The sequence below is a fragment of the Pelosinus propionicus DSM 13327 genome (assembly GCF_900114615.1).
GTDB lineage: Bacteria > Bacillota > Negativicutes > DSM-13327 > DSM-13327 > Pelosinus > Pelosinus propionicus.
Genome location: NZ_FOTS01000011.1, coordinates 57672 through 115342, shown reverse-complemented (window position 1 = coordinate 115342; position 57671 = coordinate 57672). Strand labels below are relative to the sequence as shown.

The 57671-nt window shown below is 41.0% G+C and carries 60 protein-coding genes (2 of these 60 cut by a window edge); 51 read left to right on the top strand and 9 right to left on the bottom strand.

Features of this window, described 5'->3' with window-relative positions; translation table 11 throughout:
- Positions 1-256, bottom strand: partial view of a L,D-transpeptidase family protein gene (locus BMZ99_RS07830; protein ID WP_090934944.1) — the 5' portion only. It extends 380 nt beyond the left edge of the window; the window shows 256 of its 636 coding nt (coding positions 1-256); it begins with the start codon at positions 254-256; its stop codon lies off the left edge, out of view.
- A 274-nt stretch (positions 257-530) separates the two neighbouring features.
- On the opposite strand from BMZ99_RS07830, the gene BMZ99_RS07825 reads away from it, so the two are divergent.
- The 11 genes from BMZ99_RS07825 to pth all read left to right on the top strand — a co-directional run bounded on the left by BMZ99_RS07825 (position 531) and on the right by pth (position 10768).
- Positions 531-1001, top strand: a complete 471-nt coding sequence (locus tag BMZ99_RS07825; RefSeq protein ID WP_090934941.1) for a chemotaxis protein CheW — start codon at positions 531-533, stop codon at positions 999-1001.
- A 6-nt stretch (positions 1002-1007) separates the two neighbouring features.
- Positions 1008-1877, top strand: coding sequence for a 4-(cytidine 5'-diphospho)-2-C-methyl-D-erythritol kinase (gene ispE / locus BMZ99_RS07820; RefSeq protein WP_090934938.1), 870 nt, complete (start codon positions 1008-1010; stop codon positions 1875-1877).
- Entirely contained in the window at positions 1877-2572 is a 696-nt protein-coding gene (locus BMZ99_RS07815) for a GntR family transcriptional regulator (RefSeq protein WP_090934935.1), read from the top strand. Before ispE ends, BMZ99_RS07815 begins: the two co-directional genes overlap by 1 nt.
- Before the next feature lie 95 nt (positions 2573-2667).
- Positions 2668-3426, top strand: a complete 759-nt coding sequence (locus tag BMZ99_RS07810) for a nucleotidyltransferase family protein (RefSeq protein WP_090934932.1) — start codon at positions 2668-2670, stop codon at positions 3424-3426.
- A gap of 259 nt (positions 3427-3685) precedes the next feature.
- Entirely contained in the window at positions 3686-4495 is an 810-nt protein-coding gene (purR, locus tag BMZ99_RS07805) for a pur operon repressor (RefSeq protein WP_090934929.1), read from the top strand.
- A 76-nt stretch (positions 4496-4571) separates the two neighbouring features.
- Positions 4572-5783 carry a threonine ammonia-lyase gene (gene ilvA, locus BMZ99_RS07800; RefSeq protein ID WP_090934926.1) on the top strand — a complete coding sequence of 404 codons (1212 nt, stop codon included), beginning with the start codon at positions 4572-4574 and terminating at the stop codon, positions 5781-5783.
- A gap of 378 nt (positions 5784-6161) precedes the next feature.
- Complete coding sequence (gene glmU / locus BMZ99_RS07795) at positions 6162-7523, top strand: bifunctional UDP-N-acetylglucosamine diphosphorylase/glucosamine-1-phosphate N-acetyltransferase GlmU (protein ID WP_090934924.1); 1362 nt, start codon at positions 6162-6164, stop codon at positions 7521-7523.
- Between the two features lie 114 nt (positions 7524-7637).
- Positions 7638-8585, top strand: coding sequence for a ribose-phosphate diphosphokinase (locus BMZ99_RS07790; protein WP_090934921.1), 948 nt, complete (start codon positions 7638-7640; stop codon positions 8583-8585).
- Between the two features lie 140 nt (positions 8586-8725).
- Entirely contained in the window at positions 8726-9394 is a 669-nt protein-coding gene (locus BMZ99_RS07785; protein WP_090934918.1) for a GNAT family N-acetyltransferase, read from the top strand.
- On the top strand, positions 9387-10214 hold the full coding sequence (locus BMZ99_RS07780; RefSeq protein WP_090934916.1) for a polysaccharide deacetylase family protein: 828 nt from the start codon (positions 9387-9389) through the stop codon (positions 10212-10214). Before BMZ99_RS07785 ends, BMZ99_RS07780 begins: the two co-directional genes overlap by 8 nt.
- The gene (gene pth, locus BMZ99_RS07775; protein WP_090934914.1) at positions 10211-10768 is read left to right on the top strand and encodes an aminoacyl-tRNA hydrolase; all 558 of its coding nucleotides are present in this window, start codon (positions 10211-10213) and stop codon (positions 10766-10768) included. The genes BMZ99_RS07780 and pth overlap by 4 nt, the downstream gene beginning before the upstream one ends.
- Before the next feature lie 139 nt (positions 10769-10907).
- Here the strand turns inward: pth and BMZ99_RS07770 are convergent, their stop codons facing one another.
- The 5 genes from BMZ99_RS07770 to BMZ99_RS07750 all read right to left on the bottom strand — a co-directional run bounded on the left by BMZ99_RS07770 (position 10908) and on the right by BMZ99_RS07750 (position 15145).
- Complete coding sequence (locus BMZ99_RS07770; protein WP_090934911.1) at positions 10908-11336, bottom strand: universal stress protein; 429 nt, start codon at positions 11334-11336, stop codon at positions 10908-10910.
- Positions 11337-11495: 159 nt separating this feature from the next.
- The gene (locus tag BMZ99_RS07765; protein WP_090934909.1) at positions 11496-12860 is read right to left on the bottom strand and encodes a PTS fructose transporter subunit IIC; all 1365 of its coding nucleotides are present in this window, start codon (positions 12858-12860) and stop codon (positions 11496-11498) included.
- Positions 12861-12960: 100 nt separating this feature from the next.
- Positions 12961-13407, bottom strand: coding sequence for a PTS sugar transporter subunit IIA (locus BMZ99_RS07760; protein WP_090934906.1), 447 nt, complete (start codon positions 13405-13407; stop codon positions 12961-12963).
- Between the two features lie 6 nt (positions 13408-13413).
- A complete protein-coding gene (gene pfkB / locus BMZ99_RS07755; protein WP_090934903.1) occupies positions 13414-14361 on the bottom strand; it encodes a 1-phosphofructokinase in 948 nt (315 codons plus the stop codon).
- Positions 14354-15145, bottom strand: a complete 792-nt coding sequence (locus tag BMZ99_RS07750; RefSeq protein ID WP_090934900.1) for a DeoR/GlpR family DNA-binding transcription regulator — start codon at positions 15143-15145, stop codon at positions 14354-14356. The genes pfkB and BMZ99_RS07750 overlap by 8 nt, the downstream gene beginning before the upstream one ends.
- 373 nt (positions 15146-15518) lie before the next feature.
- Between BMZ99_RS07750 and rpmE the strand changes: the two genes are divergently transcribed.
- The 10 genes from rpmE to glyA all read left to right on the top strand — a co-directional run bounded on the left by rpmE (position 15519) and on the right by glyA (position 23401).
- Positions 15519-15722 carry a 50S ribosomal protein L31 gene (gene rpmE, locus BMZ99_RS07745; protein WP_007958807.1) on the top strand — a complete coding sequence of 68 codons (204 nt, stop codon included), beginning with the start codon at positions 15519-15521 and terminating at the stop codon, positions 15720-15722.
- A gap of 106 nt (positions 15723-15828) precedes the next feature.
- A complete protein-coding gene (locus BMZ99_RS07740) occupies positions 15829-16695 on the top strand; it encodes a DUF1385 domain-containing protein (protein WP_090934897.1) in 867 nt (288 codons plus the stop codon).
- A gap of 123 nt (positions 16696-16818) precedes the next feature.
- Positions 16819-17886 (top strand): peptide chain release factor 1, encoded by a 1068-nt coding sequence (prfA, locus tag BMZ99_RS07735; RefSeq protein WP_090934894.1) that lies wholly within the window; start codon positions 16819-16821, stop codon positions 17884-17886.
- Position 17887: 1 nt separating this feature from the next.
- Complete coding sequence (prmC, locus tag BMZ99_RS07730; protein ID WP_090934891.1) at positions 17888-18754, top strand: peptide chain release factor N(5)-glutamine methyltransferase; 867 nt, start codon at positions 17888-17890, stop codon at positions 18752-18754.
- An 80-nt stretch (positions 18755-18834) separates the two neighbouring features.
- The gene (locus BMZ99_RS07725; protein ID WP_090934888.1) at positions 18835-19884 is read left to right on the top strand and encodes an L-threonylcarbamoyladenylate synthase; all 1050 of its coding nucleotides are present in this window, start codon (positions 18835-18837) and stop codon (positions 19882-19884) included.
- A 51-nt stretch (positions 19885-19935) separates the two neighbouring features.
- Complete coding sequence (locus tag BMZ99_RS07720; protein ID WP_090934886.1) at positions 19936-20535, top strand: manganese efflux pump MntP; 600 nt, start codon at positions 19936-19938, stop codon at positions 20533-20535.
- A gap of 58 nt (positions 20536-20593) precedes the next feature.
- Positions 20594-21064: a low molecular weight protein arginine phosphatase gene (locus tag BMZ99_RS07715; protein WP_090934883.1), complete on the top strand. Its 471-nt coding sequence runs from the start codon at positions 20594-20596 to the stop codon at positions 21062-21064.
- A 74-nt stretch (positions 21065-21138) separates the two neighbouring features.
- Positions 21139-21576: a ribose 5-phosphate isomerase B gene (gene rpiB / locus BMZ99_RS07710; protein ID WP_090934880.1), complete on the top strand. Its 438-nt coding sequence runs from the start codon at positions 21139-21141 to the stop codon at positions 21574-21576.
- A 21-nt stretch (positions 21577-21597) separates the two neighbouring features.
- A complete protein-coding gene (locus BMZ99_RS07705) occupies positions 21598-22146 on the top strand; it encodes a TIGR01440 family protein (RefSeq protein WP_090934877.1) in 549 nt (182 codons plus the stop codon).
- A gap of 19 nt (positions 22147-22165) precedes the next feature.
- Positions 22166-23401, top strand: coding sequence for a serine hydroxymethyltransferase (gene glyA / locus BMZ99_RS07700; RefSeq protein ID WP_090934874.1), 1236 nt, complete (start codon positions 22166-22168; stop codon positions 23399-23401).
- Between the two features lie 168 nt (positions 23402-23569).
- On the opposite strand, the gene BMZ99_RS07695 is transcribed toward glyA, so the two are convergent.
- The gene (locus tag BMZ99_RS07695) at positions 23570-24436 is read right to left on the bottom strand and encodes a MurR/RpiR family transcriptional regulator (protein WP_090934872.1); all 867 of its coding nucleotides are present in this window, start codon (positions 24434-24436) and stop codon (positions 23570-23572) included.
- A 789-nt stretch (positions 24437-25225) separates the two neighbouring features.
- Here BMZ99_RS07695 and BMZ99_RS07690 point away from each other — a divergent pair.
- The 13 genes from BMZ99_RS07690 (at position 25226) to ilvB (ending at position 42210) form a co-directional block, all read left to right on the top strand.
- On the top strand, positions 25226-26560 hold the full coding sequence (locus BMZ99_RS07690; RefSeq protein ID WP_090934869.1) for a GntP family permease: 1335 nt from the start codon (positions 25226-25228) through the stop codon (positions 26558-26560).
- 157 nt (positions 26561-26717) lie between these two features.
- Positions 26718-27812, top strand: coding sequence for a zinc-dependent dehydrogenase (locus BMZ99_RS07685; RefSeq protein WP_090934866.1), 1095 nt, complete (start codon positions 26718-26720; stop codon positions 27810-27812).
- A 102-nt stretch (positions 27813-27914) separates the two neighbouring features.
- On the top strand, positions 27915-29429 hold the full coding sequence (locus BMZ99_RS07680; RefSeq protein ID WP_090934863.1) for an FGGY-family carbohydrate kinase: 1515 nt from the start codon (positions 27915-27917) through the stop codon (positions 29427-29429).
- 3 nt (positions 29430-29432) lie between these two features.
- A complete protein-coding gene (locus tag BMZ99_RS07675) occupies positions 29433-30464 on the top strand; it encodes a 2-hydroxyacid dehydrogenase (protein ID WP_090934860.1) in 1032 nt (343 codons plus the stop codon).
- A 24-nt stretch (positions 30465-30488) separates the two neighbouring features.
- Positions 30489-31301 (top strand): Cof-type HAD-IIB family hydrolase, encoded by an 813-nt coding sequence (locus BMZ99_RS07670; protein WP_090934857.1) that lies wholly within the window; start codon positions 30489-30491, stop codon positions 31299-31301.
- Positions 31302-31475: 174 nt separating this feature from the next.
- Entirely contained in the window at positions 31476-33008 is a 1533-nt protein-coding gene (locus BMZ99_RS07665) for a gluconokinase (protein ID WP_090934855.1), read from the top strand.
- 40 nt (positions 33009-33048) lie between these two features.
- Positions 33049-34011, top strand: a complete 963-nt coding sequence (locus BMZ99_RS07660; protein ID WP_090934852.1) for a phosphoglycerate dehydrogenase — start codon at positions 33049-33051, stop codon at positions 34009-34011.
- A 165-nt stretch (positions 34012-34176) separates the two neighbouring features.
- Positions 34177-34722, top strand: coding sequence for a beta-class carbonic anhydrase (locus BMZ99_RS07655; protein ID WP_090934849.1), 546 nt, complete (start codon positions 34177-34179; stop codon positions 34720-34722).
- 77 nt (positions 34723-34799) lie between these two features.
- A complete protein-coding gene (locus tag BMZ99_RS07650; RefSeq protein WP_090934846.1) occupies positions 34800-36968 on the top strand; it encodes a DctP family TRAP transporter solute-binding subunit in 2169 nt (722 codons plus the stop codon).
- Positions 36969-37778: 810 nt separating this feature from the next.
- Positions 37779-38324 (top strand): acetolactate synthase small subunit, encoded by a 546-nt coding sequence (ilvN, locus tag BMZ99_RS07645; protein ID WP_090934844.1) that lies wholly within the window; start codon positions 37779-37781, stop codon positions 38322-38324.
- A 100-nt stretch (positions 38325-38424) separates the two neighbouring features.
- The gene (gene ilvC / locus BMZ99_RS07640) at positions 38425-39420 is read left to right on the top strand and encodes a ketol-acid reductoisomerase (RefSeq protein WP_090934840.1); all 996 of its coding nucleotides are present in this window, start codon (positions 38425-38427) and stop codon (positions 39418-39420) included.
- 18 nt (positions 39421-39438) lie between these two features.
- The gene (gene leuB / locus BMZ99_RS07635; RefSeq protein WP_090934837.1) at positions 39439-40512 is read left to right on the top strand and encodes a 3-isopropylmalate dehydrogenase; all 1074 of its coding nucleotides are present in this window, start codon (positions 39439-39441) and stop codon (positions 40510-40512) included.
- A gap of 24 nt (positions 40513-40536) precedes the next feature.
- Entirely contained in the window at positions 40537-42210 is a 1674-nt protein-coding gene (gene ilvB / locus BMZ99_RS07630) for a biosynthetic-type acetolactate synthase large subunit (protein WP_090934835.1), read from the top strand.
- Positions 42211-42292: 82 nt separating this feature from the next.
- On the opposite strand, the gene BMZ99_RS07625 is transcribed toward ilvB, so the two are convergent.
- Complete coding sequence (locus BMZ99_RS07625) at positions 42293-43462, bottom strand: aminotransferase class I/II-fold pyridoxal phosphate-dependent enzyme (RefSeq protein ID WP_090934832.1); 1170 nt, start codon at positions 43460-43462, stop codon at positions 42293-42295.
- Positions 43459-43938 carry an Lrp/AsnC family transcriptional regulator gene (locus BMZ99_RS07620; protein ID WP_090934829.1) on the bottom strand — a complete coding sequence of 160 codons (480 nt, stop codon included), beginning with the start codon at positions 43936-43938 and terminating at the stop codon, positions 43459-43461. The genes BMZ99_RS07625 and BMZ99_RS07620 overlap by 4 nt, the downstream gene beginning before the upstream one ends.
- Positions 43939-44298: 360 nt before the next feature.
- Between BMZ99_RS07620 and BMZ99_RS07615 the strand changes: the two genes are divergently transcribed.
- From BMZ99_RS07615 to spoIID, 17 genes are all read left to right on the top strand, one after another.
- Positions 44299-44715: a deoxycytidylate deaminase gene (locus tag BMZ99_RS07615; protein WP_090934826.1), complete on the top strand. Its 417-nt coding sequence runs from the start codon at positions 44299-44301 to the stop codon at positions 44713-44715.
- Between the two features lie 2 nt (positions 44716-44717).
- Positions 44718-45377 carry a MazG nucleotide pyrophosphohydrolase domain-containing protein gene (locus tag BMZ99_RS07610; protein ID WP_090934823.1) on the top strand — a complete coding sequence of 220 codons (660 nt, stop codon included), beginning with the start codon at positions 44718-44720 and terminating at the stop codon, positions 45375-45377.
- A gap of 107 nt (positions 45378-45484) precedes the next feature.
- Positions 45485-46513: a glycosyltransferase family 4 protein gene (locus BMZ99_RS07605; protein ID WP_090934820.1), complete on the top strand. Its 1029-nt coding sequence runs from the start codon at positions 45485-45487 to the stop codon at positions 46511-46513.
- A 155-nt stretch (positions 46514-46668) separates the two neighbouring features.
- Positions 46669-47850: a non-hydrolyzing UDP-N-acetylglucosamine 2-epimerase gene (wecB, locus tag BMZ99_RS07600; RefSeq protein ID WP_090934817.1), complete on the top strand. Its 1182-nt coding sequence runs from the start codon at positions 46669-46671 to the stop codon at positions 47848-47850.
- A 369-nt stretch (positions 47851-48219) separates the two neighbouring features.
- The gene (locus tag BMZ99_RS07595; protein ID WP_090934814.1) at positions 48220-48432 is read left to right on the top strand and encodes an AtpZ/AtpI family protein; all 213 of its coding nucleotides are present in this window, start codon (positions 48220-48222) and stop codon (positions 48430-48432) included.
- Between the two features lie 28 nt (positions 48433-48460).
- A complete protein-coding gene (locus BMZ99_RS07590; RefSeq protein ID WP_090934811.1) occupies positions 48461-48844 on the top strand; it encodes an ATP synthase subunit I in 384 nt (127 codons plus the stop codon).
- A gap of 64 nt (positions 48845-48908) precedes the next feature.
- On the top strand, positions 48909-49580 hold the full coding sequence (gene atpB, locus BMZ99_RS07585) for a F0F1 ATP synthase subunit A (RefSeq protein WP_090934807.1): 672 nt from the start codon (positions 48909-48911) through the stop codon (positions 49578-49580).
- Between the two features lie 72 nt (positions 49581-49652).
- On the top strand, positions 49653-49904 hold the full coding sequence (gene atpE, locus BMZ99_RS07580; RefSeq protein ID WP_090934804.1) for a F0F1 ATP synthase subunit C: 252 nt from the start codon (positions 49653-49655) through the stop codon (positions 49902-49904).
- A gap of 77 nt (positions 49905-49981) precedes the next feature.
- Positions 49982-50485 carry a F0F1 ATP synthase subunit B gene (gene atpF, locus BMZ99_RS07575; protein WP_090934802.1) on the top strand — a complete coding sequence of 168 codons (504 nt, stop codon included), beginning with the start codon at positions 49982-49984 and terminating at the stop codon, positions 50483-50485.
- Positions 50479-51045 (top strand): F0F1 ATP synthase subunit delta, encoded by a 567-nt coding sequence (locus BMZ99_RS07570; RefSeq protein WP_090934800.1) that lies wholly within the window; start codon positions 50479-50481, stop codon positions 51043-51045. Before atpF ends, BMZ99_RS07570 begins: the two co-directional genes overlap by 7 nt.
- 2 nt (positions 51046-51047) lie before the next feature.
- Positions 51048-52574, top strand: coding sequence for a F0F1 ATP synthase subunit alpha (gene atpA / locus BMZ99_RS07565; RefSeq protein ID WP_090934797.1), 1527 nt, complete (start codon positions 51048-51050; stop codon positions 52572-52574).
- Between the two features lie 5 nt (positions 52575-52579).
- A complete protein-coding gene (atpG, locus tag BMZ99_RS07560; RefSeq protein WP_090934794.1) occupies positions 52580-53428 on the top strand; it encodes an ATP synthase F1 subunit gamma in 849 nt (282 codons plus the stop codon).
- 22 nt (positions 53429-53450) lie between these two features.
- Entirely contained in the window at positions 53451-54860 is a 1410-nt protein-coding gene (gene atpD / locus BMZ99_RS07555; RefSeq protein ID WP_090934791.1) for a F0F1 ATP synthase subunit beta, read from the top strand.
- Between the two features lie 3 nt (positions 54861-54863).
- Positions 54864-55277 (top strand): F0F1 ATP synthase subunit epsilon, encoded by a 414-nt coding sequence (locus BMZ99_RS07550; protein WP_090934788.1) that lies wholly within the window; start codon positions 54864-54866, stop codon positions 55275-55277.
- 124 nt (positions 55278-55401) lie between these two features.
- Entirely contained in the window at positions 55402-56157 is a 756-nt protein-coding gene (locus BMZ99_RS07545) for a YwmB family TATA-box binding protein (protein ID WP_090934785.1), read from the top strand.
- A gap of 54 nt (positions 56158-56211) precedes the next feature.
- Complete coding sequence (gene murA / locus BMZ99_RS07540; RefSeq protein WP_090934782.1) at positions 56212-57492, top strand: UDP-N-acetylglucosamine 1-carboxyvinyltransferase; 1281 nt, start codon at positions 56212-56214, stop codon at positions 57490-57492.
- A 157-nt stretch (positions 57493-57649) separates the two neighbouring features.
- Positions 57650-57671, top strand: the 5' portion of a protein-coding gene (gene spoIID / locus BMZ99_RS07535; protein WP_090934779.1) for a stage II sporulation protein D. 971 nt of this gene lie beyond the right edge of the window; the window shows 22 of its 993 coding nt (coding positions 1-22); it begins with the start codon at positions 57650-57652; its stop codon lies off the right edge, out of view.

Genomic DNA, 57671 nt, shown 5'->3' with positions numbered 1-57671 from the left:
TTGAAGTGGTAATTGCCTGATGCAAACGACAATAGGTAATTGGATCTACGATGCCAGTTGCGGGTAAGTTTTCTTTTTCTTGAAATAAGGTAATTCCACGAATGGTTTCTGTATCATATTTATGGTGAATCGGTCCCTCATAGAGATTCTTATGAAGCAGTAATTGTTGTATTTCCCCAATAAGGGGATGTTCACTTTCTTCTTCAAAGGCAATAGATGCTAACCTGTGAGATAAATAGAGTGTACGAACATTCACAACATACACCTCCTGCAAGATCTTTAGTTATTATATGTAAGTAGAGTTTGGCTGGTGCAAATGGTATAAAGAAGAGTTGGTTCTGCGTCGAAAGACTCGTTATCGGATAAGATAAAAACTTGCAGGAGTAATCAAGGTACATGCAAAATTATAAAATTGGGTAAAATAAATATATTGTATAAAATATTACTGGTATTTGCAGGCAAACACCGCTATAATATCGAATATAATAATTAATTTGATCTTTTGGTGAATTATGGAGGTGTATTGCCATATGGAAGATATAAAAGTAGAAGATGAATTACAGTTGGTCACATTTAAGCTGGCAAGTGAGGAATATGGACTTCCAATTACGAAGGTTCAGGAAATCAATCGTTTATTGCCAATTACCAAGTTGCCTCAAACTCCTTCGTTTATGGAGGGAATTATTAATCTTAGAGGTCGTATTATTCCTGTTATTGATTTAAGAAAAAGGTTTCAATTACCGATTACAGAGCATAATGATGATACACGTATTATCGTTGTAGAAATTAATGGACAAACAGTAGGCGTGACCGTTGATGCGGTGACTGAAGTCGTACGTCTAAGTGCTGCAGATGTTGAGGAGCCACCAGCCTCCATTGCTGTAGATTCTCGTTATATTAATGGTGTAGGCAAGATTGACGATCGTTTAATTATTTTATTAGATAGTAACCAAGTTCTAACAGCGCAAGAAGAAATTGCTGTAAAGCAATTAAATGATTAGGTGAGTATGTTAACGATAAAGGGAAATGCAAAAATTAACTTGACGTTAGATGTTCTTTATAAAAGAGAAGATGGATTTCACCAAGTAGAAATGATTATGCAAGCTATCGATCTTGCTGATGAGCTACGTTTAGAAGAAAGAGCAACGGGTAATATTAGTATTGCATCTACAATTGCTCGCCTGCCTTGTGATCAAAGAAATCTGGCATATCGTGCAGCTGCTCTAATAAAAGAGACTTGCCAAGTGAAAAGCGGTGTACATATTTTTATTGATAAAAAAATTCCGGTGGCTGCTGGTTTGGCGGGTGGCAGTACGGATGCTGCCAGTGTCTTATTAGGGCTAAATCGTTTATGGAAGCTTGGTTTAACCACTCATGAACTGGAACAACTAGGGAGTAAGTTGGGTTCTGATGTTCCTTTTTGTATAAAAGGAGGAACCATGTTAGCAACAGGGAGAGGTGAAATACTTCAATCTCTTGTTGATATTAAACCTTGTTTTGTAATATTGGCAAAACCTTCTGTAAGCGTTTCTACGGCCTGGGTATATCGTCAGTACAAAAGTCAGAATGTGAAGGTTCGCCCTAATACCGCTGGAGTAATAGCCAGTCTGGGGCAGGGGGATTTAGTGGGAGTAGCCAAGGGCGTGTGTAATGTCTTAGAATCTGTAACCATTCCGGTTCATCCTGAAATAAAAAGATTGAAGCAAGCTATGATGCAGCATGGGGCAATGGCCAGTTTGATGTCGGGCAGTGGTCCTACTGTTTTTGGTCTGGCAGAAGATCAGACCAAGGCAGAATATATTGCAGAGAAGCTTAAAAGTCAATGTGCTGCTGACATATTTGTTACTAAAACAGTAGGAAGAAGTGAGGAAGTATAATGGAACGCCGATTATTGCCAATCAAATTAGACAGTTATCAGCCTCTAAGAGAAGTAGTGTGTGAAACTTTGCGTAATGCAATTGTTTCAGGTGTTTTACAGCCGGGCGAGCGTTTGATGGAGATTCAAGTAGCTGAAGAATTAGGAGTAAGTCGTACTCCTGTGCGAGAAGCAATTCGTAAATTGGAATTAGAAGGATTTGTGGTAATGATACCTCGCCGTGGTACATACGTATCTGATCTTTCTATTAAAGATATTACGGAAGTTTTTGAAGTTCGCACTTCCTTAGATATTCTAGCCGCAGGATTAGCTGCAGAACGAATCACGGAGGAAGAACTTGAACAGATGGAACGTTTGCTGGTGGAAATTGGCGGCTATATTGAACAAAATGATATGGAGAAAATAGTTGAAGCTGATAGCCAGTTTCATGATATTTTGTATAGAGCCAGCCGTAATGAACGTCTTGTAGGTATAATTAACAATTTGCGGGAGCAATTGACCCGCTTTCGTTCATTATCAATGTCGTATCCTGGGCGACTCAAGGCAATGTTTGCTGAGCATACTCGTATGGTAGAATCATTAGGGCAGCGCAATGTAGCTTTAGCTCAGCAGTTTGCTGGAGAGCACATGGCAAATGCTGAACAAGTTTTGTTAAAAAATATGCTGGAACGTGGATCGGATTCCAGTGCAGAATAATTGTTAGTTTTTTAGGATAGTATATATAAGACTTATGTTTTTACTTGATAAACAAGTCATTTCTACGTAAGATTCGCATGGGAGGTTTGGGTTATATGTATGATGCCATTATACTGGCTGGTGGTGAAAATAATGAACATTTGAGCAAGTTTTCATCACAGTCGTATGAGGCGATGATTGAAATAGCTGGTAAGCCTATGGTGACCTTTGTGGCAGATGCATTGGCTGCTTCCCTCCAGGTGAAACGGATTTTTGTCATGGGACCAATTCCGCAATTGAAAAAATGTCAATTTCCTGAAGATACCATATTGCTTGAGGGAGGCCACACCTTGATTGAAACGATTCAACTAGGGATCAAGGCTGTTGGGAACAAGAATAAGGTATTAATCGTTACGGCTGATATTCCTCTATTAACACCCGATGCTATTACTGATTTCCTTCGCCAATGTGACGAAGTTGAGGCGGATTTGTATTATCCTATTGTCAGTAAAGAAATCAATAATAAATGCTATCCGCAAAGCAAGCGTACCTATGTAAGATTTAAAGACGGAACCTACACTGGCGGGAATATCTTTTTAGTGAATCCGGAAATTGTACCTCAGTGTTTGACTGTAGCTGAAGGACTGATTAATAATCGTAAAAATCCCTTTAAACTCTGCTGCTTGTTAGGGTGGGGTTTTGTTCTGCAATTTTTACTAGGTACATTAAGCTTAACGAAAGTAAAGGAACGGGTAGAGAGTTTATTAGGCATTACTGGCTCAGTCGTACAATCTTGTTATCCTGAATTGGGGATTGATGTTGATAAGCCAAGCGACTTAGAACTGGTACGCACCACTTTCTCTTTCCGCATATAATATAGATCAATGCGACTTGGCATACGCCAAGTCTTTTCTTATAAGCAAAGACAGTTAAGAAAAGGTTGAAATGCGAAGACGCAAAGGAGAGTTTCAAAATGTTTTTTATGTTATATTTTTAGAGCTTTTAAAAAAATAGTGATATAATATAAAAAAACTACATAGCTTGCAGGTATTTCATTTTTTGCGGAGAAAGTGAATGAAAATATCAAAAAATATAATAATATTCGGTGTTTTTCGTTATGGAGGATAAAAAGTAATGACTAAGGTACGGAGAGTAGAAAGAATCGTCGCCCTGACTAAGATGCTAATGGATATGCCCGGGCATTTATTTTCATTGGGACACTTTAGTAACTTGTTTAATACAGCAAAGTCTACTTTAAGTGAAGATATGGTGACAATTAAACAATCAATGCAGGAATTTGGTCTAGGGACAGTGCAAACTGTATCAGGTGCATCTGGCGGAGTAAAGTATGTCCCATGTCCTTCGGAGGAACACATCAATCATATGTTGACGCAGATGGCACAGCAGCTTTCCGATCCTGAGAGGATTATTCCTGGAGGATTTTTATACATGTCGGATCTTCTATTTACCCCTGCGTTAATGATGCAGGCAGGTGAAATTTTTAGAGCAAGATTTTCCAGCGTAGCTCCTGACTATATCATGACCGTGGAGACAAAGGGGATTCCCTTGGCTTTTTCTACTGCACGGGCTTTTGGTCTGCCTTTGGTAATTGTACGGCAAGGAAGTAAAGTTACTGAAGGTCCTTCAGTAAGTATTAATTATGTAACGGGTTCTACCAAGCGAATTCAAACGATGTCCCTGCCCAGGCGTGCATTGCCATCTGGGTCTAAAGTATTGGTGATCGATGATTTTATGAAAGCTGGGGGTACAGCCCAGGGAATGATTGACTTAGCAAATGAGGTGGGAGCAGATGTGGTAGGTACAGGTGTGCTTATCGCAACGATTGAACCAGAAAAGAAATTGATAGAAGATTATTTGGCATTATTGATGCTTCACGATGTTGGGCAGCATACTAAGATAATTGACATTCGGCCTGTATTGTAAAAAGAATGATATATTCATAGATTGGATAAAACGAGTAAAAAATAAGGATGTTCTTACATAGGGGAGGAAACGTGAGATGAAAAAACGTATTAGTTTGGCAGATGTTCAGCAAGCTCATCAAGCGATGTACAATGTGGTGCATCATACCCCTCTGGATAAAAGTGTTACATTTAGTAGTATGGCTGGTTATGATGTATATCTAAAACTAGAAAATTTGCAGAAAACAGGGTCGTTTAAATTGCGCGGTGCTTATAATAAGATCCATTCTCTAACACCAGAAGAAAAAGCAAAAGGGGTTATTGCAGCTTCTGCAGGCAATCATGCACAAGGGGTAGCTTATGCTGCCAGAATGATGGAGACAAAGGCAACGATTGTTATGCCTGAAGTCGCACCTTTAGCGAAGGTAATGGCTACTCGGGGGTATGGTGCCGAAGTTGTTTTGAGTGGAACAGTGTATGATGATGCTTTTCATAAAGCGCAAGAATTAGAAGTAGAGACGAAGCAGACTTTTATTCATGCATTTAATGATGAAGCGGTTATTGCCGGGCAAGGGACCATCGGGCTTGAAATACTTCAGGAGCTTGAAGATGTTTCTGCCATCGTAGTTCCCATAGGGGGCGGCGGATTGATTGCAGGTGTTGCATTAGCCGTAAAAGAGCTGGCGCCCCATGTGAAAATTTATGGTGTGCAAGCGCAAGGCGCTCCGGCAATGTATATGTCGAAATATGCTCACGTGCTTAAAAGTACGCCGGATGCTACAACAATTGCCGATGGTATTGCCGTTAAAATACCAGGAGACATTACATTTCCTATTGTAGAACAGTATGTGGATGATATAGTAGTAGTGGACGATGAAGCGATTGCCAGCACTATTTTAATGATGCTTGAAAGAGCAAAACTGATGGTAGAAGGAGCAGGAGCGATTGCTTTAGCTGCTATATTAAATCATAAAATTCCAGCTCATGGTAAGGTTGTTAGTGTGGTTTCAGGGGGAAATGTTGATGTCAATTTTATTTCTCGCATTATTGAGCGAGGTCTAGTTAAAGCTGGTCGCAGAATTAAAATTTCGACACAAATAACAGATCGGCCGGGATTATTACAGCAATTATTAACCGTGATTGCGAATTCAAGGGCGAATGTAATTGCTGTTTTTCATGATCGGGTAGAGCAGAATGTGCCAATTGGGCAGGCGATTATTGAAATTAGCTTAGAGACACGTGATGCATTGCATACGGAGCAGATTTTAACCAATTTACGTCAGCATGGGTATAGCGCTAAAATTATCTAGTACCTTGTCAGTCTTAAAGCAGTAGAGAATGGCGAGGCTATTTTTCGCAGCGCAAGGCGGAGGAAGGAGGCATACCGTTAGTATGATGACTGACGACAATCCAACTAAATTTGAGGTTAGGTTGGGGAGATAAACAAAATATAACTTTGTCAAGATACTAGAATATTCATTATTATTAAACTTTATTATTTTAGGCAGGAATGTTGAAATTGATGTCGAAAATTAAAGAAGTTTGGGGGAATGGATACAAAATTCATTACTCAATAACTAGGTAAAGTTCGGATAAGTTCGGCGACGACTGGTGGTGGCGTTAAAACTCCATCGCTAATCAAGTCTTCTTTAGGAAGGATCGAGTTTGGATGGAATGGAGGAAGGTTAATGTCTGATTTACTAGCGGTGATTTTAGCGGCAGGCAAAGGTACACGAATGAAGTCAACCTTGCCCAAGGTGTTACATCAGATTGGTGGGAAGCCAATGGTGCAGCATGTGCTGGATGCAGCTCATATGGCTGGAGCTAAAGAAAAAGTTGTGATAGTTGGCTTTGGAGCAGAATGTGTTGAAGCAACGTTAGGAAAGCAAGCTGAGTTTGTTGTACAAAAAGAACAATTAGGAACAGGCCATGCTGTTATGCAGGCCAAGGATTTTTTGAAAGAATTTGATGGGACGGTTATGGTGTTGTGTGGCGATACACCTTTGCTAAAAGGAGAAACGCTGGAAAAACTTTTTGCAGAGCATAAAGCTGCTAAAGCATCGGCTACGGTGTTAACAGCTCATATGAACAATCCGACAGGCTATGGACGTGTGGTTCGAGATGCCAGTGGACAAGTTTTGAAAATTGTAGAACAAAAAGATGCCAATAGCAGGGAACTTGCTGTTAATGAAATTAATACTGGAATTTACTGTTTCGAACGTGCTGCTTTGTTTGATGCATTGCAGAATATCAATTGCGACAATATGCAGGGTGAATATTACTTAACAGATGTAATTGGAATCTTAGCAACGACTCATGCCAAAGTGTGGGCTGTGAGCGTAGAAGATTATCAGGAAACACTTGGAATTAATTCTCGTATGCAATTAGCAGAAGCAGAAAAAATCTTCAGAAGACGAAAGTTAAATGAACTAATGGATCATGGTGTTACCATCATGGACATTGATAGTACCTTTATTGACCAGGAAGTTTCTATTGGTGCTGATACTGTGATTTATCCTTTTACATGGATTGAAGGAACTACGGCGATAGGCGAAAAGTGTCAGATTGGACCGAATAGCCGTATTCAAAATAGCAAGATTGGCGATCGCGCTACCTTGCATTTTACCTATGCCCATGATTGCGAAGTCGGTGATGATGCGGTAGTAGGGCCTTATGTTCACTTGCGGCCCAAGACAGTGCTATCACAAGGTGTTAAAATTGGCAATTTTGTCGAAGTAAAAAATTCGCAAGTAGGGGTAGGGAGTAAAATTCCCCATTTAAGCTATATTGGCGATACGGATATGGGAGCTAAGGTTAATATTGGCTCAGGCACCATAACGGTAAATTATGATGGCAAGAATAAGAATCGTACTACGATTGAGGATGGAGCCTTTATTGGTTGTAATACCAATCTGGTAGCACCTGTAACGGTAGGGAAGGGTGCTTATGTGGCTGCGGGTTCAACAATTACTAAAAATGTTCCAGCAGATGCTTTGGGTGTGGCCAGATCTCGGCAAAGCAACATTGAAGGTTGGGTAACAAAAAAATAGAGCTGCTCTTTATGGAAAATAGGTAGTATTAGAGAAGTGATATTAGCTCTCTAATGCGTTTATAATAGATATTATTCTGTGACAAAAAGCATAATCAGGAGGTAACGTTTTACAATGGAAGATATGAAGAGATTGCGGATTTTTTCCGGTAATGCCAATCCAGGGTTGGCCAAGGAAATTGCTGACCATTTGGGTCTTACTATGGGGAATGCTTTTGTGGGGCATTTTAACAACGGAGAGACGCAAGTCATCATTGATGAGAGTGTGCGCGGTAAAGATGTATTTATTGTGCAACCTACTTGTAATCCTGTGAATGACAGCATGATGGAACTTTTAATTATGGTAGATGCTGCTAAACGGGCTTCTGCGCGTACAGTTACGGCGGTAATTCCTTATTATGCTTACGCGAGACAAGATCGCAAAACTAGGGGACGTGAACCTATTTCTGCAAAACTCATTGCAGATTTATTAACGACCGCTGGCGTGAATCGTGTTTTGACAGTGGACTTGCATGCAGGGCAGATTCAGGGATTCTTTGATATTCCTGTAGATCATATGCCTGGCGTACCTTTATTAGCTGACTACGTCCGCTCTAAGAATTTAGATGATTTGATTGTTGTATCGCCGGATTTAGGTGGCGTTACACGTGCAAGACAATTAGCGGATCGATTGCATGCACCGATCGCAATTATTGAAAAGCGCCGTCCTATGCCTGGTGTGGCAGAAGTTATGAATTTGATAGGTAATGTAGAAGGAAGGACAGCTGTTATGATTGATGATATTGTAGATACGGCTGGATCTTTGACTGAGGGTGCCAATGCATTAGTGAAATTTGGTGCAAAGGAAGTCTATGCCTGTTGTACACATGGTGTTTTAAGTGATCCTGCTGTAGCTCGCATTGAAGCATCCACGATTAAAGAACTTGTAATTACCAATACAATTCCGCTGCCTTTAGAAAAAGAAAATGCAAAAATAAAGGTATTATCAATCGCACCTCTTCTGGGAGAGGCCATTCTTAGGATTTTTGGTGAACTTCCAGTAAGTAGAATGTTTGACGAATAATCTATATCGCAATGCAAAACAGGGCGCATCATGCGTCCTGCTTTTTGCTATACTAGAACTATTTAAGTAAGATCTTTCCACCCACCGTTCTTATATTTTTTCTCTATCTATCTTATGATATAATTCCAGTGAGGTTGGTGATGATAATGAAAGAGCAGGCAGCAAATGGAGAGATACACATAGAACGAGCTAAGGACGATGATATATCATCTATTGCAGCTTTGTTTACCGCAAGCTTTGATGAGAGTGTCCGGCATCATTGCGGAGGAAAACTGCCAAAACCGCAGGCTATGCAGGATGTATTTGCATTAGTATACCAAGCAGAGCCTCAGGCTGCTTTAGTGGCTCGCACCTTATCAGGAAAGGTGGTTGGTTACTGTTTTGCCCCCACGCAACTATCGAAATTATGGTTCAGGGCATTATATCGAGGACATCTGCTATTATGGGCGTGGCGCTGGCTAACAGGGCAGTACGGTTTCGGCTTGCACCCTGTGAAGGTGATTGTGATGAATAAAATAGCCTTTCTTTCTTCGGCTGTTACTTCTGTGAAAAGGGCCAATGCTCGTATTTTATCCATTGCTGTAGCGCAGGAAGCCCGAGGTCAAGGGGTGGCTGGTAAACTGTTAGATAAATCAATTGAATATTTCTCAGAAATGAAAGCAGCCCTTGTGCGTTTGGAAGTACGACCAAATAATTTTGCAGCCCTTTCATTATATAAAAAGAAGAACTTTACACCTGCGGGATATACAGAAGATTCTCAGGGTAAGTGGTTGATTATGTTGAAGGAAATGGAGCGTCATCATGTTTGATTTAAAAATACGCTTAATTAATATGCTTGGACTACTGACCATCGTTGTAATTGTCGGTTTGGTGCTAGATTATCGTAATGTCTTAAAGAAGCCTATGCGAATGGGAATGAGCTTAGCTGTACTGGGGATTACTGCTGGTATTTTTTTAACTTTGAGTGCTGTACTGCCAGAAAATGATGTATTTGGCAGAGTGTTTTCCAATACTAAAACTACGCAGAAAGTCGTAGCTCTTACTTTTGATGATGGTCCATATCCCCCGTATACAGAACAAGTGCTGGATGTACTAAAAGAATATAATGTTCCTGCTACTTTTTTTGTTGTTGGGAAAAATGTTGAAAAATATCCTGAATTAGTGAAACGTATTGCTGATGAAGGACACCAGCTGGGAAACCATACTTATCATCACATTGACTTATTAAAAGCAAATCGCAAGGTAATTGCTGAAGAAATCGATAACACAAATCAGGCGATACTAGCAGCTGCGGGAATAAAACCGCGTCTTATGAGACCGCCGCATGGCTTTCGTGATCCCGTAGTTATGGAGATGATGGCAGAGCGTAACTTGAAGGTTGTAGAGTGGTCTGTTATGAGTCGGGATTGGACCAATCCAGGGGTAGATGTTATTGTGGAACGTACTGTAAAAGGAGTGAAGAATGGTTCCATTATTCTTCTGCATGATGGGGACGGCATAACATCTCAGGATTCGCGCATGCAGAGTGTAGAAGCTGCACGGCGTATTATCCAAATTCTGTCGAAGCAGGGATATACCTTTGTAACTGTAGATGAAATCTTGGAAAAAACGGAGGACGTGAAAGGGTGAAAATTGTAGTAGGTCTTGGCAATCCAGGGCAACAATATAGTGCAACTCGTCATAATATAGGTTTTATGGTTATTGATGAATTAGCTAAGCGCTTCGGTATTGATAGGTGGCGAAATCAGAAAGAGGCATTGGTTGCTGATTATAAAGGAAATGACACCATATTACTGGTTAAGCCTCAGACATATATGAATTTGAGTGGAGTAGCTGTGGGACAGCTGGCTCGCTGGTATAAGGTTGCCGTAGAAGATATTATTATTATTTTTGATGATATGGATTTACCTACAGGTCGCTTACGCTTACGAATGAAGGGTGGTTCAGGGGGGCATCGGGGCATCGAGTCTTTATTAGAGCATTTAAGCAACGATTTATTTGCCCGAGTTCGTGTGGGCATTGGCCGTCCTCCTGCAGGATGGCAGGTAGTTGATTATGTTTTGAGTTCGTTTACTGCGGAAGAGCAGCCTTTATTAAAAGAAGCAATTGAAAAGGCTGCTGATGCAACGGAGAGTATCCTAGAGCAAGGCATGAATAAAGCTATGAATTTGCATAATAAGTGAAAAAATAGAAGAATTTACGAACCACAAAGGGCACAATGCCGCTGCTGCGGCATTGTGTCCTTTGTGGTTCGATTCATTTTTTACTTGGCTCTGTCATTGCTTCGCTCACACTCGTAATGACAAACGCGATAGCTATTTCTTATTTAACGACTAATACCGGTATTTTGGAGTAGGTTACCAATTTGTGGGCGACGCTGCCTAATAGTAAGGCACCAAACCCGCCGTGTCCCCGGGTGCCGCAAATGATGATATCTGCATTTATTTTTTGAGCATATTTGATAATCGAATCTGCGGGATTCCCTTCCAAGGTAACTACTTTAGCTGATAAATTATGTTCAGCGTACCGAGTTTTAGCTGAATCTGTTAAGGTTTCAATGTGAGCACGACGAGATCTTTCCAGTGCTGTTACATTCGAAGCGGTTTCAATTGCTACATTAGCCATTGACTCAAAAATAGTGGTGATATGAGTTTGCGCTGCATTTTCTTTAGCGAATTCAATCGTCCACTGTAATGCCTTGTTGCTGCCAGCAGAACCGTCAAAGGCTAAGACTATGTTTTTGATAGACATAGCAATACCTCCCTTATCTTAATACTTAAGAGTTCTTCATGAAAAAAGGAAATCCTTTGCACTTTATACATGTATTCCTAGAATTGAGAAATTTTAAATAAGCAAAAATGACTGGATTAGAAATCAATTTCTAATCCAGTCATTTACATTTTACTATTATTATTTAACAGGACTCTTCTTAAAAAGGATAATTAGCAGAGCCGTAAGAATCGTTCCAATCGCAATGGTAGTGACGTACATTCCAAGATTACTGACGGCATTTGGAATTAAGAGGACAAAAATTCCGCCATGAGGTGCGCGCAATGTACAATTAAACAGCATTGATAATGCGCCTGTAATAGCAGAACCTGCGACAAGAGCGGGAATAACTCGTAAGGGGTCTGCTGCGGCAAAGGGAATGGCGCCTTCCGTAATAAATGATATACCCATGACAGAGGCTGCTTTGCCGGCTTCTTGTTCCTCTGTCGTAAACTTGTTTTTGGCCAAAACAGTAGCTAAGGCCAAACCTAACGGAGGTGTCATGCCAGCAGCCATAATGGCGGCCATTGGTTCAAATACGCTGCTGCTCAATAAAGCCACGCCAAATGCATAAGCGGCTTTATTGATAGGGCCACCCATATCAAAGGCCATCATTCCACCGAGGATAAGACCCAAAAAGCCTGCATTGGCAGAAGTCATACCTTTTAATGTTTGCGTCATGAGATCCATAATAGCCTTGACAGGTGTGCCAATAACATAAACCATTAAAAGTCCGACTAGCAGAGTAGAGAAGAACGGAATAATAAGTACAGGTTTTAAACCTTCTAAAGCTTTAGGAAGTCTTACGGAATTTCGGATCCATAAGGCAATATAACCAGCACAAAAACCGGCAATAATACCACCTAGAAATCCAGAACCGATTTGGGCCGCCAGCATGCCGCCGACAAGACCAGGAACCAAACCAGGACGGTCGGCGATGGAGTGGGCGATAAAACCTGCTAATAATGGTACCATGAGGGCAAAAGCAGCGCCACCGCCAATGTCCATTAAAGCTGCAGCTAATGTCCCCTTTTCTTTAAAAGCCTCAATGCCGAAGATAAAAGATAAAGCAATAATTAAACCTCCGGCGGATACAAGAGGAATCATATAAGAAACGCCTGTCATAAGATGCTTGTATAGACCATTTTGTGTAGCTTTCTCAGGTCCTTTGGATGATATAATTTTTTCATCTTGGTTGCTTAATTTCTTTGCGTTCATTGCATTTTCAATGAGACCTTTCGGATTCTTAATAGCTTCTTGTACAGGGGCGCTAATAATAGGTAATCCGGCGAACTGTTCTTTGTCAACTTGAGTATCTGCTGCAATAATAAGTGCATGAGCTTCTTTGATATCTTGTGGAGTGATTTCGTTTTCTACACCGACTGAGCCTCTTGTTTCTACTTTGATTTCAATTCCCATGGCTTTGGCCGTCATTTGTAAGGATTCAGCCGCCATGTAGGTATGGGCAATACCTGTTGGGCAAGATGTAATGGCTAATAATTTCATGATACAATCCTCCTTTATTTATATAGTAAACAAAATAATGAATATAAAACAAAACCGTTCTGCTGGAAGTACTTTACATTAAGCCAGCTTCTTATAAGATCTAGTCGTTAAAGGCCGCTAGTATTTCTTCATAAGTGGTGGCGGACAATAGGCGGTCTCTGATTTCCTGATGCATGAGCTTTCGAGATATATAGGATAATACTTTGAGATGTACATCATTTGATTCAGCAGGTACGGCAATTAGGAAAAAAATATGAGCTAGGCTTCCATCGAGTGCCTCATAATCAATCCCAGCTTTTGAAATTCCTAATGTTAAGGATGCTTCTTTAACACTGCTGTCTTTAGCATGGGGAATTGCAATCCCCATACCGATTCCGGTAGAAAATTCTTTCTCACGGGCAAGCACAGCTTCTTTATATTTGTCTTTATTTAAAAGCTTACCGTCTTGATTCAAAACATCAATGAGTTCATTGATCACCTCCAATTTGTTGCTGGACATTAAATGGAATTTTACTCTGGAAGCGGATAACAATTCTTGTATGTTCATAGTCCGTTACCTCCACTCTTCTATTTGTATTTTATCGATCAGTTTTGTTACATCTGATAATGAGGCTGCCTGGGTACCGGGCAATATTACGGATGCACTGGCAGCGGCAGATGCTAAGCGAATGCTGTCGGCCAAACATAAGCAGCGTGCTTGCCCTACGCTAAAGCCGGCAACAAAAGCATCGCCCGCTCCTACGGTGCTGCTGACAGGAACCGTGGGGGCTTTGGCTCTTAGAATTTGTTGGCAATCGCCAACTAACGAACCTTTTTCTCCGAGGGAAATTGCGACTTGAGAGATTCCCAGTCGAAGCAGGTGTTTTACGGCCTCTAGTATGTCTTTATCAGATTCCATCGGTGCTTGCATAAGCTGGCTTAATTCGGGTAGATTTGGTTTGACTGCAAAAGGCTTTGCGGCAATTCCTGCAGATAGGGCTGGACCGCTGGTATCTAATATAACGTTGCAATCGTATTGATGCAGCGTTTCTATGAATGTTGCATAGATATCAGCAGGGACATTTAATGGCAGGCTGCCGGAAAGTACAAACCATTTATGATTGACAGCCAGCTGACACAAAATGTCTTGAAGATTTTTTAAGTCTGCTATGGTTGGGATCATGCCGGGAAAGTTCAATTCGCTCACGACGTCCGTTGCAGTATCCACGATTTTAATATTTTCGCGATTCTCCCCGGCTGTTTCTACGAAGCAGTCAGTGATGTTTTTTTCTTTAAAATAGTCTTTAAATAGATAAGCATTTTTCTTTCCGAGAAATCCCGTTACGACTGCAGGATTTCCAAGGGCAGATATAACCTTGGCCACATTAATACCTTTGCCGCCAGGGTCTGTACGCTCCGTATCCACTCGGTTTACTTTTCCTAATGTAAAGTTAGGCAGATGCAAAGTTCGATCAAGGGCTGGATTTAAGGTGACGGTTACGATGGGAAGCGTACTAATCAAGGGCGTTCACCTCCTTTGTTAAATTGGCACTTTCGGGGATGATGACCTGAGTATAATTTCGTAAACTTTCTAAAGTATCTTTATGAATGCTGCTATCGGTGATGATTGCAGATAATTCATCTACATTACAGATTTTAGAAAATGTTCTTTTTTCAAACTTGGAATGATCTGCTACCAATATGATAGATTGACCAGCAGCAATCATCGCTCTTTTGGTTTCTGCTTCTGCAAGATGTTTGGTTGTCACTCCCAAAGTGCAGTCGATGCCATTGGCGGCGAGAAACACCTTGTCAAAGGAAAAGAGCTTGAGCATAGAATTGGTAAGCGGACCAATAAGAGAATTAATAGACTTTCGCCAAGTACCACCTAATAAAAGGACTTCGATATCCGCCTCTTCAGCAAAAACAGAGGCCACATCCATGCTGTTTGTTGCAACTGTTAATCGCTTTCCGCATAATGCTCGAGCAATTTCTCGAGTGGTTGTACCAGCATCTAACAAGATCGTTTCACCATCTTGTACCAAGTCGGCAGCGAGATTTGCAATAGCCCTTTTTTCTTCCAAAAAATATACTTCCCTGTCATGAAAGCTAAGCTCTGACCCTAATTGAGAGGATACAGCACCGCCATGGGTTCGCTGGACAAACCCTGAGTTTTCAAGTTCTTGTAAGTCACGGCGTATGGTAGCTTCTGATACGGCGAATAATGAGCTAAGATCAATTACTTTAACAGGTTGCCTAGATTGGATCATTTTTATAATTTTATTGCGTCTTTCTTCGGCAAACATATACGCACCTCTCAAAATAAACTGTATTTTCAGTAATGTTCAATTTATTTCATTATAAAAGTAATATCGCAAAAAGTCAATCATAAATAAACTGAAACGATCATAAACGAATAACGCCCTGTAAATTTATGAATAAATAAAGTAGTTAATAAAAAGCTATTGAAACGCGAAGACACGAAAAATGCAAAGGGCAGAGGGAAACCAAAATGTATTTTTTTAATCTTATAACGTTTTTTCTAAACGAGCCGATAGTTAGAAATGGTTTGGTAAATATTTAAAGTAATTAACAGAAAAACGATGTTGCTTAGCAGAAACTGGTGTGCTATAATGATGTGGTAAAAGCTACAAGGTGCTTTAAAGTGAGGTGCAATAAATGAAAGATAAAATTCATCCAAATTATGGTGAATCAAAAGTAATGTGTGGTTGTGGCAACACTTTTGTAACTGGTTCTATCAAAAAAGAACTACGTATCGATGTTTGCTCAAAATGCCATCCGTTCTTTACTGGTCAGCAACGTAATATCACTGCTGGTGGACGTATTGAGAAATTCAATAAACGTTACGGTCAACAGGCCTAAAAACGGAGTAGCAGAGCAGAAATGCTCTGCTACATTTATATCCGTCATCTGCATAGAAACAACGTATAAGGATGAGCCTATAGTAAAAATATAAGGAGGGGATACTATGAAACCGAAAGTTAGTATTGGTGGGCAAGCGGTCATTGAAGGTGTAATGATGCGTGGACCTGGTATAATCGCTACTGCGGTCAGAGAACCATCAGGTGAAATTATTGTAAAACAGGAAGCTTTTACACCTGTTAGTGATCGGTATCCCATTTTGAAAAAGCCGATGCTGCGTGGTGTTGTTGCATTGATTGAATCATTGGTGCAGGGTCTCAAGGCTTTATCTTTTTCAGCTCAGGCAGCCGGAGATGAAGGGGATGAATTGTCAAATAAGGAAATTGCCGTAACCATGATGTTTTCTTTGGGATTGGCCATTGTTTTATTTGTAATTATTCCAACGTATGCAGCCAAATATATTCATAGTGCGATAACCGATCCTCGTTTATTAAATCTGATGGAAGGTGTGCTGCGTTTAGCCATCTTTTTAGTGTATATAATTGGGATATCCAGAATGAAGGATATTCGCCGAGTATTTGAATATCATGGTGCAGAACATAAGACGATCCACGCCTATGAGGCGGGAGTACCATTGGATGTGGAGCATGTCCGAACCTATACAACGCTACATCCTCGTTGCGGTACGAATTTCTTATTTATCGTAATGATTGTAAGCATTGTGATGTTCGCTTTTTTAGGTTGGCCTGATTTATGGATTCGGATTGTATCTCGAATTATATTGATGCCGCTTGTGGCAGGTCTTGCCTATGAGATTATTCGTTTTGCAGGAAAGAGTGAGGCTGCCTGGGTAGGGATTGCTATTATGCCAGGCTTGTTGTTGCAGAAATTGACAACGAGAGAACCCAGTGATGATCAACTGGAAGTTGCGATAAAAGCATTGGAAGCAGCCAGGCCAGTGGAAGAATTATAAATAAAATCACTGCATAGGCGCAAAGGGAGCACGAGATATCTTGCGTCCCTTTGTGTTCCTTGCTTAGGAAAGTTCCTTTAGGAACTAGTCGATACATAAATAAAGTTTTAGAGGAGAATGACCATGCTGGATAAATTGCAGGCCATTGAAGATAGACAACTTGAATTGGAGAACTTAATTAGTGATCCTTCCGTTATTGCTAATATGACGGAATGGCAAAAACATACGAAGGCCCATTCGAAATTGCTCCCTATTGTTGCTAAATTTCGGGAGTATAAAGAGGTGCAGCAAGGTATTACTGATACTCTTGAAATGTTAAATGATAAGCTGGATAATGATTTTCGTCAAATGGTTACAGCCGAATTGACGGACTTAAAAGCCAAGAATGAAGTGCTTAGTGAAGAATTGCGAATCTTATTATTGCCGAAAGATCCAAATGATGAAAAGAGTGTAATCGTAGAAATCCGTGGAGGTGCTGGCGGTGATGAGGCTGCTTTATTTGCAGGAGATTTATTTCGCATGTATACACGATACGCTGAAAATCAAGGCTGGCGTACGGAGATATTGGATGCAAATGCACCTGATTTGGGCGGCTTTAAAGAAGTTATCTTTACGATTGATGGTGATGGCGCTTATAGCCGTTTGAAGTTTGAAAGTGGTGTTCATCGTGTACAACGTGTTCCTACCACGGAGTCGGGCGGACGAATTCATACTTCTACGGTAACAGTTGCTGTGTTGCCGGAAGCGGAAGAAGTAGATGTCGTAATTAATCAAAATGATTTACGAATTGATACTTACTGTGCTAGTGGTGCTGGCGGTCAGCATGTTAATAAAACAGAATCTGCAGTACGAATTGTGCATTTACCCACCGGTATTGTTGTACAGTGCCAAGATGAAAAATCACAGATGAAAAATAAAGATAAAGCTATGCGGGTGCTGCGGGCTAAGGTGCTAGAAATGGCAGAAGAAGAACATAGGGCTGAGCTGGCTGAGACCCGGAAAAGTCAAGTGGGAACAGGAGACCGTAGTGAGCGCATTCGTACCTATAATTTCCCTCAAGGCAGGGTTACGGATCATCGTATTGGACTAACTCTGCACAAACTTGATTTTGTCTTAAATGGTGATATTGATGAAATCATTAATGCTTTGATAGCGACAGATCAAAGTCAACGCATGCAGCAAGGTGAATAAGATGGCAGATAAGAAAGAAGTTTGGACTGTACAGGCAATTTTAAACTGGACTCGGCAGTACTTTTTGGATAAAGGTGTGGAAAATCCACGTCTTGATGCGGAAGTACTGCTTTCCCATATTCTTAAAAAGGAAAGGCTGTATTTATATGTGCACTTTGATCAGCCTTTAGAGGATAAAGAGCTAGCGGCTTTTCGCATTGCTGTGAAGCAAAGGGCTGCTCGTCTACCCGTTGCCTATATTATCGGAAGCAAGGAATTTATGGGGCTAGATTTTGAAGTTACGCCTGCAGTGCTGATTCCTAGACCGGATACGGAAATTTTAGTGGAGGCTGCGATAAAACGTCTTGCTCGAGTGGACGAACCTTGTATTTTAGACCTCGGAACAGGCAGTGGCGCCGTTTGTATTAGCTTGCTGAAAAATTTACCAACAGCGAGAGGGATCACCGTTGACATTTCTTCAGAGGCTCTGATTGTAGCGAAAAGAAATGCTGCCAAGCATCAGATTGAGCAGCGATTGACTTTTTATGAGGGTAATTTATTTGTTCCGGTAAAAAGTGAAAAATTTAAAGCGATTTTATCAAATCCACCTTATATTCCTAGCGGTGATATTGCAGGGCTTACGCCAGAAGTACGGCAAGAGCCTAATTTGGCTTTAGCAGGCGGTGAAGATGGATTAGATTTTTATCGCCGCATTATACAAGAAGGCAAGGAGTATTTAACGGATAATGGTTTCATTGCTATGGAGGTTGGCATAGGCCAAGCTCGACTAGTTGCTGATTTGGCCGAAAAAACAGGGTATTATAAGGTTAGTGATATAATAAAGGACTATGGTGGAATTGAGAGGGTAGTGGTATTGGAAGGATTGTAAGGAACAATGAACTGTAGTTGGGTTATGTATTAGCATTAGGGCTTTTCTTATTTAAACGTTTCATAAAGGTAGGGTTTATTATGCATACTGAATGTTTTGTAGTGGATAAAGAGCATCCGGATCAGGGAGTACTAGGGCAAGCGGCAGAGTTCTTAAAACGAGGCAAGCTGGTAGCTTTTCCGACAGAAACCGTTTATGGGTTAGGTGCAAATGGTCTGGATGAAAAGGCAGTAGCCGATATCTATGTAGCGAAGGGAAGACCATCCGATAATCCTTTAATTTTACATATTTCTTGCATAGAAGAACTAAAACGGCTTGTTGCTCATATTCCTAATAATGCGAAAGTTTTGATGAATGCGTATTGGCCAGGTCCTCTTACTCTTGTATTGCGAAGGTCTGCTATTGTGCCCGATATTGTTACTGGAGGGTTAGAGACGGTAGGAATTCGTTTGCCTGATTCTGTTGTTGCTCGCGAATTAATCGCTTTGGCGGGTACGCCCATTGCTGCGCCTAGTGCTAACATTTCAGGAAGGCCTAGTCCGACTAGTGCTCAAGCTGTGTTAGTTGATTTGGAGGGCAAAATTGATGCTGTAGTCGATGCTGGTAATTGTGAGATTGGAGTCGAATCAACGGTAGTCGATTGTACAACGCCAGTGCCCACCCTATTAAGGCCGGGAGGAATTACGCTGGAGATGTTAATGGAGACATTAGGAGAAGTGGAGATGGATCCGATTTTAAGCGGGAGCTTTGAGCTTGCTCCGCGTTCGCCAGGGATGAAGTATACTCATTATGCTCCTGATGCACCAATGGTATTAGTGGAAGGTGAATATCCTCAAGTGCTAGAGCTGATCTTAAAGGAAGTTTCGGCAGCATTGGCAGAAGGGAAAAGGGTAGGTGCTTTAGTTTCTCTCCAGACAGCTGATAAGTTACCTAGTGGCACCATACCTTTTGTGTATGGTATGCGGGAGAATGTAGAGGAGATAGCTGCTAATTTGTATTCGGCTCTGCGTAGTTATGATGACCATTCTGTAGATGTGATCTTTGCGGAGGGGATTTCCGAAGACGGATTAGGATTAGCAGTTATGAACCGCTTGCGAAAGGCTAGCGGTTATCGAATTATTAAAGGGTAACATATACACTATATCCCTCACATATATTATATAAAATGGAGGTGGGGGCTGGTGACAAGTTTAGAATTATTGATGCTGAGTGCAGCCTTGGGTACCGATTTGTTCTCAGTATCGGTGCCGATTGGTATGAATCCTATGAGACGTAAAATCATTTTTCGTGCAGCAGTGGTCTTTGCTTTATTTCATATTGTTCTCATATTGACAGGTTATTATATTGGTAATTTTCTGGGATCGGTGGTAGAACGATTTGGTAGTTATCATAGTGAATATCCTCTGTTGGTTATGGAAAATTGGGCCAGTATTTTAGGAGCATTGGTTTTAAGTGGTTTGGGCATATATATGATTAGAGAAAATCTTTTTGCTGCTGAAATAAATCAGAATAAAGCGCATCCCTTACAAGGTATTTCCTTATTGATGCTCGCAGCTAGCGTAAGTATTGATGCTTTGGCTGCAGGGTTTAGCATGGGCATGATGGATGTTGATTTGGTCAGATTAAGTTTTATTTTAGGAAGTGTTATCTTTTTAATTGCCTTGTTTGGACTGAGTTTAGGCCGTAAAGTAGGGCATTGTATAGGTGGTAAGGCGGAATGTATCGGAGGAATTGTACTTATGTTATTAGGAATGCACATTCTATGGACGATGCTGCATTGATAATAAAATTACTTGGTTAGGTATCAACTATATAACAGAAAGGCAGTTGGAGATTGAAATGCTGCAGATATTAATTATTTGTACGGGCAATACTTGCCGGAGCCCTATGGCTGAGGTTTTGTTGAAAAACAAAATAGAAAAACACAACGTAGCGGGGCAGATTGCTGTGGCGTCTGCTGGTATCGCTGCGTGGAATGCAGGACAAGCATCAAAAGGTGCTCAATGTGTTATGAAACAGCGGGGGATTGATATCTTAAGTCACCGTTCTCGCCGGCTGTCAAGAGAAGATATCGTAAAAGCAGATTTGCTGCTGGCCATGACCGCCAGTCATAAAGAAGCTGTGCTTTCCATCATGCCTGATGCATGGAATAAGGTGTTTACTTTGGCGGAGTTTGCCGGTGAAAAGAAAGATATTTCGGATCCTTACGGTGGAAATATTGCTATTTATGAGGCTTGCGCTGTGGAAATAGAGAAGATTCTGGACAAGTCTTGGGGGAGAATTTTAGAACTTGCAGGAAAAATGAGTTAAATATAGAAAAAATGACAAATAGAGTATATGTCAGAGGGCATACTCTATTTATAAAAAAATCTGGAGGTTTATATATGTTGGTAGCGATTGGTAGCGATCATGGCGGTTTTTTGTTGAAAGAAGAAATTAAAAAATTATTGGCAGAAGAGAATATTGCATTCGAAGATTTTGGAACTCATTCCATAGAATCCGTTGATTATCCTGATATTGCCCAAAAAGTAGGGGAAGCTGTAGCTGCTGGTCAATATACTAGAGGTATTTTAATTTGTGGTACAGGCATTGGCATCAGCATTGCGGCAAATAAAATAAAAGGAATTCGTGCTGCGCTTTGTCATGACGTATTTTCAGCTAGAATGACTCGAGAACACAATGATTCAAATATATTAGCAATGGGAGAAAGAGTTATCGGTGCAGGATTGGCACGTATGATTGTTTCGACTTGGCTTGCAACGGATTTTGTTGGTGGTCGGCATGGTGACAGAGTAGCTAAAATTTCTCAGTTAGAATCATAATGATCCTTAGGGGGAAAACACATGAGCAGCGAAATAGAGGAAATACGAAGCCAGACGATGGAAGCCGCTTTAGAATTGCTGCAGATAGCAGGGGCTGTCTCTGGACAGCTTATGATCGTTGGCTGCAGTACTAGCGAGGTGATGGGAGCTCGTATTGGTTCAGCAGGCTCTTCCGATATAGCTCAAGCTATTTTAAGCGGTCTGATGACTGTTTGTGAAAAATTTGACGTGTATTTAGCAGTACAATGCTGTGAACATTTAAATAGGGCCTTAGTAGTACAGGGGCAAGCTGCTGAAAAATATCGGTTAGAGCCTGTAATGGTGATGCCTGTTCCAAAAGCGGGAGGCGCATTAGCCGCTATGGCTATGAACTCTTTTGACTGTCCTGTGGTAGTAGAGCACATTCAGGCTCATGTTGGTTTAGATATTGGCAATACTTTGATTGGCATGCACTTAAAAGCAGTAGCTGTACCAGTGCGTTTACAGCAAAAGAATATTGGAAAAGCATTTTTGACCGCAGCTCTTACTCGTCCAAAGCTGATTGGAGGTCCGCGGTCAGTCTATAAATAAGAATATGGGGGAAGTAAAAATGAGTGTACTTGCTAATTTTGATCCGGAAATTGCTAAGGCAATTCAAATGGAAGGTCAGCGTCAGGAAAATAAGCTTGAGTTGATTGCATCTGAGAATTTTGTTAGTAAAGCAGTTATGGAAGCTCAAGGATCCGTCCTGACAAATAAATATGCAGAGGGGTATCCGGGTAAGCGTTATTATGGCGGCTGCGAGCATGTAGATGTGGTTGAACAGTTGGCGATTGACAGAGTGAAAGAACTTTTCGGTGTAGAACATGCAAATGTGCAGCCTCACTCCGGTGCCCAAGCTAATACGGCAGTATATTTTGCATTTCTGCAGCCAGGTGACACCATTTTGGGTATGAACCTAGCGCATGGTGGACATTTAACTCATGGCAGTCCTGTGAACATTTCTGGAAAATGGTTCAATATTGTACCTTATGGTGTGGATGCGCATACTCACTTAATCAATTATGATGAGGTAGCAGAGCTTGCGGCAAAACATCGCCCCAAAATGATTGTGGCTGGTGCCAGTGCTTATTCTCGGACGATTGATTTTGAACGTATCGGCAAGATTGCTCGTGAAGTCGGAGCTATGTTAATGGTAGATATGGCTCATATTGCTGGCTTGGTTGCGGCAGGGCTGCATCCTTCTCCTGTAGGACATGCTGATATTATTACGACAACAACGCATAAAACCTTACGCGGACCTCGCGGCGGAGTGATTATGTGCCGTAGTGAATTGGCCGCTAAAGTGGATAAAGCGATATTTCCTGGTATTCAGGGCGGACCTTTGATGCATGTTATTGCAGCAAAAGCTGTTGCTTTTAAAGAGGCTTTATCGGATGAGTTTAAAGTATACCAACAACAGATTGTTAAAAATGCAGCAGCATTAGCAGAAGGGCTAAAAAAAGCAGGATTTACACTGGTTTCAGGTGGTACGGATAATCATTTATTATTAGTGGACTTGCGTCCCCAGAATATGACCGGCAAAGAAGCCGAGAAAATGCTAGATGAAGTAGGCGTTACTGTAAATAAGAACGCGATTCCTTATGACCCTGCCAGTCCTTTTATTACAAGTGGTATTCGAATTGGTACAGCAGCACTGACGACTCGCGGGATGAAAGAGGCTGACATGGAAATTGTAGCTGCTATTATTGGCATGGTGCTGAATCATCCTACAGATGATGCTGTGAAAGCAAAAGCAGTGGAGCTAATCGGCGGACTGTGCAAGAAACATCCCTTGTATGTTTAAAATGGACAACTGGGGGAAAGCTTTGCAGGGGTATTTTCGATTTTGAAAATAATACAAACCATTTAATCAATTATATAATATTGCTAAAAAAATGAACCACAAAGGTATCTTTGTGGTTCATTTTTTTATTTAGACTTATACGTTTTAAAGGACATACCCGCACTTATTTCATAAGCGAGTTTTAGCAATGGATTGACGAATCTTTTGCATATTTTGTGTAATTCGATCGGGTTGTCTTAACATGGCTCCAACATAAAGCACATCAATAATTGCTAAATGAATTAAACGTGAGGACATTGCCTCGGATCGATAATTCACTTCTTTTGCCATACCGTTTAACGTAATATTTGATATTTGGCTAAGAGGAGATCGAATATGGCTTGTGATACCGATTATTGTTGCGCCGTTTTCTTTTGCGATTTTTACAGATTCTAGAACACTTTGATTAGAACCAGTGTGAGATATGGCCATTACGACATCGCCGGGATGCAAGAGTGAGGCGGAAATTGCTTGCATATCTTGGTCTGCATAAGCTCTGACAGAAATACCAAAACGTGAAAAGCGATGTTCTACATCAGCAGCAATCGGTGCGGACCCACCTGTGCCATAGACGTCAATACGGCGAGCGGCTAAAATAGCAGTGATTGCATTAGACATAGATTCAGCATGAATAATTTTTAAGGTGTCGTGTAATGCTTCGTTAATATTTTGAAAGACTTTACTGGCGACTTCGTCGATGGGATCATCTGCATTGACTTCATTGTACACCGATTCAAAGGGTTCGTATAAGTCGCTTGCTAAGGCTATTTTAAGACTTTGAAAACCTGGAAATCCTAACTTGTTTTTGCAAAAGCGTGAAATCGTAGCTTCAGCGCTCCCTGTAATTTCAGCTAATTCGGTGATTGTCATATGAATGACTTCTGATGGATTAGAAATGATATATTCTGCTAGTTTGCGCTCTGTTTTCGTTAATGATTGAAACATATTATGTATGAGTGCTAAGCACACATTGGGTTTAGGTTCTCGTATCGTCATATTTATTCTCCTTATGAACTCGTACTTTGTACAGAAATACTATATCAATCAAGACTTTTCCAACCGGAATTTTTTTGTAAAAGAGGTAAATACATAAAATGTAAGAACGACCATTGACAATGTAAGTATAACAAATGACAGGGAAGAATAACAAGAATTCTTTAAGAGAAAAAGAAAATAATATCAAAAAACATAATGGATTATGAAAAAAACAATTGATTTCAAAGATTGCTAAAAGTACAAAACAGTAAAGGAGGAGATTTTTTAGATTATACATATGAAACTTGAAATGAAAATAATTTTACAGAATAGAAATAAAATTAAAGAAATATACATAAATATGAATGATGATAGTTAAAAAACATTGTTAGAAAAAGAATTCCTTAAGAAAAAGGCTAATCATAGAAAGGTTTTGCATTCATCAATACAGCTAAAACTTCAACATGATAAAACTGGAAAATAAAATGAAAATAATTATGAATTATATAAAAATATTGAAAATTTGATTTAAAGTGGTTGATTTTATTTTTTATAAAATATATAATACATATGAAAATAATTTTGAAAATACAACGAACATTGAAAATAATTTGCGAAAACTAATTAAATAAGTCTGATTCGCTGTTTTCGTAGATAGGCATAAATTGATCTTGTTTTCAAAGTGAGGGGAAGAGAGAACGAAAGGTGGTGGAAAGGCGTTAAATAACAGAATTTTCTTTGTTTAGGACAACAAGGATGAGGTTAGTCCCACGCGGGGAAGAAATCTAGGATAAAAGAGGAGGAATATTAATGTTAATCGGAGTTGCTATTGCAGCTGTTCTTTTGCTCTTGGTTATGATTACTTATTTTAAAATTAATCCTTTTGTAACCTTAATGATTGTGTCGGTATTCTTAGGAGTGGCAGCGGGGATGCCTTTTGATAAAGTCCTTGCCTCCATTCAAGCAGGATTAGGCAATACCCTTGGTTTTATTGCAATTGTTTTAGGACTTGGCACTATGTTAGGAAAAATGCTAGAAGAATCTGGTGGAGCAGAGCGAATTGCCAAAACCTTAATTAATTTGTTTGGATTGAAAAAAGTTCACTGGGCAATGATGATTGTTGCTTTTATTGTTGGAATTCCTGTTTTTTTTCAGGTCGGTGTTGTACTTTTAATTCCTCTTGTATTTACGATTGCAAAGGAAACAGGAATTTCTTTGCTGAAAGTGGGCCTTCCTTTAGTTGCGGGGCTGTCCATCGTTCATGGTTTGGTTCCCCCTCACCCTGCAGCGATGGCAGCTGTAGATATATTTAAAGCTGATGTAGGTAAAACAATATTATATAGTCTTATTGTTGGTCTGCCTGCGGCAGCTCTTGCTGGTCCCTTATTTGCCAGTTTTATTTCAAAACGCATGCGAGTGGTTGGGGTACCTGAAGGTTTTGCTGACCAGATTAAAGCAGGTCGGGAGGATCATGAAATGCCGGGATTCGGCATTACAGTTTTTACGATATTATTGCCTGTTATATTAATGCTGTTTGCAACAATTGCTGATTTGACAATGGATCGTACGTCTCAGATGTTTGCGATTTTGAAATTCATCGGCAGCCCATTTATGGCCCTCTTAATTGCATTATTGTTTGCTTTTTATAGCTTTGGCTTTAATCGTAATTTTAACTTGACCCAAATTGGTAGATTCTGCGATCAATCGCTGCCAGCTATGGCCAGTATTTTAATGGTTATCGGCGGTGGCGGCGCATTTAATAAAGTATTATTAGATAGTGGTATTGGTAATGAAATCGCTAAGATGGCTTCCACGATGGGGTTAAGCCCGATTATGTTAGCGTGGACGATTGCAGCTATGATTCGTATCGCTACGGGTTCTTCTACCGTTTCGATGATGACTGCAGCTGGCATCGTAGCACCTCTTGTTGCAAATTCCACAGGAGTATCCAAAGAAATTATCGTGCTGGCTGTGGGATCGGGAGCGCTGGTTCTTTCTCATGTGAATGATGCCGGGTTTTGGATTGTAAAGGAATATTTCGGTATGTCCGTTACTGAAACATTAAAAACGTGGACCGTTTTGGAGACGATTCTTTCAGTATCTTCATTGGGATTTATATTGCTTCTATCTAAGGTAGTCTCATAGAACATAAAGGTGTATGGACGTCCAGGTGTACATTAACTACAGCTGGACGTCCAACTATAGAAATAGATTCAATTATTATTAAATGTGCATAAAAGAGTAATTTCGGTTCGATTTTAGCAACTGTTGATTATTCTTATAAGACAAAGGAGGAAGTAGTATGAAAGCAGCGATATATCAAGGCATTGGAAAAATGACAGTTGAGGAGATTGAAACACCTCAGGTTCAGCCAGGAACTGTTTTGATTAAAGTAAAGGCTTGTGCAATTTGCGGTGGGGATTTAAGAACCTTTCGTCATGGCCATGCGGCGATTAAGCCACCGATTGTTTTAGGACACGAAATAGCAGGAGAAATTGTAGAAGTAGCATCCGATGTTACTGCATATTCGGTAGGTGATCGGGTTATCGTTGCACCGGGTATAGGGTGCGGAACGTGCTCTTATTGCTCTTCTGGCTGGCAGAATATGTGTTATACCCGTAAAACCATAGCTCATCACTATAATGGGGGCTTTGCTGAATATGTACTTGTTCCAGCTGGCGGTGTCCGGGTTGGTAATATGAATCGTATTCCCAATGAGGTTACCTATTTGGAAGCATCTCTTGCGGAGCCTCTGGCTTGCGTACTGAATGCACAAGAAGTAATGAATATTGGTTTAGGTGATTCAGTGGCAGTGATCGGAGCAGGGCCAATCGGCATTATGCATGCTGAGGCGGCTAGAGCAAGAGGAGCAGGCAAGGTCTTCTTGATTAACCGGAGCTCTAGACGTTTGGAGGAAGCAAAATCATTCGGTTTCGATGGATATATTGACCTTAGTGTCCAAGATGGAGCGAAAGCTGTAATGGAGCTGACGGGTGGATTGGGAGCAAATGTAGTGATTGTAACGGCAGGTACACCAGAAGCTCAAGTTTTAGGTATTAATATGGCTAGTAAAATGGGTAAAGTTTGTCTGTTTGCAGGATTGCCTAAAGATCAGCCTGAGATTACAATCGATGCTAATTATGTGCATTATCGGCAAATTGCTATTTATGGTGCATTTTCTTCAGCACCTCGGCATAATGCATTAGCCCTAGAGTTGATTCGTAGCGGTAAGGTATCAGCTAAGAAAATTTTGACTCATTTGGTGTCGTTGGATGAAATAGGCCAAGGGATGGATCTGGTTACCAAAAGGGCAGGACTGCGTGTGTCGGTGGCTCCATTTCTGGATGAATTAAAGGATGAGCTCAATGAACATTCGGAGATCGTAGTTATAAAATAACAGCGTGTCCAAAGAAGCTGGAATAAATCTTTTTGTTCTTATGATTTCATAAACATTTACTTCGACCTATGTACAAATGAATAGAAGCAGGAGGGGAAGGAATTGGCTTGTTTAATCGGCATCGACATAGGAACTACGAATTGTAAAGCTGCCGCCTATACAGAAGATGGCATGTTTAAAGCAGTGGCTAGTCGTCCAACTGTGACTCACTATTTAGAAAATAATTGGGCTGAATTTGATCCTGGGCAAATTTGGGATGCAGTACAAGATATATTACGAGATATTACCAGACAATTGGGTGGAGAAAAGATTGATGGCATCGCAGTGGCTAGTATGGGAGCTGCTGGTGTTCTTCTGAATGAGAACGACGAATGGATTCATCGTTCCATTGCATGGTTTGATACTCGAACGGAAGGAATTGCTGCCGACTGGCGCGAGGATTTTGGCAGTGAAGAAGTATTCAGTATTAGTGGTTTTGTACCGAATCCGATGGCGGGTATTACCAAAATTCAATGGATTCGAAAGCAAAAGCCCGAGTTGTTTAAAGGTGTTAAGCGGTGGGTTTCTATGCAGGATTACATTGTGTATCGGCTTACCGGCGAGGCGGTAGTGGATTTATCGATCGCTTGTCGGACAATGGCAGTTGATCTAAAAGAGCGCTGCTGGTCTGAAAAGATTTTGAATCACGCACAAATTCCTCAAGAAATATGCTCCACCATAAAACGATCGGGAGAATTGGCGGGAACTGTAACAAGCCATTCAGCTGGATTAACAGGTATTGAAGCGGGAACTCCTGTTTTTGCTGGTGGAATGGACTATGTATGTGGTGCCTTTGCTTGTGGTTTGACGCAAAGCGGCCAAGTGCTGAGTGCTATAGGAACAAGTGAACAGATTCTAATGGTCGTTGATGAACCGACCAATGATATTAAACACATTGATACGAACTTTACTTGTGTAAATTATGTTGTGGATGATAAGTACTATATCGCAGGGCAAGTGATTTCGTCAGGTGTAATCTTAGATTGGTTTCGTACCGAAATGACTAAGGAGGATTTGACTACCTTACTTGAAGAGGCTGAAAAGTCTCCAATGGGGGCTAAGGGAGCGCTATTAATGCCTCATTTTCGCGGGAAATATGCACCTGGCGCTGATCCTTTATCCAAAGGAGCATTCATTGGATTGACTACTTCTCATACAAGAGGTGATTTGGCAAGAGCGATCATAGAAGGACTCTGCTATGAATCTACAACAATTGTAGAAGGAATACAAAAGATTGTAGGGCGTGAGATTGAGACTGTGAATGTAGTAGGGGGAGCAACAAAGTCACCTTTTTGGATGCAGATTAAAGCAAATATCTTAGGGAAACCTGTAGTTTGTTTAAATGTTCCGGAGGCTGTTACACTTGGTGCAGCGATGCTGGCGGGACTTGGTGCAGGAATATATAAAGACCCTGAAGATGCTGTGCGGCAGACGAGACGCGATGATACAGTGTATCTTCCAGATCCAGTAAGGCATAAAGCATATCGTGCTATGTTTGAAAATGTATATCAAAACATTTATCCTGCGCTTCAAGAAATACATCATAAAATCGATGCGCTAATTAAGAAGGAGGAGTAATAAATGAAATTTTTAGTGGTAGGAGATCCGATGCTGACAGCGGATACGCTGGCAAAGGCAGTACATGATGTCTTCGGAGATGAAGCAATTGTAAAAGGGGTAGATTGGAAACCGGAGAGTGAAGAAGAATTTTGGTTCTTACGCAGCCAGGTTGAAAAATTTGGTCCTAGTGCCGGTAAGCCTCCAGCAGAATTGATTGAAGCAGGCAAGGATGCCGATGTGATTATTACTCATCATACTCCGTTAAATAAAGAACTGATTGAGCAAAGCAGTGCATCTTATATTGGAGTGTGTCGTGCTGGAACAGAAAATGCAGATGTCAATGCTGCAACGGCTAAAGGTGCTAAAGTAATGAAAACCATGGGACGCAATGCAGAGGCCGTATCCGATTTTACGATTGCACTGCTGCTGGCAGAGCTGCGCAATGTGGCAAGGGGTCATGCTGCATTGATGCAGGGAGACTGGAAAAAGAAATATGCTAATTCTGGATTTATGGGTGATGTGCGTGAAAAAACAATTGGTTTGGTAGGCTTGGGGTATATAGGACGTTTGGTTGCCCACAAATTAGCAAACTTTAATGTTCGCGTTCTGGCATATGATCCATATATCAAGGCGGAAGCAGTTCAAGGGTCGGGAGTGCAATTGGTTTCACTGGAAGAACTGTGCAGACAATCTGATTTCATTAGCATTCATGCACGACTTAGTAAAGATACGGCAGGATTGATTGGCAAAGAGGCGTTTTCATGGATGAAACCCACGGCGTATTTGATTAATACTGCACGAGCAGGTCTGATTGATGAGAAGGCACTAATAAAAGCCTTAGAAACTAAGCAAATTGGCGGAGCTGCTTTAGATGTTTTTTGGACAGAACCGATAGAGAAAGAGCATCCTCTGTTAACTATGGATAATGTTACTCTAACTCCTCATTTAGCTGGTGCGACGAACGATACATTTGCGCAGACACCCTATTTATTATTGCGTGAATTGAAACGTGTTTTAGATAGCAAAGATACTTCTAGTTGGATTGTTAATTAATTTATTTGTAAAAGAGGTAGCTTTATGATGTATCCTCCTATTCGACTGATTGCTCTTGATCTGGATGGAACGTTATTGGATGAAAAGAAAAAAATTCCCGATCAGGCTGTTGAAATGATTGCCAAAGCCAAAGAGAAAGGGATCATTGTTACACTGGCATCGGCAAGACCTTTTTGTTCTATGCTGCCTTATGCCCGCCAATTGCAGTTAAATGCGCCGCTGATTTCTTTGAGTGGTTCCTATGTAACAGATGAAAGAGAAGAAAGAATCTGGCTAAGAAGACCGATGAATTTGCTGAAATTTAGAGAAATGGTTCGCTTTTTTGAAGAAGAAAATTATTATGTCAAAATATATTTAGAAAATCAGCTTATTGTTCAGGAACCTACCGAAGAAACGGTCAATTATTCTCAAATTTTTGGGGTGCCTTATACGGCCTTAGGTCCAAAGAAATTAAGGACATTGGAGAATGCGCCTCTACGCATTGCAGTATTTGATGACGCTGAACGGATTCAAAAAGCGCAGCAAATTTTGAAAATGTGGTCAGATGATTTTGCTGTCATTCGGGATACCGATCATGGTTTAGAAATTGTAGAGCCGACTGTCAGCAAAGGGGCTGCTTTGAAAACAATTTGTCGAGATTTGGGAATTCCTATGGAAAATGTGATGGCAGTTGGAAATGAAGGCAGCGATATTTCTATGATTCGAGAAGCAGGTATTGGAATTGCTATGGGTAATGCATGCGAGGAGCTAAAACAGTGTGCTGATGAAATAACGAAAACAAATGAAGAATGCGGCGTAGGATATGCAATACAAAAAATTGTTTTTAAAGAAGAATAGTAATTCATTTGCGTTAAAATTATAGATAATTTAGCGAAAAATTTTTACATGCAAAGCAGAGGAGTGTTCAGATCGAGGTCTGAAAAGCATGACAATGATGCATGGCGGAAAGAGCCTGGTAAAGCAACAAGGCTTTTAATGCAGATGAGGTACTAAGAAGTGAGGATGATGAAGATGAAACCTTCTGTATGGATTGGTATTGATATAGGGACGACAGGAGTAAGAGCCGTAGCGTATCAAGCAGACGGGCAGTCTCTTTGTGCTGCTTCTCAGGAATATCCGCTGTTTACGCCTCATTCCGGCTGGGCTGAGCAAGATTCTAAGGAAATCATTGGTGCAATGGAAAATGTTATCAGTGATGTAGTAACCTCGTTAACCCAATCTGGACGTAAGGCGGAAGGAGTTTCTATCAGTTCTGTATTTCATAGTTTCCTTGCCTATGATAAAGAGGGAGAGCCGACTACAACGCTAATGACTTGGGCAGATACTCGCAGCCAGGACATTGTGCGAGAGATGAAAAAATTATATCCTGATTTCCTGTCCATATACCGCCGTACAGGATGTCCACTCCACCCTATGTATCCCATGGCTAAGATTGCTTGGCTTCGCAAGGAGCGTCCCGAGATATTCAAGCGTTCTTCTTACTTTGGTTCTATCAAGGATTATGCCTTTCGAGTATTGACTGGACAATGGGTGGTAGACCGTTCGGTTGCCAGCGGTTCCGGTTTGTATAATCTATTGAGTTTGGAATGGGATCGGGAATTGCTATCTTATCTGTCTATTTCAGAAGAGACGCTGCCGAATGTTGTGTCAACAACGTATAGTCAGCCCTTAAGAGGTGAGATGGCTCGTCGCACGGGTTTGCAGGCGGGTATTCCTGTCGTGATTGGTGCTGGTGACGGTGTATTGGTAAATGTAGGGATCGGAGCGGTAAGGCCTGGGGATATGAGTGCCACCATTGGCACAAGCGGTGCAGTACGTATGCTGACAGATAAACCGTGTACAGATGAAAAAGGACGGACTTGGTGTTACAATCTTACGGATAACGTATGGGTTGCTGGCGGAGCCATTAATAATGGTGGACTTGCGCTGCGCTGGATGCGGGATCATTTTAATGAGGCAGAACAAAGCGTGGCAGAAAAACTTGGCATTGATTCCTATGACTTGATGTCTAGCTATGCAAAAAAAATAGCGCCGGGCTCAGAGGGGCTCATTATGCTTCCCTTTTTTACCGGCGAGCGAGCTCCAAACTGGAATGCGGACGCCAGAGGTGTATTGTTCGGTCTTACCCTGCAGCATGATAAACGACACATGATTCGCGCCACCATGGAAGGGGTATGTTATCGAATGAACAGTATCCTGCATGCCTTACAGGAAGTGACGGGACCAGCTCGTGAAATTAGGGTAAGCGGCAGCTTTATCAGGTCGGAGTTATGGCTGCAGATATTAGCTGACACCTTGAATCAGGAAATAAATGTCCCAAATGTAAACGAAGGGGCAGCTTTTGGTGCCGCAGTATTAGGCTTCGTTTCTGCGGGGATTTTGAAAGATATATCTTCTACGGCTGATTTTGTAACCGTTGAAAAAACCTATAAGCCGGGAGCGCCGGCAGTTAAGTGTTACCAGGAACTATATGATATTTATAACCGTATATACTGGAATCTGCAGCAGGAATTCACGGATATTGCTGCGTTTGGTAAAAAATGATACATCTAAGATCGCCAATAATTGCTAGGGGGCATAGAGTATGGCAAAGGTATTAATTACGGCTCGTTCGGTTGCTGCCAATAAAGAAGGCAAGGCAATACTAGAAAATGCAGGGCATGAAATTATCACTCATGTTAGTGATGGCGTTAAGTCAGAGGCCGAGATGATTCGCATTATTCCCGGTATGGATGCGATTATTGCCGGGCTAGATGAAATTACTGACAAGGTTATTGAAGCAGGAGCACCTGGATTAAAAATAATAGCCAGAAATGGTGTGGGATATAACAAAGTAGATGTAAAGGCTGCTGCAAAGCTCGGTATCCCCGTTACCCTTGCGCCAGGAACGAATACCATATCGGTTTGCGAATTAGTATTCGGCTTGATGTTGTCTCTAGCAAGAGCAATACCTGTTCAGGATGCTCAAATTCGTCAAGGCAGTTGGAAACGCAACTTAGGTTGTGAATTATATGGAAAAGTATTAGGGGTACTGGGTACAGGGAATATTGGCAGTGAAGTGATAAAAAGAGCACATGCTTTTGGTATGGAAATTATAGCTTTTGATGTTTGGCAGAAACCAGAGTTATGTCGGAATTATAATGTGAGATATCTTTCCTTAGAGGAAGTAGTAGAAAAAGCTGACTTTTTAACAATGCATTTACCCGTTACCCCTGATACAAAGTCCCTTATGAATGAGCGTACTTTGACAAGCATGAAGAAGTCTGCTTTTATCATCAATACGGCTAGAGGTGAGCTGGTAGATGAGAAAGACCTTTTTCATGCATTAAAAACGGGAACGATTGCCGGCTATGGTGCCGACACTTTGACACAAGAACCGCCGGCGCCGGATCATCCGCTGCTTACACTGCCTAATGTAGTGCTAACTCCTCACTGTGGAGCCTATACGGAAGATGCAGTCACACGATGCAGTGTTACCGCAGCTCAAGAGGTTGTACGTGTTCTAAGTCATCAGGAACCTAAGCATGCTGTTGCAGTAAATGCATAGGATAAAGGGTTATCACATAAGAGTTACTTGTAAAATATTGGTAAAAAACGATTAAGGCTTGGATCGTATACTTGGCTCAATGAGCGCTTCTGATTCTATATCTGAAGCGCTCATTGAATAACTTTTGGAGTATTTGGTTGTCAAATGATGCTGGAGGAATTGTAAATGATAGGGCTAGAGCAACTAATCAAAGCAAACAGCAATTTTCTTTTAAAATCAGTGGCGAATGAGGATGGTCTTTCTAAGAGTCCAAAACATCAGATCGCTATCGTTACTTGTATGGATACCAGACTGGTTGAATTGTTAGAGTCGGCACTTGGAATAAAAAGAGGAGAGGCCGTAGTAATTAAAACGGCCGGAACATCAACAGATGGAAATTTTGGTGCTATTTTACGAAGTTTAGTGATAGCTATTTACGCTTTGGACGTAGAGGAAATTGTTGTGGTCGGTCACGAGGATTGCGGTGTAACGCAAATATCTCCAAGCATGCTGAAACAAAAGATGCAAAAGCGAGGGATTGATAAGAAGCAGATTCTTGAATTTGAGGAAGAAGCAATTGCGTGGCTAGACAAGGTTCACGATAGTGAGGAAGAAGTTAAAAAGCTGGTAGATACACTGCGTACAACGACTATTATTCCAAGAAATGTTCCGATTCATGGGCTAATGATTCATCCTGACACAGGTGAAGTATCACTTTTGACAGATGGTTAGTACTTTGAAAGAGTTGTTATGAATGATGTTATGCAACCATTTGTAGTTAATGAACAAATCGGAGGAGGCGTTAGATTATGAAAGAAAAATATATGAAATTATTTTTTGTATTATCGCCCATATTAGTACTTATTTTACTAATGTATATCATTTTATCCGGATTTGATGTGTATAGCGTATTCTTAACGATTGGTGTTTTACTATCTTGTTCCTTCAACTTAATATTATTGTATCGAATCTTTCGACCATTGAAAACAATTTCGGAACAAACTTCCCGCATGAAAGATGGAGATTTGACAGTTTCGCTGGAGTGTGCAGGTAATAACGAATTAGGAAAGATCGCAACATCAATTAATTCTGCATTGGAATATCTACGTACACTCTTGGGTTTAGTGACTAATGAAGCGGCAGAAGTATCAAAAAAAAGCGTAGAAATTGCATCTGTCTCGGATGGGACTAGCCGCGATATAAGGCTAATATCAATGGCAGTAGCTGAACTTGCTTCAGGTGCTCAGGAAACGGGTGCGATAGCGCAAAATGCTGCCAGCAAAACAGATCAAGTTTCTGAACTGGCAAAAAGTACGGCAGCAGGGCTGGAATCGTTATTGCAAATTACACAGCAAATTGTGGAGTCAGTTCATCAGGGAAGCGAAGCAATAGGACGATCGAGAAATATTGTCAATGAAATTGCAGCAACTGCTCAGTATAATGTGCGCCTGGGTGGGGAACTTAAGGGGAAATCGCAAGAAGTAAGAGAAATTATCAAGCTTATCAATAGCATTACAGCACAAACAAATTTATTAGCATTGAATGCTGCGATTGAGGCAGCGAGAGCAGGAGAGCAAGGGAGAGGATTTGCGGTTGTTGCAGAAGAGGTTCGTGAACTTGCCAATCGATCTCGTCATGCGGCTGGTCAAATTAATGAAATTGTCGAAAGCATGCTTTCCGATATTGGACATGTCGTGGTAGCATTTGAAACAACGCAGGAAAGTTTGAATACAGGTGTACATACAATAACAGAGGCTAATGATAGTTTTGCAGATATAAGATCTGATATTGAGAAGTCCCGCAATAAATTACAAGAGGTAACATTGCTTGCAGATAATCAGGCAGAAGCTGCTGTTGATTTGATGTCAACTGTGCATGGCGTGGCTGCGATCGCTGAACAATCTGCAGCAGCAACACAAACGGCTGCTGTTAGCAGCGAGCAAATGACCGTATCAGTTGCTCAGATCGCTAATGGTACGCAACAGTTATCACGTTTGGCTGGAAGTTTGGAACAAGCAGTTTTTCGCTTTCATTTTTCGAATACGAAAACCTTACGTGTTGGGTTTGAAATGACCGATAAGTCTGTATGTTATGCAGGTATGGAGAAATTTGGACAAATCTTGCATGAGCGCACGCAGGGGCGTTATAGTCTGAAAATCTTTCATAGTGCGCAATTGGGGACGGGCCTGGATATGATTCAAAAGTTAAAAGAAGGAACTCTGGAAATGACATTCCCGGCTTTGCCGACACTGGCAGGTTTAGATAAGCGATTTATGATTTTTGATTTCCCGTTCTTGTTTAGAAATGAGAACATAGCAGATTATATACTTCACGGACCATTTGCCAGAAAGCTTCTGAATATGCTTGATCAATACGGATTTTACGGTCTGACATTTGCCGAGAGCGGATTTCGCAATACGACTAACTCGCGGCATGCTATTATGGGATTAGAAGATTTTCGCGGACTAAAGATTAGAACCATGCAGAATGATCTTCATATCGATACTTGGAAGGCTTTGGGAGCAGAGCCGGTACCGCTGCCTTTTGCTAATTTGTACAATGCGATGCGGTTAAAAGAGGTAGATGGTCAAGAAAACCCGATTGCTACGATCTATGACGATAAATTTTTTGAAGTGCAAAAGTTTTTGACCTTGACAAATCATGTATATTCACCTTTTATACTGATGTACTCGAAGAAGCTATGGGATATCGTACCAGTTGAAGATAAACCCATTATTGAACAGGCTGCAAAAGAAGGTGCCTTATATACCACTAAGGTCAATCGGAAAAGGAAAGAGGATAATTTGCAGGCATTAGAAAGGAAAGGTATGTCGATAGGACAAATTAGTCCGATGGAGATAGCTAACATTCAAGAGGTTGTTAAACCGGTAATTGATCGATATAAAAATCAAATTGGCAAAGAGCTGGTAAACGAGCTTTTTACAGAGATAAAAAAAGCGGAAGAAAAAACAGTATAGAAAAGTTAGAAATGGTGTTGAATACTAAAAGGTATAGAGAATTTATTTTAAATTTTATTTTGAGATTTTATTATTTAGCTTTTTATAAATGATATAGTAGACAACCCTTGCTATCTTTTAACACAAAGAATGTACAAGGGTTTTTTTGCTATATTGGTATCTTGTGAGGATTAGCTGGTCATTAATCTTACTGGCATAATTGGTTTTGTTCTCAGTAAATAATAAGATGCTTTTTATATAAAACGATGTGATGCATTTTTATATTAATAATTCTAGGTAAAATAGTAAAATAATCTTGCTTTTTCTCTGCAATGACTGGTATAATGGCTTAAAATGTTACAAGTAAGTAGCTGAGAGGAAAAAGAATGTCTTTTTGAGAAGGATGATTTCTTCGTTTGTTCATACTGCAGGTTCATATTTAATACTGAAGGACTTGTATGTATTGGAATGAGACGGTTTAAACTAAGCATAATCGCCAAAGGAAATGGTGACCGGTAAAAAAGAGTTCAGTATACAGCCGATTGGTCTTGGCAATAGAGTAACGTTGTCGTTTGAAGTGTAAAAAAAGTTACAACGTCGTAACGAGAAAGAGTATCTAGGGTTCCGCTGTAAAAAGGACTGGACCAAGCGATACAAATGCGCGTATGCGGATTACACCGTGAGTATAAAAGACTCTGCGGAAATTTTCTCACTGCTGAAGCCTGTGGTATATGATTGTTTCAGCAAAGAATAGATTAAACTATTCTTATAGTGGGAATTTTTCGGTGGTTTTTTTGTTTCTATTTGAGTAATAAAATGGAGGTGGATGGAATGGGTCATCATACAATCTCAATTTTAGTTCTAAATCAATCCGGGGTATTGGTACGAGTGGCTGGAATGTTTTCGCGTCGAGGGTTTAATATTGAAAGTTTAGCCGTAGGCACGACTCATGTTCCGGAATATTCGCGAATTACAGCGGTCATGCAAGGAAGTGACGCAATTGTAGCGCAGGTAGTGAAGCAATTAGAAAAGTTGGTAGAAGTAAGGGCCGTTGAGATCCTGCCTGTTAATACTGCGGTAGTGAGGGATATGGCGATGATAAAAGTCAAAGCAGCGCAAAATAAGAAGCTAGAAGTTTTGCAGTTGGCAGAAACTTTTGGAGCTAAGGTCGTCGATATCTCAAATGAGACCTTAATGGTAGAAATAACCAGTGGAAAAACCAATACGGATGCACTAATTGATGCTTTATCGTCCTACGGAATCTTAGAGATGATTCGTACAGGCGTTGTTGGCTTGCAGCGAGGCGACTGTAGTATTTATGAAAAAGAAAAATGTGAAATTAGTGCTTTATTCGATACGGCTCAAGTTGAGGCATAGGGCAAAACCACCTCTCATTTTCTAAAGAGGCTTTCTCTAAAAAAGTAAGAGGCTGTTTTATATAAGACTAGAATATTAAAATGTAGGAGAGATGATGAAAATGAGTAAAATGTATTATGACAAAGATGCGGTAGTAGATTTAATTACAAAAAAAACGGTGGCGATTATCGGTTACGGCAGCCAAGGGCATGCTCATGCATTGAATTTACATGATAATGGTGTAAAAGTAATCGTGGGCCTGTACGAAGGCAGTAAATCTTGGGATAAAGCAAAAAGTGATGGACTGGACGTACAGGAAGTTGCGCAAGCAGTAGTTGCTGCTGATGTCGTTATGATTTTAGTTCCTGATGAAAAACAAGCTAAAATCTACAAAGAGCAAATCGCACCAAATTTGAAAGCTGGCTCTGCCTTGGCTTTTGCACATGGCTTTAACATTCATTTTAACCAGATTACCCCACCAGCGGATGTGGATGTATTTATGGTAGCTCCTAAAGGACCTGGACATTTGGTTCGCCGTGTATTCCAAGAAGGCGGTGGAGTACCATGTTTGAAAGCTGTATATCAAGATGCGTCAGGTCAGGCCGAAGCGTTATCCTTAGCGTATGCATGGGGTGTCGGCGGAACAAGGGCAGGAGTTTTGACAACAACTTTCAAAGAAGAAACAGAAACAGATCTATTTGGCGAACAAACGGTCTTGTGCGGTGGTACTACGGCTTTAGTAAAGGCTGGTTTCGAAACATTAGTAGAAGCTGGTTACCAACCTGAAATTGCTTATTTTGAATGTTTGCATGAGTTGAAATTGATTGTAGACTTAATGTATGAAGGCGGCATGGCAGCCATGCGTTATTCAATCAGTGATACGGCTGAATATGGTGATTATATGATTGGTAATCGAATTGTAACCGATGCAACAAAAGTAGAAATGAAAAAGGTTTTAACAGAAATTCAAACAGGAGTATTTGCGAAAAACTGGATTTTGGAAAATCAAGCCAATCGTCCTGAATTTTCTGCAACCAGACGCCGTGAGGCAGAGCATCAAATTGAAACAGTGGGTAAAGAGCTGCGCGGTATGATGAGCTGGCTGAAGAAAAAATAGTAGGACAGAGGTGTTGGTATGAGCGAGAAACGAATTGTTGTGATTCCCGGTGATGGTATTGGGGAAGAAATAACAGCAGCAGCTGTCTGTATACTGAAAAAAGCAGCAGGTAAGAGTGGAATACAATTACAGGTTGAGCGCCATTTGGCTGGCGGTGCGGCCATTGATGCATATGGTCTTCCGCTGCCGGATAGTACCATTCAGGCAGCCAAAAAGGCTGATGCCATACTGCTTGGAGCGGTTGGCGGTCCTAAATGGGATGGGGTTGCTCCTGAGATTCGAGCGGAAAAAGCGATTTTAGGATTGCGCAAAGAATTGGGGCTATATGCAAACTTGAGACCTATCCGCGTAGCAGAAGCACTAATTGAATTTTCTCCTTTAAAAGCAGAGGCGATTTCGGGTGTGGATATTTTATTAGTTCGAGAATTAAATGGTGGTATTTATTATGGTGCCAAGAATGAGGCGGCAGTGGTAAATGGTGTGGAGCAAGCATCGGATCTAGAGATCTATAGTACCCCAGAAGTACAGCGGATTGTAAATCTGGCCTGCAAGGCTGCCCAATTACGGCGTAAGCAGGTGGTATCTGTGGATAAGGCGAATGTATTGGCTTCTTCACGTTTATGGCGTAAAGCGGCGCAAGAGACTGCTTCTCAGTACTCGGATGTTAATTTGAGTCATCTTTATGTTGATAATTGCGCGATGCAATTGATTTTAGCACCAAAGCAGTTTGATGTAATCGTAACGAATAATCTGTTTGGAGATATATTAAGTGATGAAGCTGCTGTCTTAACGGGATCGATTGGTATGCTGCCGTCAGCTAGCCTAGGCGATGGCACTGGGCTATATGAACCAATCCATGGTTCGGCTCCTGACATCGCAGGTAAGGGCTTGGCGAATCCGGTGGGGACGATCTTATCCGCAGCTATGCTTCTTCGTTACTCATTAGGTGCTGAAGCAGCAGCGGAAGCAATCGAAAAGGCTGTGGATCAGGTTTTGGTTCAAGGGTATCGTACAGCGGATTTGTATAAACCTGGTTCAACTAAAGTTTCAACAGAAGAAATAACAAGTTTAATTGAGAAGCAGCTTGGTTAACATCTTCATTAGGAGGTAACTTGTATGAAGATATCTGGTGCCCAAGGGATCATAGAATGTTTATTAGAGCAAGGTGTCGATACGGTTTTCGGTTATCCTGGAGGCCGTATACTGCCTTTATATGATGCGATATATGAAGGAAAGATACGCCACATCCTTACAGTGCATGAACAAGGAGCTATCCATGCAGCAGATGGTTATGCCCGGGCTAGTGGCAAGGTAGGGGTTTGTATTGCTACCAGCGGTCCGGGTGCTACCAACTTGGTAACTGGTCTTGCGAATGCCTATTTGGATTCAGTACCCTTAGTTGTTATTACCGGACAAGTTTCTACCGATCTCATTGGTGCTGATGCATTTCAAGAAGTGGACATCACCGGGATTACGATGCCGATCACAAAACATAATTTTTTAGTCAAGGACGTTGCGACTTTGCCTGAAATTATGCGATTTGCTTTTCGGATTGCCTCTTCAGGACGTCCAGGTCCCGTATTGATTGATGTACCCAGTGATATTCAATTGGACGTATTCAACTTCACCCAAGAAGAGGAACAAGAAAAAAATAAACCGAGATTTCAATGGGAATTATCCCAATTGGGAAGTTCGCTGATCGATAGGGCGGCAGCAGTCCTTGAAACAGCAAAGCAGCCTGTGATGATTGTTGGCGGCGGTGTAGTTTCGTCTGGAGCTTATGAACAAGTGGTTGCCTTGGCTGAAAAGATGAATGCTCCTGTTGTGAGCACGCTGATGGGATTGGGGTCATTTTCTTCTGAGCATCCTTTGTTCTTAGGTTTGACAGGGATGCATGGGCATAAAAGAGCTAATCTTGCTGTTCATGGTGCTGATGTGGTCATTGCTATCGGCAGCCGCTTCAATGACCGTGTAACAGGTAATAAGTTCAAATATGCAGAAGGAAAAACGCTCATTCACATTGATGTGGATCCTGCTGAATTGGATAAGAATGTTTCCACTCATATTCCTCTGGCGGGGGATGTGAAGCAATTGGTAACAACGCTGAACGAGCGGATAAAGCCTTTTAATCCTTCTCCATGGTGGAAAGTGATCTGGGAATGGAAACAAGAATTTGCAGTAAAACCGGATGGAAATGATCTTTCAGCCACATGGATGTTAAAGCAAGTAGCTGAAAGAACAAAAGGAAAGCCATTCATTTTTGCAACAGATGTAGGGCAGCATCAAATGTGGGCGGCTCAGAATCTTCACATAGAGACCCCACGTTCCTGGATAACTTCTGGTGGCTTAGGTACGATGGGATTTGGTCTTCCTGCCGCCATTGGTGCTCAGATCGCCATGCCTACGAAGCGGGTGATCGCCATCGTTGGTGATGGAGGCATGAAAATGACAGGCTGTGAACTTTTTACCGCAGCGAGTCAGGGATTGCCTTTAATTACGATTATTGTGGATAACAGTTCTTTGGGAATGGTACGCCAATTGCAGCAGCTGTTTTATAAACAGCGGTATTCGGAGTCGTTATTACCGGTGCCTATGGATTTTGTTTGTTTTGCAAAAGCCTTTGGCATTGAAGGTACATTGACTACGACGCAAGAAGAATTTTTAGCGGCATTTTCCGCTGCAATAGAAAGCAACTGTCCGCGGGTCATCATTGTCAAAATCCCTACAGAGCAGCTGGTAACCCCAATGTTGAAACCGAACTCACCATTGGATACATTTATGGATATATAGTAAAACAAAGAGACCTAAGCGCTGCAGCTTGGTCTCTTTGTTTTATAATATCGCCAGAGGTATAAAATTGTGAGAAAAACGTTTATTTTTTTATATTTTTAATAAATCGTCCAATACGTTCGAGTGCTTCCGTGATATTTTTGGTAGAGGTAGCATAGGAACAGCGTACGAAGCCTTCGCCGCTTTCACCAAAGGCATCGCCTGGCACTAAGGCTACTTTTTCAGCCATGAGAAGTTGTTCGGCAAATTCTAAAGATGTTAAACCTGTCTGTTTAATGGAAGGGAATATATAAAACGCTCCCTTGGGTTCAAAACAATCCAGGCCCATTTGGCGAAATCCATTGAAAATTAAACGGCGGCGATAATTGTATTCGGATACCATATGTTCTACGTTCTTTTCGCCGCTCTTTAGGGCCTCAATCGCTGCAATTTGTGCTGTGATAGGAGTACATAGCATCGTATATTGATGGATTTTCGTCATGGCAGCAATGAATTCAACATTGGAAACTGCATAGCCAATACGCCAGCCTGTCATAGCATAGGCTTTGGAAAATCCATTTAACACGATGGTGCGATCCCGCATGCCCGGTAAACTGGAGAAACAAGTATGAGTGCCATCATAGGTTAATTTAGCATAAATTTCATCGGAAATTACAATGAGGTCATGTTTTAGTGCAAAAGCAGCAATGCCTTCTAAGTCTTCTCGACTCATAATTGCACCAGTAGGATTATTGGGATAACCAATCAGTAATATCTTCGTGCGCGGCGTTACATATTTTTCTAATTGCTCTGCTGTAATCCGAAATTCATTTTCTGCGCTGGTGGGTATGGTAATCGGAGTGCCGCCTGCCAACGTAACGCAGGATTTATAAGAAACATAGCAGGGTTCGGGCACGAGAACTTCATCACCGGGACCTAATAAGGCGCGCATAGCCAAATCAAGGCCTTCACTTACGCCTACGGTTACGAGGACTTCTTGGCGAGGATCATAGGTTACCTGGTAATCCTTATGTAAAGATTTAGTTATTTCTTCTCGAAGCTCGAGAAGTCCATAATTGGAAGTATAGGAAGTATAACCGCGGTGCAGACCGTGAATACAACTTTCCCGTATATGCCATGGCGTAATAAAATCTGGCTCACCAACGCCCAGGGAGATTACACCTTTCATTTCCGCAGCAATGTCAAAGAAACGGCGAATGCCTGAAGGCGGGATGGCTTTGACGGTTGGTGCTATGCGATCAGCCCAATTCATGGTGAGACCACCAGCCTATGCTCTTCTTCTTCATCTTTGATGATAACGCCGGCAAATTTATATTTTTTTAACATGAAGTGAGTTGTGGTACTGACAACTCCATCTATGGTAGATAATTTAGTAGAAACAAAATCGGCAACTTCTTTTAAACTGGCTCCTTCGACGGTAACTGATAGATCATAACCTCCTGACATTAGATACAGGCTGCGCACTTCCGAATAACGGTAGATGCGCTCCGCGATGGCATCAAAGCCTACTTCACGCTGAGGAGTAATTCTTACTTCAATTACGGCAGTCACGTTATCAATGCCCGCTTTTTCCCAATCGATGATGGTTTGATATTTTACAATGACTTTTTCATCTTGATATTTTTTAATAAGTGCGGCAATTTCCTCTACAGGCTTATTTAGCATAATTGCTAACTGCTCCGGAGTTTGAGTATGGTCTCTTTCGAGACATTCTAAAAGTTCTTTCATTGAAATATTTCCTCCTTGCTATTTTAAAGAACACTGTATTTTTTAGAATACCACATATGCTGAAAAAAAGTACATGTATTTACAAAAATAATATGATAAATCTTGAAAACAATGTGCTTATTTTATGAAAAAATTAAACCGCAAAGACGATGAAGAAGTGTAAAGAACGCGAAGCAATCCCTTCCTTCATGCAAAGACGACTTTATTCTGTTGGCAACGGTCAAAAAACAAAAAAAATAATCATTTAAAGAACTCGTTCGTAATTTTCGTATCCACTAATTCTTTTTTATTCCTTTCTATAGTATAATTGGGGGAGTATCTATAGTGTTTACGATGAATCGTTAATTAAAGGGGACGTATATGCGGAAGAACTGGGATTTATATTTTTTGGATATTGCATTTCAGGTGGCGGAGCGCAGTACTTGTTTAAGACGTCAAGTAGGTGCTGTGATCGTAAAGGATAAAAGAATTAAGGGTACTGGCTATAATGGCAGTCCAGCGGGGTTGCCTCATTGCATTGATGATGGTTGTGCTATGCTGGATGGGCATTGTATACGATGCATTCACGCAGAGCCCAATGCGCTGCTGGAATGCACTCCTGACGAAAGGCAAGGGGCTACTTTGTATTGTACCGATAGGCCCTGTCCTGAGTGCCAAAAACTCATTATTACTTCTGGTATTACAAAGGTAGTATATGGGAGAGATTATAATCCCCATACAGATTGGTTTGCGCTATCTTCTATTGAAGTTGTGTACATGCCAAGGGAGGAAAAGTAATTGTGATCGAGTCGATTTATCTGCCAAAGCTGAATAACTTGACTCCTACCTTAGATTCAACGCTGCTGAAGATAATGGAAGAAGCTGGTGAATTAGCCAGGGCGGTGCTGCACTTCTTGCCATATGAGAATATGCTTTCAGATAAGAAAAATATTCCTGTAATTGCAGAAGAATTGTTAGAAGAGGTAGCAAGCGAGCTATTGGATGTAGCGCAAACCTGCGTTACCATGCTGTTTGTTATGGAAGAATCCTATGCTATAGAAGTGGATGCTTTAATTGATGAACATATTAGGAAATTAATACATAAAGGATATTTGTTTGATCATACGCTATTATATAGTATTACAACAGTGGGGGCCTTTAAGTGCTTGAATTTACCTCGGCTCATTTTAGAGGATGTGACTCTCTTGACGACGGTTTGCAAAATTCAAGAAGAAATAGGGGAGTTTACGCAATTTTTGGGAAAGCGTTCAGGGGCGTCAGGGGAAAAGCCAGAGTTGGAAATACAAGCGGCTTTGCTAGGCTGTGCATATGAGCTATTGGATGTGGCTCAATGCTGTTTTACGATGATGTATATTCTAGCAGAAAAGTATCAGGTTAACATGGAAGAGTTATTGTCAGGGCATATAGCCAAACTTAGGAGAAAGGGCTATTGTATGTAATTAAGGTAAATACTTCTTAGCAAGAGTTTCACTAGAGTAGAATCCGTTTGACAAGGATATTAGCGTGATGTAAAATGGGATTGTTGCGTAGAAATGAGGTGCAAATTATGCAAACATATATTGTGGCGTTTACGATTGCTTTAGCGGTTGCTTATTTTGCAACGCCGCGGGTAAAAGATTTTGCGATAAAAGTTGGAGCATTGGATGCTCCAGATGATCGAAAAGTGCATACGAAACCGATTCCGCGTATGGGTGGATTGGCTATTTATGGAGCTTTCGTGTTGGCTGTGTTAGCAAGCATGTATGTAAGCCGTGAGGTTATGGGACTGCTAGTAGGCGGTACCGTCATTCTAATTGTAGGTATTATTGATGATTTAAAGCCATTGCCAGCGAGGGTAAAATTATTAGGTCAAATCATAGCAGCGGCTGTGTTGGTTATGTTTGACATTAAAATTGAGTGGCTAACCAATCCTTTTGGGGAAATGATCTATGTAGAATATTTGGCAATACCATTGACGATTTTGTGGGTGGTTGGCTTAACCAATACAGTTAATTTGATTGATGGATTGGACGGATTGGCAGCAGGAGTATCTACTATTGCGTCAGTTACAATTCTGTTAGTGGCGCTGCAACAGAATTTCTGGACTGTAGCTGTGTTAACAGCAGCGTTAGCTGGCAGTGCATTAGGATTTTTGCAGCATAATTTTAATCCAGCGAAAATATTCATGGGTGATACAGGAAGTATGTTCTTAGGATATATGTTAGCAGCAATATCCATCCTTGGCACGGTAAAAAGTGCGGCTACCATTGCTTTAATTGTACCGATTGTAGCGTTAGGTTTACCAATATTGGATACGGCGTTTGCAATTATTCGCCGTTATATGAGTGGACGTCCTATTTTTAAACCTGATAAAGGGCATTTGCATCATCGATTATTAGAGATGGGGCTTACGCAAAAACAAGCTGTGTTATTAATGTATGTTATGAGCGGCTGTTTAGGCTTGAGTGCCATTGCCTTAACCGAGGTGAATAAATCCTTTGGGGCGTTTATTATTGTTGCTTTGCTTGGTATTGCTTTTGTTGGGGCTAAGAAAATAGGTGTACTAAAGGCAACGAAGTCAATTGAAAGTCACTAAGGATACATTTTGGGCGGGCATTATGCCTGCCCATTTTTATTCTATATAAATAAAATGAAAAAATATAGCTAGACAAGATGTTGTATCACTATCTGATTCTTCGAAATTTTGCGTTTAAAACTATTTTTAGAGGAATTTAAAGGGGGAGTATGTATATGTCACGTATTAAAGTAATGACCGTATTTGGGACAAGACCAGAAGCAATCAAAATGGCCCCGGTTATTTTAGAACTCAACAAGCATTCAGAACATATTATACCAATTGTAGCAGTTACTGCCCAACATAGAGAAATGCTGGATCAAGTCCTGCAATTATTTGACATTGTACCAGATTATGATTTGGATATTATGTCGCAAGGGCAAACATTGTTTGATATTACTTCCAAGGCGATGTATGGGTTAAATGAAGTATTGACTAAAGAAAAGCCGGATATTGTACTGGTGCATGGAGATACAACCACCACTTTTGCAGGAGCATTGGCTGCATTTTATCATCAAACAGCTGTTGGGCATGTAGAGGCCGGGCTTAGGACTCATAGTAAATATTCACCATTTCCTGAAGAGATGAATCGTAAATTAACAGGTTCGCTCACTGATATTCATTTTGCTCCAACTAAAACAGCAAAAGAAAACCTAATAAGAGAAGCAATTCTGGCAGAAGCTACTTTTATTACAGGCAATACTGTAATTGATGCACTGCTGACGACGGTAGAAAAAAGCTATCAATTTGCTGATGATGTCTTGGCAAATATTGATTATACGAAAAAACGGATTATTTTAGTAACGACCCATCGGCGTGAAAATTTAGGGGAGCCTATGCGGCATGTATACCAAGCCTTACGAGATATAGTGACAGAATTTGAAGATGTGGAAGTCATATTCCCTGTCCATAAAAACCCTCTTGTGCGGGATGTTGTCAATAGTGAATTAGGCGGTATTGAAAGGGTAAAACTAATAGATCCGTTGGAGTATCAGCCATTTGCCAACTTATTGGCTCGCTCCTACCTCGTTCTCACTGATTCTGGCGGTGTGCAGGAAGAAGCTCCAGCATTAGGAAAACCTGTATTGGTATTGCGGGACAATACCGAGCGTCCAGAAGCGATTGAAGCAGGCACTGTCAAGCTGATTGGCACAGATAAAGAGCGAGTGTATCAAGAAACACGATTATTACTCGCTGACCCGGTAGAATATGACCGTATGGCAAATGCTTGTAATCCTTATGGTGATGGGCAGGCATCCAGACGAATTATAGAAACCATTTTGTGGAAATATGGTTTTTCCCAGGAAAAGCCTAAGCAGTTTGGTGATTCTTGTGAGCTTAGGATAAAAAAAGATTGATGCAGGTGAAAACTACTCTTTTTGAGTTTTAGGAACGCCTATTACCGGATTGGTGGCTCTAAGGCTCCCGTTTTAAAAAAGGGGAATCTTAGGGCTGTTTCTTCATTGCAGCAGATTTGATTAATTTAGTGGGGAAAAGACAAAAAAATGGCAAGAAAATGCCATTGTATACATAGATAATGGCAGGAGTTTCCTACTGATTGTCGAAAATTACACTATTAGAAAAAATGACTCAAATCATTTTATCGTGTAAGAATGTTTTTGATTATTTTTCTATACGTGTTTCTCTACCACAAAAACGTATATTTGCAGCATAATTTATGCAAAACTAACAATTGTGAGTGAAAAGATTGCATAGAGGTGGATGCCATGCGAAAAGATAGCAACACATTGTTAAATGCACTTAGCACAGCAGCATCTATTGGTTTTTATTTGGTATCCTCTGTAGCCGCAGGCATATTGTTAGGTCGGCTTGTAGATGAATATTTTGCTATTACTCCTTGGGGAACGGTGTGGGGCATAGTGCTTGGCATGATAGCGGGAATGTGGTCCATGTATAAGAAAGTGGTAGGAGGAAAATAGAGAGTAATTCATTGCTTTCTAAATCAATATGCAAGAATATGATGTTGAAATTAAAAAGACGATCATACAAATGATCGTATGGGGGTTATCAATTTGTACTGCGGCTTATTTTACTGGATATTCTGGGAAAATAGCCGGACTCTTTATTGGGATATTTACGAGTGTAATTTATTTTTTATTAATGGGCTATCGTATAAAAAAGAGTGCTGAAATGCCTATAAATCGGGCATTACTATATACTAAAATAGGTTGGATCATACGGCTAGGTTTTATTGTTGCGATGATGTTACTGTCAATAAAATTGCCAGGAGTTGATTTTTGGTCAGCTGTATTTGGATTGTTTACCTTGCAGATTATTTTGTTCTTACAAGCTGTGGTACTGATAACAAAAAGTTTTTTCGTAAAATCATAGTTGCGTGGACGCTAATATTATAGCGTTTTTAGCATATTTGTACTAACAAGAAAGGAGGGAGGATATGGAACACGGTCATGAAATTGGAAGTCATTCCTTAGCCCATTTTGCAGGCTTAACCTTTAACATGGATACGCTAATCATGACTTGGATTACGATGGCAATTGTCATTGTACTAGCGATAGCTGCAACCAGACGAATTGAACTTCAACCTCGAGGCTGGCAAAATTTCTTAGAAATGGCTGTCGTTTATTTGCTGGAACAAGTGGAGACGAACATGGGATCGAAAGGTCAAAAACTAGCACCGCTCATTATTACACTATTTTTATTTTTAGTAGTAGGTAATGAACTTGGACTAGTACCGGGTTTTACATCGCCGACCAACGATATTAATACGACACTGGGATTGGCATTAATGATTGTTCTAATTGTACATGTCCTAGGAATCAAAAACAAAGGGTTTGTAAGGTATTTCAAACATTTTTTTGAGCCTTATGTACCTTTTGTGATTATTAATATTATTGAAGAAGTTGCCAAGCCGATTACGTTATCATTCCGTTTATTCGGCAATATTTTGGCTGGAGAGATTTTACTACTGGTCTTAGGTATGCTGGTGCCTTATTTTGTACCTACACTATGGTTGGCTTTTAGCGTGTTTGTTGGTATCGTACAGGCATTCATTTTTACCATGTTGTCAATATCCTATCTTTCAAACTCAATGCAAGACGGTCACTAGGTAAGGTATAAAGAGTGTAAATACAAATGATAATCAAATAAATAAAAAAAGATGTTTAAGGAGGATTTTATTGTGGAACATGCAATTATCGTAGCTGCTTCCGTGTTAGGAGCAGGGTTTGCCATTGGTTTGGCTGCAATTGGTGCTGGTATTGGTGATGGTGCTGTAACTGCCAAAGCAATTGAAGGGATGGCTAGACAGCCAGAAGCGAAAGGTACTATTTTGGTTAACATGCTGATTTCAGTAGGCTTGATTGAATCAATTCCAATTATTGCCGCTGTAATTGCCATTGTATTGGTATTTGCCAATCCGTTCTTAAAATAAGGTTTTTAATAAGGTTGCTGGCTTGAAAACTTCTTGCCAGTGTCTCCTTTATATTGCTCAAAGAGGAGGTGCTTTCATTGGTTGAATTGAATGGGACGCTGCTAGCGCAAATTGTAAATTTTTTGCTTTTAGTTGCTATCCTTGCTAAATTTGCATATAAACCGTTAATGCAGGGCTTAGCAGATCGCCAGCAAAAAATTGCAGATGCAATTGATACTGCAGAACGCGAAAGACGAGAAGCCGAACAATTGAAACTAGAATATAAACAGTATTTGGTAGAGGCTCGAGCTAAAGCCCAGTCGATTGTGGAAACTGCTGAGAAATTAGCAGAAGAAAATAAAGAAGAAATTTTAAAATCTGCACGTGCAGAAAGTGCCCATATTTTGCAAAAGGCGCAAGAAGAAGTGATACGAGAACGTGAGTTGGCGTTATCGCAGCTTCGCAGCGAGGTGGTAGCTCTGTCTATGGCAGCTGCAACTAAAATTGTAAAAGAAAAGATGGATACCGAATTAAACGCAAGCATTGTGTCTGATTTTATTGAAAAACTTGATGATGAGAAAATAGGTGGTCTGCCATGCTAACCAATCAGTTAGCCGTAAAATATGCTCAGGCCCTGTATGAATTGGCCTCTGAAAAACAGGTGCTGGAAATAACGGAACAAGAGCTGCGTTTTGTAGAAAATACGATTGCTTCTTATGATGACCTATCAACTCTGATGTATCATCCCCAAGTACTGGCCCAAGCAAAAAAGGAAACCATTCATAAAGTTTTTGGACAAGACATTCATGATTTTGTCCTCAACTTTTTATTGTTACTGGTGGACAAACGGCGGGAAAGTATTTTACCGGCGATTATTTCTGAATATGCAACACTGGCCAATAAGGCTCGCAATATTGTGGAGGCTGAAGTAACGACAGCCCTGCCTTTAGGTGAAAGCCAGCATACGGCCCTTGCGAATAAATTAAGTCAGGTAACGGGCAAAACAATTGTATTGAAAACACAAATCAATCAAGGAATTATTGGAGGAATGATTGTCAAGATTGGCGATAAGCTTATCGATGGCAGTGTAGTTCGTCAATTAGCGACATTGAAAAAAGCGCTTTTAAATAATGAAGTGACGGGGATTGAGGTGACAGACTAAATATGAAAATCAGGCCAGAAGAAATAACTGCGATTATTAAACAGCAGATCGAAAATTATCAAGTAGACCTTAATGTCGATGATATTGGTACTGTTATTGAGGTTGGAGACGGCATTGCTCGTATTCATGGTCTTGCCAAAGCGATGGCGGGTGAATTATTAGAGTTTCCTCATGAAGTATATGGCATGGTGCTGAACCTGGAAGAGGACAATGTAGGGGCCGTTTTACTTGGGGGAGAAACCTTAATTAAAGAAGGCGATACCGTACGACGCACAGGTCGTATCATGCAGGTGCCTGCTGGTGAAGCAATGGTGGGGCGGGTCGTGAATGCACTCGGTCAGCCGATTGACGGAAAGGGCCCTATTCAGACCACAGAGTTTCGTCCCATTGAATTTTTGGCTCCCGGCATTGCAGATCGTCAATCCGTTAAACAACCTTTGCAAACCGGTATAAAGGCCATTGACTCCATGGTACCCATTGGACGCGGACAGCGCGAACTCATTATTGGGGACCGTGGCACAGGAAAAACAGCCATTGCTGTAGATACGATTCTGAACCAAAAAGGGCAGGATGTAATTTGTATTTATGTTGCAATCGGACAAAAAGCATCTACAGTAGCCCGTGTCGTACATACCCTAGAAGAAAGTGGCGCTATGGCTTATTCAATTGTTGTTGTGGCCTCGGCCTCTGACAGCGCACCGTTACAATACATAGCTCCTTACGCTGGTGTCGCTATTGGTGAATACTTTATGTATAAAGGCGGTCATGTACTTTGCGTATATGATGATTTATCCAAACATGCGGTAGCCTATCGTGCCATGTCACTGCTGCTGCGCCGTCCTCCAGGACGTGAAGCCTATCCCGGTGATGTTTTCTACTTACATTCTCGCCTGTTAGAACGGGCAGCTAAGTTATCGGAAGGATTAGGCGGCGGCTCTATTACGGCATTGCCAATCATTGAGACATTAGCAGGCGACGTATCAGCATATATTCCGACGAATGTAATTTCTATTACAGATGGTCAAATTTTTCTAGAAAGTGAAATGTTTTACGCTGGTGTTAGACCGGCGATTAATGCTGGTTTGTCAGTATCCCGCGTAGGGGGATCTGCCCAGATTAAAGCAATGAAACAGGTTGCAGGACGTTTGCGCCTTGATTTAGCACAGTATCGAGAGTTGGCAGCCTTTGCTCAATTTGGTTCTGATCTTGATAAAGATACCAAAGCTTCTTTAGATAGAGGGCAGCGAACTATTGAAGTCTTAAAACAACCTCAATATTCTCCGGTAGTAGTTGAAGAACAAGTCATGATTATTTATACGGCAATTAATGGCTATATCGATGATGTTCCTGTAGCAGATGTGGCTAAATTTGAACGTGATTTTATTAAATTTTTACGATCTAACCATCCTGCTATTGGAGAAACCATTAGAGAATCAAAAGTACTATCTGCCGATACGGAAAATGTGCTGAAAGAAGCAATTAAAGAGTTTAAAGAAACATTTCTGACTGATGATAAAACGGCGAGGTGATATAAATGCCTAATGCTCAGGATATACGCCGCCGTATAAAAAGCGTAAAAAATATTGAACAAATTACCAAGGCTATGAAAATGGTGGCGGCTGCAAGGCTGCGTAAGGCCCAAGAAAAAGCTGCTGCCAGTCTGCCTTATACAGAAAAGGTACGAGAAGTACTGGCAAGCGTAGCTGGCCATGCAAGTGATCTTTCGCATCCGCTGCTGGAAGTAAGAGAAGTCAATAATATTGCATATTTAGTGCTAAGCGCTGATAAGGGATTAGCAGGAGCCTACTCTTCCAATGTAATCAAAGAAGTGGTGCCCCGCATAGCAGGTAAGACGAATTGCAGTGTAATTACTGTTGGACGCAAAGCCAGAGATTATTTTAAACACCGCGGCTATCGAATTGATGAAGAATTTACTGGCTTTTCGGAGAAACCAACGCTGCAACATGCGATTGCTATTGCCAGATCAGTAGCGGAAGGGTTCAAAAGCGGCAGATATGATGAGATCCATTTGAGCTACACCGTATTCCATTCTGCCATTACCCAAAAAGCAACTACAGTAAAGCTCCTACCCATTGAAGATGTGACGGCAGTTGATGCGAATCCTTCCGATTATATTTTTGAGCCTTCAGCGGAAGAAGTATTGAATCACTTAGTTCCTCAATATTTAGAAACGACAATTTATGGGGCGCTGCTTCAGGCATCGGCCAGTGAGTTAGGAGCTCGTATGACAGCAATGGGTTCTGCGACTGATAACGCAGAAGAATTAATTGCAAAATTGATTTTAAATTATAATAAAATTCGTCAGGCTACCATTACTCGGGAAATTTCCGAGATTGTGGGTGGCGCCGAAGCGTTGAAGTAAAAAGAAAAGGAGGGGGAACCCTTTGAGTACAGGTAAAGTGATACAGGTTATTGGACCTGTCGTTGATATTGAATTCCCTCCGGAGCAGCTACCTGCCATCTATAACTCTGTTAAAATCGCAGATACGTCCACGGGCGTAGAAGTCAGCCTAACCGTAGAGGTTATGCAGCATCTTGGTGACAATCTCGTTCGCTGCGTTGCTATGTCTTCTACGGATGGATTGACTCGCGGTATGCAAGCGATAGATACTGGCGCCCCAATTAAAATTCCTGTGGGTAAAAGTACGCTGGGTCGGGTATTTAATGTACTAGGTGATACAGTAGACAATAATGAAGCTTCAGTAGAAGCGGAAGATCATTGGCCGATTCATCGTCCAGCACCAACCTTTGAAGAACAAGAGACAACGACACAAATCCTGGAAACAGGCATTAAAGTCGTAGATTTAATTGCTCCTTACTCTCGGGGCGGTAAAATTGGTTTGTTTGGTGGTGCAGGTGTAGGCAAGACTGTACTGATCATGGAACTCATTCGTAACATTGCAACGGAACATGGGGGCTATTCTGTATTTGCGGGTGTAGGTGAACGTACCCGGGAAGGGAATGACCTTTGGGTAGAGATGCAAGAATCTGGTGTTATTGAAAAAACAGCGTTAGTATATGGTCAGATGAATGAACCGCCTGGCGCTAGAATGCGGGTTGCTTTAACAGGACTTACCATGGCAGAATATTTTCGTGATATAGGCGGTCAGGATGTATTGTTCTTCGTGGATAATATTTTTCGCTTTATTCAGGCTGGCTCCGAAGTTTCTGCATTGTTAGGACGTATGCCGTCAGCAGTTGGCTACCAGCCAACATTGGCAACGGATGTAGGGGCATTGCAAGAACGTATTACTTCCACTAAAAAAGGTTCGATCACTTCCGTACAAGCCGTATATGTACCAGCAGATGATTTGACAGATCCAGCTCCTGCGGCAACCTTTGCCCATTTGGATGCAACAACAGTTTTATCCAGACAAATTTCAGAACTGGGTATTTATCCTGCAGTTGATCCTTTAGATTCTACATCTCGAATTGTTGATCCTAACATCATTGGTGAAGAACATTATCAAGTGGCTCGAGGTGTGCAGGAAGTATTACAGCGCTATAAAGAATTGCAGGATATTATTGCTATTTTGGGTATGGAAGAATTATCGGATGAAGATAAACTTACCGTATCTAGAGCACGTAAGATACAACGTTTCTTAAGTCAGCCTTTCTTTGTGGCAGAGGCTTTTACAGGTACGCCGGGTAAATACGTGCCGTTAAAAGAAACCATTCGAGGCTTTAAAGAAATTTTAAGCGGCAAATATGATGCTTTGCCGGAAAACGCCTTCTATATGGTTGGCTCCATTGATGAAGTGGTGGAAAAGGCACGGACAATGAAAGGGGAATAATAAATGGCGAAAACAATTCGGCTGGATATTGTTACCCCAGAGAAAATGGCTTTTTCTGCTGAGGTTAGTATGGTAATTGCTCGGACGACAGCTGGAGACATTGGTATTCTTCCAGGGCATGCTCCCTTGATTGCTGCAATGGCTATCTGGCCTCTTCGCGTAATTACAGATGGTGAAGAGATACCCATTTCCATGTGCGGTGGATTTATTGAGGTTCAGCCTGAAAAAATTACAATATTGGCAAATTGTGCTGAGCTTCCAGAGGATATTGATGTTGAGCGAGCCGAAACGGCCAAGGCACGAGCGGAGAATCATCTGCGTGACAGCAATTCAGACGTTGCCAGAGCAGAAGTCGCCCTTAAAAGGGCTATGGTTCGTTTAAAGGTTGCAGAGCATAATAAGCAGCATAAGATGTAAAGTAAATACAAGAGGCAGACTGAGTAATGAACGTACTCAGTCTGCTTTTTGTATATCCCATCGAACAAATGGCAAGAATAGGCATATAGAGTAAGAGAGAATCTGCTCTAAAAGGATGGGAAGTATGAATCATATTCTTAGATTAGGTGTAATAACCGGATGCTTATTGTTAGCTCTATCTGCTGCCATAGGATATGTGCCGGCCGCCTCTTCAGAACCGTTGGCATCTGTCATGAGAGCAACTGGTGCAAATTTGGAGGAATACAGTATCAATGCATGGGTGAAATTGCCGGAAGATCATTACAGTGATGAGCAGCTGCAGGATGTAGTAATGCAAGTTGCGGATCAATTAGCAATGGACTTCAAAAATGATGAGATTATCCATCAGCAAAGAAATAAGAATCGAATTGTAAAAGCAGAGCAAATTAGATCCGGTGATCGTGTTGTTGTAATGGCTCAGAGTGTTCCTAATCAGAAAAGTAGTGCAAAAGAAGAAGCATATCTGGTGGTCAATATTGAGTCATTGACAAATGAAGGTACCTCTAGTGTCCTCTTACAAGAAAAAATACATACGATTATTAAAAAAATTGGTGATTCACCAAGGATTAGCACTTGCTTGATTGGCTGGCTTGATGGTAAACTAATGGATGGAGAGTTAGAAGGTATGTTAAAAAGTGCCTTTTCAGCAATTGATGGTACTGTTGTTGATCAACTCCAGCAAGAACAGTATGTAAGTGCTACTGGATATTCTTCAGCAATTCATGAGTACCTGCAAGTTGGCGGTAAAAAAATCAATATAAATATTGCAATTCGCTATAGTCAATATGATAATCGTACCTATGTAATTGTCGGGTCACCGATTATTACTCGGGAATATTAATTTGAACTTTTTCTACAATCGATTTTAGTAGTGTTTTTGGGAGGATATAATCTTATGGAGAAATTAGTTATCCGCGGAGGTAACAAATTATACGGAACCATTAAAATTAGTGGAGCTAAGAATGCGGTGCTGCCTCTTATTGCGGCAACGTTACTTGGTACATCACAAAGCACTCTTGAAGGCATACCTGATTTGGAAGATGTACGCACCTTTAGCCAAGTTCTCAAGCATTTAGGAGTGTCAGTAGAGTATAATAAAGAAGAGCAGACGATGCTTGTTGATAGCACGGTAATCAGCAGTTGCGAAGCACCTTATGAATTGGTGCGCAAAATGCGTGCTTCTTTTTTGATTATGGGACCCTTGCTGGCTCGTTATGGTCATTCTAAGATTTCTCTGCCAGGAGGATGTGCCATTGGCACTCGTCCTATTGATCTTCATTTAAAAGGTTTTGAAGCATTAGGTGCTAAAATTGATATTGGTCATGGATATATTGAAGCTACAGCGCCCAATGGATTAACGGGAGCGCGAATTTATTTGGATTTTCCTAGTGTAGGTGCTACCGAGAATATTATAATGGCAGCTAGTATGGCCAAGGGACAGACAATTTTGGAAAATCCGGCTCATGAACCGGAGATTGTAGACTTGGCGAATTACTTAAATACCATGGGAGCAAACATTAGGGGCGCAGGTACAAATGTAATCAAAATTGAAGGTGTACCTGAATTGAAAGGTAAAGTATATGAAGTGATCCCTGATCGAATAGAAGCTGGAACCTATATGGTGGCAGCGGCTATGGCAGGCGGCGACTTATATGTGGAAAATGCCTTGCCTGAACATCTAAAACCAGTGATTGCCAAATTAAAGGAAGCCGGTGCGACCATTGATGAGGATATAAACGGAATACGTGTTAAAAGTGATGGTAAACTAAGAGCTATTGATATTAAAACATTGCCTTATCCTGGTTTTCCTACCGACATGCAAGCTCAATTTATGGCAATGACGACGATTTCTCAAGGGACAAGCGTAGTGAGTGAAACGGTATTTGAAAATCGTTTTATGCATGTAGATGAACTAAAACGTATGGGAGCCAATATTAAAATTGATGGGCGAAGCGCAGTTGTTGAGGGGGTAGCCACATTAACCGGCTGTCCAGTGAAAGCGACAGATCTCAGGGCTGGAGCTGCTTTAGTATTAGCGGGATTAGTGGCAGAGGGCGAAACCGAGGTAGGGTATCTTCATCACATTGATCGTGGTTATGATGGTCTAGTAGAAAAATTATGCGGTGTTGGTGCCGATATCAAGCGTGTTGGTACAGCAGAAACTAAAAAAAAATGAATTTGAAACTGGTGAGATGTTAATCTTGCCAGTTTTTTTATGCTGAATATCTTTAAGTATGTTCCCACCAATGCGTTGATGATTTGGTTCCCAGTCATACTTACTCCAAGCTTGGCATAGGATGTAGTACTTATGTAGAGCAGGAGGAGGGGCATGTGTGAAGAGGGTACTAGCATGGA

Bases quoted from the DNA above. Each gene is read 5' to 3' on its own strand.
- BMZ99_RS07825 (WP_090934941.1), top strand. From the start codon at position 531: ATGGAAGATATAAAAGTAGAAGATGAATTACAGTTGGTCACATTTAAG.
- BMZ99_RS07815 (WP_090934935.1), top strand. From the start codon at position 1,877: ATGGAACGCCGATTATTGCCAATCAAATTAGACAGTTATCAGCCTCTA.
- BMZ99_RS07625 (WP_090934832.1), bottom strand. From the start codon at position 43,462: ATGAATTGGGCTGATCGCATAGCACCAACCGTCAAAGCCATCCCGCCT.
- BMZ99_RS07620 (WP_090934829.1), bottom strand. From the start codon at position 43,938: ATGAAAGAACTTTTAGAATGTCTCGAAAGAGACCATACTCAAACTCCG.
- glyA (WP_090934874.1), top strand. From the start codon at position 22,166: ATGAGTGTACTTGCTAATTTTGATCCGGAAATTGCTAAGGCAATTCAA.
- BMZ99_RS07765 (WP_090934909.1), bottom strand. From the start codon at position 12,860: ATGAAATTATTAGCCATTACATCTTGCCCAACAGGTATTGCCCATACC.
- atpG (WP_090934794.1), top strand. From the start codon at position 52,580: ATGCCTAATGCTCAGGATATACGCCGCCGTATAAAAAGCGTAAAAAAT.
- atpA (WP_090934797.1), top strand. From the start codon at position 51,048: ATGAAAATCAGGCCAGAAGAAATAACTGCGATTATTAAACAGCAGATC.
- BMZ99_RS07750 (WP_090934900.1), bottom strand. From the start codon at position 15,145: ATGTTTGCCGAAGAAAGACGCAATAAAATTATAAAAATGATCCAATCT.
- BMZ99_RS07685 (WP_090934866.1), top strand. From the start codon at position 26,718: ATGAAAGCAGCGATATATCAAGGCATTGGAAAAATGACAGTTGAGGAG.
- ilvN (WP_090934844.1), top strand. From the start codon at position 37,779: ATGGGTCATCATACAATCTCAATTTTAGTTCTAAATCAATCCGGGGTA.
- BMZ99_RS07670 (WP_090934857.1), top strand. From the start codon at position 30,489: ATGATGTATCCTCCTATTCGACTGATTGCTCTTGATCTGGATGGAACG.
- BMZ99_RS07690 (WP_090934869.1), top strand. From the start codon at position 25,226: ATGTTAATCGGAGTTGCTATTGCAGCTGTTCTTTTGCTCTTGGTTATG.
- BMZ99_RS07675 (WP_090934860.1), top strand. From the start codon at position 29,433: ATGAAATTTTTAGTGGTAGGAGATCCGATGCTGACAGCGGATACGCTG.
- murA (WP_090934782.1), top strand. From the start codon at position 56,212: ATGGAGAAATTAGTTATCCGCGGAGGTAACAAATTATACGGAACCATT.
- BMZ99_RS07790 (WP_090934921.1), top strand. From the start codon at position 7,638: ATGGAAGATATGAAGAGATTGCGGATTTTTTCCGGTAATGCCAATCCA.
- glmU (WP_090934924.1), top strand. From the start codon at position 6,162: ATGTCTGATTTACTAGCGGTGATTTTAGCGGCAGGCAAAGGTACACGA.
- prmC (WP_090934891.1), top strand. From the start codon at position 17,888: ATGGCAGATAAGAAAGAAGTTTGGACTGTACAGGCAATTTTAAACTGG.
- BMZ99_RS07605 (WP_090934820.1), top strand. From the start codon at position 45,485: ATGCAAACATATATTGTGGCGTTTACGATTGCTTTAGCGGTTGCTTAT.
- rpmE (WP_007958807.1), top strand. From the start codon at position 15,519: ATGAAAGATAAAATTCATCCAAATTATGGTGAATCAAAAGTAATGTGT.
- BMZ99_RS07615 (WP_090934826.1), top strand. From the start codon at position 44,299: ATGCGGAAGAACTGGGATTTATATTTTTTGGATATTGCATTTCAGGTG.
- BMZ99_RS07740 (WP_090934897.1), top strand. From the start codon at position 15,829: ATGAAACCGAAAGTTAGTATTGGTGGGCAAGCGGTCATTGAAGGTGTA.
- rpiB (WP_090934880.1), top strand. From the start codon at position 21,139: ATGTTGGTAGCGATTGGTAGCGATCATGGCGGTTTTTTGTTGAAAGAA.
- BMZ99_RS07770 (WP_090934911.1), bottom strand. From the start codon at position 11,336: ATGTCTATCAAAAACATAGTCTTAGCCTTTGACGGTTCTGCTGGCAGC.
- BMZ99_RS07760 (WP_090934906.1), bottom strand. From the start codon at position 13,407: ATGAACATACAAGAATTGTTATCCGCTTCCAGAGTAAAATTCCATTTA.
- BMZ99_RS07785 (WP_090934918.1), top strand. From the start codon at position 8,726: ATGATAATGAAAGAGCAGGCAGCAAATGGAGAGATACACATAGAACGA.
- prfA (WP_090934894.1), top strand. From the start codon at position 16,819: ATGCTGGATAAATTGCAGGCCATTGAAGATAGACAACTTGAATTGGAG.
- ilvB (WP_090934835.1), top strand. From the start codon at position 40,537: ATGAAGATATCTGGTGCCCAAGGGATCATAGAATGTTTATTAGAGCAA.
- atpB (WP_090934807.1), top strand. From the start codon at position 48,909: ATGGAACACGGTCATGAAATTGGAAGTCATTCCTTAGCCCATTTTGCA.
- ispE (WP_090934938.1), top strand. From the start codon at position 1,008: ATGTTAACGATAAAGGGAAATGCAAAAATTAACTTGACGTTAGATGTT.
- BMZ99_RS07725 (WP_090934888.1), top strand. From the start codon at position 18,835: ATGCATACTGAATGTTTTGTAGTGGATAAAGAGCATCCGGATCAGGGA.
- BMZ99_RS07590 (WP_090934811.1), top strand. From the start codon at position 48,461: ATGCAAGAATATGATGTTGAAATTAAAAAGACGATCATACAAATGATC.
- BMZ99_RS07780 (WP_090934916.1), top strand. From the start codon at position 9,387: ATGTTTGATTTAAAAATACGCTTAATTAATATGCTTGGACTACTGACC.
- BMZ99_RS07715 (WP_090934883.1), top strand. From the start codon at position 20,594: ATGCTGCAGATATTAATTATTTGTACGGGCAATACTTGCCGGAGCCCT.
- BMZ99_RS07810 (WP_090934932.1), top strand. From the start codon at position 2,668: ATGTATGATGCCATTATACTGGCTGGTGGTGAAAATAATGAACATTTG.
- BMZ99_RS07660 (WP_090934852.1), top strand. From the start codon at position 33,049: ATGGCAAAGGTATTAATTACGGCTCGTTCGGTTGCTGCCAATAAAGAA.
- BMZ99_RS07595 (WP_090934814.1), top strand. From the start codon at position 48,220: ATGCGAAAAGATAGCAACACATTGTTAAATGCACTTAGCACAGCAGCA.
- BMZ99_RS07665 (WP_090934855.1), top strand. From the start codon at position 31,476: ATGAAACCTTCTGTATGGATTGGTATTGATATAGGGACGACAGGAGTA.
- wecB (WP_090934817.1), top strand. From the start codon at position 46,669: ATGTCACGTATTAAAGTAATGACCGTATTTGGGACAAGACCAGAAGCA.
- BMZ99_RS07570 (WP_090934800.1), top strand. From the start codon at position 50,479: ATGCTAACCAATCAGTTAGCCGTAAAATATGCTCAGGCCCTGTATGAA.
- ilvC (WP_090934840.1), top strand. From the start codon at position 38,425: ATGAGTAAAATGTATTATGACAAAGATGCGGTAGTAGATTTAATTACA.
- BMZ99_RS07650 (WP_090934846.1), top strand. From the start codon at position 34,800: ATGAAAGAAAAATATATGAAATTATTTTTTGTATTATCGCCCATATTA.
- ilvA (WP_090934926.1), top strand. From the start codon at position 4,572: ATGAAAAAACGTATTAGTTTGGCAGATGTTCAGCAAGCTCATCAAGCG.
- purR (WP_090934929.1), top strand. From the start codon at position 3,686: ATGACTAAGGTACGGAGAGTAGAAAGAATCGTCGCCCTGACTAAGATG.
- leuB (WP_090934837.1), top strand. From the start codon at position 39,439: ATGAGCGAGAAACGAATTGTTGTGATTCCCGGTGATGGTATTGGGGAA.
- BMZ99_RS07655 (WP_090934849.1), top strand. From the start codon at position 34,177: ATGATAGGGCTAGAGCAACTAATCAAAGCAAACAGCAATTTTCTTTTA.
- BMZ99_RS07695 (WP_090934872.1), bottom strand. From the start codon at position 24,436: ATGACGATACGAGAACCTAAACCCAATGTGTGCTTAGCACTCATACAT.
- BMZ99_RS07705 (WP_090934877.1), top strand. From the start codon at position 21,598: ATGAGCAGCGAAATAGAGGAAATACGAAGCCAGACGATGGAAGCCGCT.
- BMZ99_RS07550 (WP_090934788.1), top strand. From the start codon at position 54,864: ATGGCGAAAACAATTCGGCTGGATATTGTTACCCCAGAGAAAATGGCT.
- BMZ99_RS07545 (WP_090934785.1), top strand. From the start codon at position 55,402: ATGAATCATATTCTTAGATTAGGTGTAATAACCGGATGCTTATTGTTA.